We start from the raw sequence: 56,200 nt of genomic DNA on the forward strand, positions 1-56,200 counted from the left end.
GGCACAGGACCTGACCTGAGGGCGGGGTGTGGGGGGGGTGTTCCCCCCCCCCCCCGCCCCCCCCCCCCCCCCCCCCCCCCCCTCCCCCCCCCCCCCCCCCTTCCCCCCCCCCTCCCCCCTCCTCCGCTGGAATGGGCGGTTGCTCACCCGCGGGCCGGTGGGGGCTGGTCGCGCAGGTCGCCGCGCCCCTGACGGGGCCCCGTAGAATCACGGGGTGAACGCCCCGATTTCCCCGGCATCCCCGGCCTCCCCGGCCGAGACCCTGCGTACCGCCCTCGCGGGGCTCCTCGACGGGCTTCCGCCCAAGCAGGCCGCTCAAGCCGTCGACCGGCTGATCGCCAACTACCGGGGCCTCACCCCGACCGACGCCCCGATCCTGCGCGACCGCGCGGATGTCGCCGCGTACGCCGCGTACCGCATGCCCGCCACCTTCGAGGCGGTGCGTTCCGCGCTCGGCGCTCTCGCGGACGCGGCGCCCGCGGGGTGGGCGCCCGGCAGTCATGTGGACGTCGGCGGCGGGACCGGCGCGGCGACCTGGGCGGTGAGCGCCATCTGGGACGGCGAGCGGCCCGTCACGGTCCTCGACTGGGCGGAGCCGGCCCTCGCGCTGGGTCGTGAACTGGCCGCTGCGAACCCGGTGTTGAAGGCCGTGCAGTGGCAGCGCTCTCGTATCGGATCGGCGCTCAGCATCGAGAGCACCGATCTCGTCACGGTGTCGTACGTCCTCAAGGAGCTGACGGAGGACGACCGGCGTTCCCTCGTGGACGCGGCGGCGGCAGCGGCCACCCAGGCCGTCGTCATCGTCGAGCCGGGCACCCCCGACGGCTACACGCGCATCATGGAGGCGCGGGACCGCCTGATCGCCGCCGGCTTCCGGATCGCCGCCCCCTGCCCGCACAGCTCCGCCTGCCCGATCGTGCCGGGCGAGGACTGGTGCCACTTCTCCGCCCGCGTCAGCCGTTCGTCCCTGCACCGGAAGGTCAAGGGCGGCTCATTGGCGTACGAGGACGAGAAGTTCAGCTATGTGGCGGCGGTCCGCTTCGACGCCGATCCGGCGCGCGAGCGCGTCGTGCGCAAGCCGCAGATCCGCAAGGGCCAGGTCCTGCTCGACCTGTGCGCAGCGGACGAGACGCTGCACCGCGAGACGGTGACCAAGCGCCACGGACCGCTGTACCGCGCGGCCCGCGACGCGGAGTGGGGCGACGCCTGGCCGCCCCACCAGGAGAGCTAGCGCCCAGGCCCTAGCCGCGCAGCTCCTGTGTGCAGCACTTCACGCTGCCGCCGCCCTTGAGCAGCTCGCCCAGGTCCATGCCGACGGGTTCGTAGCCACGCTCCCGCAGTGGCGCGAAGAGGCCGACCGCGGCCTGCGGGAGCAGCACATGCAGGCCGTCGGAGACCGCGTTGAGCCCCAGGGCCACCGCGTCCGGCTCGTCGGCGATCAGCGCGTCGGGGAAGAGGCGCCGCAGGACCGCCCGGCTGCCCGGCGAGAACGCGGGCGGGTAGTACATGACGTCGTCGGTCGCGTCGTCGAGCACCGCGAGCGCCGTGTCCAGGTGGTAGTAGCGGGGATCGACCAGGTCGAGTCCGAGCACCGGGCGGCCGAAGAACTCCTGCGCCTCCCCGTGCGACAGAGGGCTGGCCCGGAAGCCGCGTCCGGCCAGGACGTACGAGGACGTGACGGCGAAGTCGCCCTCGCCTTCGTTGACGTGCGTGGGTTCGTGGAGGTCCGTGAAGCCGTGCTCCCGGAACCACTCCAGGTGGGCGACCGCTTCGTCACCGCGCTCGGGATGGGCGAACCGCGCGCCGAGCACGCGGCCCCCGATGACGGTCGCGCCGTTCGCGGCGAAGACCATGTCCGGCAGGCCGGGACGGGGGGTGAGCTCCTCGACGGTGTGGCCGAGCGAGCGGTAGCGGTCGCGCAGGTCCTCCCACTGGGCGACGGCCAGCGGGACGTCGACCGGTTTCGAGGGGTCCATCCAGGGATTGATGGAGTACGTGACCTTGAAGTGTGCGGGTGAGCACATCAGATAGCGCCGGGGTGTGGCGCGACGAGGAAAACGACTCAACGAGGGCTCCTCACGTACCGCGGTGGTCAGTTACTGCCCATAGTGGGGCAGTTGCTGCCCATGGTGCGGTCTGAGGAGCCCTCGCGCTGTGATCCGAACGGGTGGTTCAGCGAGTGGTCCACCCGGGTCGGCGGATGGTCAGGACGCCATCCACGTCCCCTTCTCATGACGCGCCGTGCGCCGAGCGTCCTTCCTGCAGCTTGCGCAGCAGCTCACGCTTCTGCGCCTGCGGGCTGAGCCCGCCGCCGACCTGGCCGCCGCGGCCCCCGCCGCGCATGGCCTTGCGGGAGAGGTTGGTGCGCGTACCGCCCACGCCCAGCATGTTTCCTGCTCCGCCTCGTGACATGTGCGTACCTCCGGATCGAGAGTTCCCGCGAGACGTCTCGTCTCGCGTTCTCGATTACTGTGAACGAGACGGTTCGTCTTGTCAAGAGGTTATGAGACGGTACGTCTCGGCTCGTTCGCTGCTACATTCGACGGCATGGTCCAGAAAACCGCCCCTGACTCCAAGCGCCGCAGCGAGCGGTCGCGCCACGCGATCTATGACGCCGCCCTCGAACTCGTCTCCGAGGTCGGCTACGCCAAGCTCACGATCGAGGCCATCGCCTCCCGTGCGGGCGTGGGCAAGCAGACGATCTACCGCTGGTGGCCCTCGAAGGGGGCCGTCCTGCTCGACGCCTTCCTGGATCTCGGCAAACAGGCGAGCCTGGAGGCGAGCGCCGGAGGCGGCCGCGAACTCGAGCACGAGCTCCCGGACTCCGGAGACGTGGAGGCCGACCTCAAGTACGTCGTGCGGGCCACCATCGACGAGCTCAAGAACCCCAAGTACGACGCCCCTTACCGGGCGCTCGCCGCCGAGGGCATGCTCAACGACGAGATCGGCGCCGAGTACGTGGAGAAGCTCCTCGAACCCGGGCTCCAGCTCTACGTGAACCGCCTGCGCAAAGCCCAGGAGGCAGGCCAGGTCGCTCCCGAAGTGGATCCCCGTATCGCCCTGGAGCTGTGGACGGGCCCGCTCGCCCAGCGCTGGCTGCAGCGGACGGGACCGCTCACGCACGAGTACGGCGACAAGCTCGTCGAGTACGCACTCCACGGCATCGCCCCGCGCTGATCACGAGGGGTCGGTCGGCCACCGCTCCCGCAGGCCGGCGGTGCTCACGCCCTTCGCGGCCTTCACCGGCGTCCGCGCGAGCAGCCCCGGCGTGTCCGTGATGACGCCGTTGACGCCGAGCCGCAGCGCCCGGTCGCGCTGACCCGGAGTCGTCACCGTGTGCGCCCACACCCGGGGGATCCCGGAGTCGACCGCGCGCAGGAGGTCCACGTCACGGGCCCTGTGGTCCACGTCCAGGACGTCCACGAACCCGGCCCACCGCGCGGGCCGGTCCGTGCGCATCTGCGCCTTGGAGCGCCACAGCTGCGCGAGCAGGCCCATCCGGTGGGCGCGGGATGCGACGTCGGGCTCGTTCGAGTTCACGAACACCGAGCGGGTCAGGCCGCGTGCGCGGATCAGCGAGCCGAGCGTCCGCAGGCTGCGCGGATCCTTCGCCTCCAGCATCAGCACGATCCGCCCGCCGAAGCGGTCGAGGACCTCGGCGACCGTCGGCGGGCGCTCGGAGCGCCAGGCGCCGGGCAGTCCCGCGCTCGGCCGCAGCCTCACCTGGCGCCACTCGCGCAGGGTGAGCGAGCGCACCGGGCCCTTGGAGGTCGTCGTACGGTCCAGGGTCGCGTCGTGCATGGCCACGAGCGTGCCGTCGCGCAGCATCCGCGTATCGACGTCGATGACCTGGGCCGTGCCGCGCGCGTAGGCCGCCATCAGGCCGGACATGCTGTTCTCCGGCACCTCCAGGGCGCCGCCCCGGTGCGCTGTGTACGTGACCCTGGGGAGGGCCTCCACCGTCAGGGGGCCGCCGCCCCGCCATTCGAGCGGGTTGAGGGGGCCGGCGGGGGGTGCGAGGGTCAGTGTGGTGAGGCTCATGAGCCCCGAGACTCCCGAGAGCACAGTCCTTGTGACCATGGCGAACACGGTAGGGGGGCATATCCCCTGTTAGTACGCAATGACGCGCGATGACACCCTGCGCCTTGCATCACCCCAGCTACCCCGGATGTGGGCTCTGGCCCCCCGAGGAGCAGGATGGTGCGACCATGGGACATGCTTCTCGGCACAAATGCGAGGTGAGGGGATAGATGGGCGCGGAGTTCGGCCGCCGGTCCGGCGGACAGAGCAGGATTTCCCAGTGGCTTCGCCGACGTCCCCGACCGGAGGACACGGCAGGTGAAGAGGCGAGCCGTGAGGCCCTCCTCGTCGCCGCGGCGGCAGCGGGTCTGCCGCTCTCACCGGCCGCGCACCCCTCCGCGTACCGATGTTCCTGTGACCGCATCGGCTGTCCCACCCCCGCCAGGCACCCCATCTCCTTCGCCTGGCAGACGCAGTCCACGACCGACCGCGGGCAGATCGAGCGCTGGGCCAGGCACCAGCCGCAGGCCAACTTCATCACCGCGACGGGCATGGTCAACGACGTCCTGGACGTGCCGCTCGCCGCCGGGCGCGAGGCGCTCGCCAGGCTGCTCGCCGACGGCATCGACGTGGGTCCCGTCGCCGAGTCCGAGGGCGCCATGGACGAGGGGCGGATGCTCTTCTTCACGCTCACCCGCGGCACCCCCGAGGACGAGGACGAGTGGTGGCCCTGTGAGCTGGACTGCCACCCCGAGACGACGAACGAACACCCGGGCTTCCGCTGGCACTGCCGCGGTTCGTACGTCCTCGTGCCGCCCGCCCGGCTGCCGGACGATCTGGCCGTCAGCTGGATCCGCGGACCCGAGCACGAGCTCCCGGACCCGCTGACGCTCCTGGAGACGCTCACCGACGAGTGCGCCCGCGTCGCGGGCGAGCCCCAGCACGACGTCGCCGCCTGGCCGCTGAGGGGCTGACGCCCGCGCGCGAAGGACGGGTTACTCGCCCTTCGCGCCCGTCAGGCCCTGGATGCGGCTCAGGAACGTCACCTTGCCCGTCCCCGCCGGGTCCACGACGACCTGGTTGGAGACGCGCTCCAGCATCACCGACTGCTTGACCTCGCCCGTCAGGAGAGGCTTCACGTCGGGTTCGACGGTGAGGTTCACGCCCTTCGCGGCGGTCTGCTTCTCGTAGTGGTGCGTCGAGAAGAAGACCATCGCGCCGCCGTCCTGGGTGCGCAGACCCACCGGCGCGAACGCTCCGTCGTTCTTCGGCTCGTCGATGTACTGGACGGCGATGCCGCGGCGCTTGGTGTTCTTGTCGCGGAACGCCTTCCACGTCGACGTGTGATCGCCCGGCGCGAAGGTGTCGCCGCCCGACTTCAGATACGTCGTGTACTCCTTGCCGAGGTTCTTCGGCGCCACGGCCAGAGCCGACGAGTTCACCGCGACCGGCTCGGCCCAGCCGTCCTTGTCCTTCTTCAGCTCGGGCATCTTGTCGGGCGCCACGAGGTTCAGGTAGGACGCCTCCCACAGCTGGTCCTTGCTGCCCTTCGTGAAGACGAGGACCCAGCGCAGGTCGCCCCTGCGGTTGGACTTCGTGTCCGCGACGAACCACCGGGGCCAGCCGGCCTTCTTGGGGATCGAGTACTTCGCGTCCGTCAGCTCGAGGGGCACCTGCTTGGGGTTGCCGCCCGGCTTCTGCGCGCCCCGCGACTTCAGGCCCGCCTGGTTGATGGCGCCCAGCGGGCCCGTGACCCGGGCCGCGTCCAGGGCCGGGTCGTACGCCTTCTCGGCCTTGTTGTACGCGGTGAGGAAGTCCTTCAGAGCGCGGTCGGCCTCAGCCTTCGTCGCCGACGGGATGACCTCCCGCTCCCCGTGCACCGTCACGCACCCGGTCGCCGTCACCGTCAGTACGGTCGCCGTCGACGCCGCCATCGCGTACCGGACCGTCCGCTGCGACCGTCCGCCCCGCATCGGAGTGCGCTGCCTTGGAAGCCTGCTCATGCGTTGCGTTCACCTTCCCCTTCCCGGGCCCGAACCCTACCGGGGCGAAGAAGAACGCGAGCGTCGGGATCAGGTACAGCAGCCACACCGTGACCTGGACAACCGTCGGATCGGGCTGGAAGTTGAAGACGCCCTTCAGGAGCGTGCCGTACCAACTGTCCGGCGGGATCGTCGCGCTGATGTCGAACGCCTTGTTCTGCAGCCCACCGAGGAACTCCGCCTCCTGCAGGTCATGCACGCCGTACGCGAGGACGCCCGCCGCCACGACCACCAGCATCGCGCCGGTCCAGGTGAAGAACTTCGCCAGGTTGATGCGGACCGTGCCCTTGTAGAACAGCCAGCCGAGCGCGATCGCGGTGAGCAGCCCCAGGAGCACGCCGATCAGCGGCCCCGGCGTACCGTCGCCCGACGCCCGCACCGACGCCCACACGAACAGCGCGGTCTCCAGGCCCTCCCGGCCCACGGCGAGGAACGCGGTGGCGACCAGGGCGCCCGTGCCCATCTGCAGCGCCGCGTCCAGCTTGCCGTGCAGCTCCGCCTTGAGATGACGGGCCGTACGCCGCATCCAGAAGACCATCCACGTCACCAGGGCCACGGCGACGATGGACAGCGAACCGCCCAGCGCCTCCTGCGCCTTGAACGTCAGCTCCTGCGAACCGAAGGTGAGCGCGCAGCCGAAGCCGAGCGCCAGCGCGCACGCGACGCCGATGCCGATCCAGATGGGCCGCAGCGCGTCGCGCCGCTCCGTCTTCACCAGATAGGCGATGAGGATGCAGACGACCAGGCTGGCTTCGAGCCCCTCGCGCAGGCCGATCAGGTAGTTGCCGAACATGTCTGTCAGATCCCCTCAGCCGAACAGTGCCCGGCCCCACCAGTCGTCCTTGCCGCGGACGCCCGGCGGGATCGCGAAGACCGCTGAACCCACGTGCTGGATGTACTCGTTGAGCGTGTCGGAGCGCGACAGCGTGCGCTGCACCGGAATGAACCCCGTGCGCACGTCCCGCTGGTACGCGAGGAAGAAGAGCCCCGCGTCCAGGCGGCCCAGGCCGTCGGTGCCGTCCGTGAAGGAGTAGCCGCGGCGCAGGATCGTCGCACCGTCGTTGGTGTCCGGGTGCGCGAGCCGGACGTGCGAGTCGGGCTTCATCGCCTTCAGGAACGGCTCGTCGTGCTCCTTGGCCTTGCCGACCGGGGCGCCCTCGCCCTTGTCGCGCCCGAAGATGTCCTCCTGCTCGCCGAGCGGAGTCCGGTCCCAGGTCTCGACGTTCATGCGGATGCGGCGCGCGACGAGGTACGAGCCGCCGGCCATCCAGCCGGGCCCGTCCTTCTCGCCGACCCACACGTGCTTCGCGAGCGCGGAGGCGTCCTCGCCCGAGACGTTGCGCGTGCCGTCCTTGAAGCCGAAGAGGTTACGGGGCGTCTGCGCACCCGGCGTCGTCGACGAGGTCTTCCCGAAGCCGAGCTGCGACCAGCGCACCGCGACCTTGCCGAAGCCGATGCGGGCGAGGTTGCGGATGGCGTGCACGGCGACCTGCGGGTCGTCCGCGCAGGCCTGCACGCACAGGTCGCCGCCGCTGCGGGACCTGTCGAGGTTGTCGCCGGGGAACTTGGGCAGATCGACGAGCGCATCGGGCCGTCGGTCCGCGAGCCCGAACTTGTCGAAGAGGCCGGGGCCGAAGCCGATGGTGAGGGTGAGCCGGGACGGCTTGAGGCCCAGCGCCTCACCGGTGTCGTCCGGCGGCGCCTCGGAGAGCCCGCCGAAGGCGCCGTCGCCGACCTGGTGCCCCGCGGTCATCCGCGCGGCGGCCTCCGTCCAGTCCTTCAGGAGCTGCACGAACTGCTCGCGGTCGTCCGTCTTCACGTCGAACGCGGCGAAGTGCAGCCGGTCCTGGACGGCGGTCGCGATGCCCGCCTGGTGCTTGCCGTGGAAGGCGACCGCGCCGCCCGCCGACGCGGCCGGCACGGCATCGTCCCCGGACCGGGCCACCGCCACCGCGCCCCCGGTCACGGCGGCGCCGAGCGCGAGCCCGGCGCCGCCCCAGCCGAGGAGCGAACGCCGCGAGGGGGAACCGGAGCCGGCGCCCTCGTCCGCCTCGTCGGGAACGGGCCCCGTGCCCGTGTCGCCGGTGATCTCAGCCATCGTTCCGGTTCCCCCCAGCCGCTACTTGGACTTGACGACGACGGCGGCGGCCAGCTTCGACAGCGGCTCCGCGAGCGCGTTGACGCCGTCCTGGAGCTCCTTCCGCTCCGCCTTGCCGACCTTGTCGTACGACGTGTACTCGTACGAGTCCTTGCCCCCGCCCTTGCGGTACTCGACGAGCAGCTTGTCCAGGGCCGCGAACTGCTTGTCGAGCTCCTTGGTGAGCGCCGGGTCGTTCTCCGACGCGACGGCCTTGAGCAGGCCGTAGGCCTTCTCGGCGCCCTCGACGTTCGCCTTGAAGTCGACGAGGTCGGTGTGCGAGTAGCGCTCCTCCTCGCCGGTGACCTTGCCGGTGGCGACCTCGTCGAGGAGCTCCTTGGCGCCGTTGGCCATCGAGGTCGGGGTGATCTCGGCCTTGCCGACGCGGTTCTGCCAGTCCTTGAGGTCCTTGTCCAGCTGAGTGGCGAGCTCCTTCTCGCGCTCGCCGATCTTCTTGTCCTTCCACAGGGCCCGCTCCAGACGGTGCCAGCCCGTCCAGTCCTTCTCCAGGTCCTGACCCTCTTCGAGGCCGTCCTCGCGGACGTCCACCTTCGGGTCGATGTCACCGAAGGACTCGGCGACCGGCTCGGTGCGCTCCCAGCCGATGCGGGAGGTGGAGTACGTCTTCTTCGCGGCCTCGATGTCGCCCTCGCGGACGGCGTCGGTGAACAGCTTCACCTTGGGCAGCGTCGCGTCGGCCTGCTCCTGCGCGTAGGCGCGGTAGTCGGCGACGGCCTTGTCCAGGCGCGGGTCGCGCTTGACGGCCTTGCCGCCGCTGACGGTGACCTTCTGGCGGATGCCGTCGCCCTTCATGCCGGGCTTGCAGGCGATCTGGTACGAGCCGGACTTCACCTCGGCGGTGAGCTTCTGCTTCGTGCCGGGGCCGATGTTCTCGCGCTCGCTGACGATGCGGTCGTCGGGGAAGAGGAGGTAGACCTCGGTGACCTTGGAGCCCTTGTTCTCGATGGCGAGCTCGACATGCCCGGAGCTGAGCTCGGTCTTGGAGACCTCGCACTTGTCGTCGGTGGCGGTCACCTCGACGGTGTTGCCGCCGCTCTTGGCGTCGCTCTTCTCGGTGCAGCCCGTGACGGCGGTGAGCGCTGCCGCTGCGGCGATGGCAGTGGCGACGGGGAGGCGGACGGGGCGCATAGGGGCTCCAAGACGGGTCACGGACGGTTCCGGCATGCCGGTGAGGCGGACCTAACTTAACTGACCCTTACCTGGTCGATACCCAGCCGTTCCGTGATTCAGCTCTCAACGGTCGGGGGTGCTCACGGGGGTGTCACGGTGGGGTGATGGGGGCTCCATGGGATGGCAAAGCGGAGGTCAAGACGGGGCTTTTCCATTCCGGCCCGTCCGGCGTTCGCCCCGCAGGGTTCGCCTTCAGCCCCGCACCGGAGTCACCAGCGGAGCCCCCGTCCGGGGATGCGGAAAGACCTCGACCGGCTGCCGGTACACCTCGCTCAGGAGCTCCCCGGTGAACACCTCGGCCGGTCGGCCCTCCGCGGCGACGACCCCACCCTGAAGCACCGCCACGCGATCCGCGTACGCCGCCGCAAGCCCAAGATCATGCAGCACCACCACCACCGCATCCCCCGCGGCGGCCCGCTCCCGGCAGATCCGCAACACGAGCTCCTGGTGGCGCAGATCGAGCGCCGCGGTCGGTTCGTCGAGCAGCAGCAGCGGCGCCCGCTGGGCGAGGACACGGGCCAGCGCGACCCGCGCCCGCTCACCCCCGCTGAGCGCGGAGAAGGGACGGGCGGCGAACTCACTCACCTCCGTCGCGGCCATCGCCTCGCGCACGACACGGTCGTCCTCGTCCTCCAGTGCCGTCCCTGACCAGGGCGCACGCCCCATCCGTACGACGTCCTCGACCGCGAAGGGAAAGGAGAGCGCGGCGGCCTGCGGCAACACGGCCCGCCGCAGGGCGAGTTCACGGGCGGGCCACTGAGCGGTGGGGCGACCGCAGACACGTACGACCCCCTCGTCGGCCGGAAGGTCGGCCGCCAGTGCGGCCAGCAGGGTCGACTTCCCCGCCCCGTTGGGCCCGACCAGGGCAAGCACCTCGCCCGCCCGCGCGGTCAGGGACACCCCGGCAAGGACCTCGCGCCCCCCGAGCCGCACCCGCAGCCCCGACGCCTCGGCCAGCACGTCGCCGGGCGATACGCCCCCCGGCAGCGCGCGCCCGCCACCGGAGGGGAACAGCCGGTGGGCGATCCACCCGATCACGCCCGTCGTGCCCGTCGTGCCCGTCCTGCCCGTGTTGGCCGTCATGCCCAACCCCCTTGCTTACGACGGGTCCTGCGCAGCAGCCAGAAGAAGAACGGGCTCCCGAAGAGCGCGGTGAGCACCCCGAGCGGCAGCTCCGCCGGAGCCGCCACCGTCCGCGCCGCGAGATCCGCGCCGACCAGGACGACCGCCCCGCCCAGCGCGCTGCCCGGCACGAGGAAGCGGTGCCCGGGGCCCGCCGCCATCCGCAGCAGATGCGGGACGAGGAGCCCGACGAACGTGATGATCCCGGCGACGGCCACGGCCGCGGCGGTCAGCAGCGCCACCACGAGGACGAGGACGAGCCGCAGCCGCTCGACGTCGACACCGAGATGCCGCGCGGGCCGCTCGCCGAGCGCGAGGAGGTCCAACTTCCGTGCGTACAGCGGCGCCACGGCCAGACCGGCCACCGCGCACGGCAGTACCGCGAGCACCTTCGGCCAGGTCGCACCGGAGAGCGAGCCGAGCTGCCAGAAGGTGATCTGGGTGATCTGCGCGTTGTCCGCGAAGAAGATGCAGAGCCCGATCAGCGCCCCCGCGAACGCGTTCACCGCGATCCCGGTCAGGATGAGCGTGACGACCTCCGTGCGCCCGCCGTTGCGCGAGAGGACGTACACGAGGAGGACGGTCGCGAGCCCGGCGACGAACGCGCAGACCGTCACCGTCCAGTTCCCGAAGAAGCTGAGGCCGAGCGCGATCGACGCCACCGCGCCGACGGCCGCGCCCGCCGAGATCCCGATGACGCCGGGCTCGGCGAGCGGGTTGCCGAACACGCCCTGCATGAGCGCCCCCGCGCAGCCGAGGGACGCCCCGACGAGCAGCGCGAGCGTCACGCGCGGCAGCCGCACGTTCCACAGGACGCTCTCGCCGACCCGGTCCAGCACGCTCCCGCCGAGACCGATCCGGTGCTGTACGGAGCTGAGGACGTCCCCGAGGGGAATGTCGTAGGCGCCGATGCCGGCGGAGAGGAGGCAGAGGAGTACGAGGGCGGCGACGAGGCCGAGCGTGAGGGCGGCGGTGGCGCTCCAGCGGCGGACGCCGGGCTTGTGCGGCTCCCGCGACGCGGCTCTGTCGTCCACCGGCTTGGCGAGGACGGTCACTTCGCGCTCCCGTACAACTGCTCCACCAGCGACTTCAGGACCTGGTCCGTCCGCGGCCCGTAGTTCAGGAGCACCCCGTCGTCGATCGAGACGATGCGGCGGTCGAGCCCCGCGGGGGTCTCGGCGACGCCCGGGATCTTGAGCAGCCCGTCCACGCCGTCCACGGATTCGAGCCCCTTCGACATGACCAGGATCGCGTCGGGCGCCGCCTTGGCCAGTGCCTCGCTGGTGATCGCCGTGAAGTCCTTCTTCAGACCTGACTCCTTGCCCGCGTCGACGGCGCTCGCCGCCTCCAGGAGTGAACTCGCCCCGGACTCGCGGCCGCCGAGCAGATAGACGGAGGCGGAGCCGCGCAGGTAGAGGAAGGCGACGCGGGGCTTCTCGGTGCGGGCGGCGGCGGGGATGGACTTCCGTACCTTCGCGATGCGGTCCTGCGTACGGGACTTGAGCACCTCGCCCGACTTCCCGACGCCCAGCGTCCTGGCCACCGCGTCGATGCGCGGGCCCACGTCGTCGAGGCCCTTCGCCGGGTCGAACACGACCAGCGGGATGCCCGCGTCGCGTATCTGGCCGATGGCCTCGGCGGGCCCCGTCGAGGTGTCCGCGAGGACGACCGTGGGCTTCAGGGACAGGACGCTCTCCGCCGATACGTCGTGCGCACGTGTCACCACCGGCAGCTTCTTCGCCTGCTCGAAGGTGGCGGTGATGTCGCGGGCCACGACGTTCTCGCCGAGCCCGAGCGTGAAGACGATCTCGCTGAGGCTGCCGGTCAGCGGCACGATGCGGCTCGTGTCCTTGACGGTGACCTTCTTGCCGTCGGCCGACGTGACGGTGGCGGGGAGCGCGGGGGCGGGACGGGACTTCAGCGGCTCGACCCGGTCGGGCGCGGAAGCCGCGGCCTTCGCCTTCGGGGACGTCTCGCCACCGCCGTCCGACGATGATCCACAGCCCGTGAGAGCCAGGGCGAGAACGGCGGTCCACGCGCCGGCGATACGGAGTGAGCGCGGCATACGCACCGAAGTCCACCGTCCTGTCGTGCTGTTGAAGGCCTGTTGTGGGTCTGTTGTGAGTCTGTTGTGGGGCGCTTGTTGCCCGGGTGGCCGGGATGGGGGTTCCAGCCGGAGTGATCGTAGTTTAGGTTAGCCTTACCTCATTAGCCACACCTGGAGGGGTCCCATGTCGTCGTCAAGACAGGCGCGAGCCATCGCCCGCGCCGGAGCCGTGGCCGTGCTCACCGCACTCGTCGGAGCACTGCTGCCGGCGGCCACCGCGCACGCGCAGGACCGCACGGTCCAGGGCGGACGGCTCGACTGGGGCATCAAATCCTCCTTCCAGAGCTACGTCACCGGGCCGATCGCCCAGGGGAGTTCGACGCTGCAGGGCGGGGCCGCCACGGTCGGCGGCAGCCAGTTCCGCTTCCACTCGGCGAAGGGTTCGTACGACCCGGACAGCGGGGCCTTCAGCGCCGCGTTCTCCGGCGGAGTGCACTTCCTCGGGCACAAGAAGGGCGGCTCGTACGAGCTGGACCTCACCATCAGCCGCCCCACCGTCAAGATCTCCGGCGGCTCCGGCACGCTCTACGCCGACATGGTCAGCAAGGAGAAGGGCACGGGCAAGGTCACGACCAGCGCCCAGGTGCCGCTCGCGACCCTCGGCATGTCCGGCATCAACATGAAGGGCGGCGCGGGCCCGATCGCCCTCAACAACCTTCCCGCGACGCTCACTTCCCAGGGAGCGAAGGCCTTCGCCGGGTACTACACGGCAGGCACCGAGCTCGACCGGGTGAGCCTGTCGACGGACCTCGCGGCGAAGTCCGGCTCCGGATCCGGCTCCGACAAGCCCTCCAAGAAGCCGTCGCCCAAGCCATCGGATGCGGAGGGGAAGGGCAAGGCCAAGGCGGGCCGGATCGAGGACGCCGCCGTCGACTGGGGCGTGCGCCGCACCTTCCGTGAGTACGTCACCGGCTCCATCGCCAAGGGCGAATGGAAACTGTCCGCCGGGGCCCAGGACGGCGGCGCGCTCTTCCGCTTCCCGCAGGGCGAGGGGACGTACGACAAGAAGAAGCAGACCCTCGACGCGGACTTCGCGGGCGCGGTGCGCTTCACCGGCGAGCACGGCCTTGACCTCGCGCTGAGCAAGGTCGCCGTCGAGGTGAAGGACGGCAAGGGCACGCTCTTCGCGGACGTCGACAGCAAGGGCTCGGAGAGCAAGGGCTCCGACAGCAAGGGCGACAAGGGCGTCACGCTGAAGAAGGCCCCGCTGGTCACCTTCGCGGCCGAGGAGTTGAAGCCGAAGGACGGGCTCGTCTCCCTCACCGAGGTGCCGTCGAAGCTCACCGCCGACGGCGCCAAGGCGTTCGGCGGCATGTACAAGGCGGGCTCCGCGATGGACCCGCTCTCGCTCGCCGTCGGCCTCGACGCCGACGCGAAACTGCCCGCGCTGCCGGACCTCGGCTCGTCCGCGAGCCCGACACCGCAGGCGAAGAAGGCCGAGCCGAAGACCGAGAACACCGCTTCGGACGCCTCCGACTCCTCGTCGCCCGCCCTGCCGATCGGTATCGGCGCGGGCGTGGCGGTGCTGCTCGCCGCCGCGGTCACGTTCGGCGTCGTACGCAAGAAGCGTGCGGCGACGGACGGCGCCCCCGGCTCGGATTCCTGACCCTCGCGGGTCGTCCCACCCTCTGCTCACCCGTCTTTCCCCGACACGTCTTTCCCCGACACGTCTCTCAAGGAGAAGCCTGACCATGGCCGCCAACCGTCGTCCCATAACCCTCGCGGCAGCCGTCGCGACCGCCGTCACGCTCGGCGCGACCGCCCTGACCCTTCCGGCGCTCGCCGCGGACAGCGGCAACGCCGCCGCGCCGCAGGTGGAACTCAAGGACGGCACGCTGGACTGGGGCTTCAAGGAGTCCTTCCGCAAGTACGTCACGGGTATGGCCGCGGGCAAGATCGAGGCCACGGACGGTGCCAAGCAGGCCGCCGACAACGGGGTGTTCACCTTCACCGACGGCAAGGGGACGTACGACACCGGGACGCACGCCACCGACGTCGCCTTCAAGGGCAGCGTCCGCTTCTCCTCCACGGCCCACGCCTTCGACATCAAGGTCGCCGACGTGAAGGTCCGCACGAAGGGCACGAGCGGCGCCATCCAGGCCGACGTCAGCCTCAACGGCACCGCCCAGAACGACATCGACCTCGCCAAGCTCGACCTGACCGGCATCAGGCCCGGCACGGGCGAGGGCGGCGCGATGACCTACAAGGACATCCCGGCGACGCTGACGGCGGACGGCGCCAAGGCGTTCAACGGCATGTACAAGGAGGGCGACAAGCTCGACCCGGCCACCCTCTCGGTGAAGCAGGGCGGCGCCCCGACCGAGAAGCCGACCGAGACGCCCAAGCCGACGGACAAGCCCACCGAGACGCCCAAGCCGACCGCGAAGCCCACCCAGACCCCGAAGCCGACGGAGAAGCCCACCACGACGCCGAAGCCGACGTCCGGCACCGAGCAGCCCGCGGGCGAGGTCCACGACGGCTCGCTCGCCTGGGGCGTGAAGGAGAGCTTCCGCCGGTACATCGAGTCCGGCGGCGGCGCCACGCTCTCCGGCGGTGCCGAGAAGAACGACAACGGCTACGACTTCCCGTACGCCAAGGGCGACGTGGACAGCGACGCGAAGAAGCTGGACGCGTCCTTCGGTGGCGCCGTCCGCTTCCAGTACAAGGCGCACGGCATCGACATGAAGTTCAGCGACATCAAGGTGGCCGCGAGCGGCACCAAGGGCACGCTGACCGTGGACGTCACCACGCCCAAGGGCACCAACAACGACGTGAAGTTCGCGACGCTCGACCTCTCCAAGGCGTCGTACGCGGCGAAGGACGATGTCGTCGTGCTCGACAAGGTGCCCGCGGCGTTCACCGCGGCGGGCGCGAAGCAGTTCGAGAGCGAGGACGCGCCGTCCGGCTACAAGGCGGGCGACGCGATCGACCCGGTGACGGTGGCGCTCGCGGTCGCCGACGGGGCACAGCTGCCGGGCGGCAGCGGTGGCACGGGCGGCACGGGCGGTTCCGGCTCCACCGGCGGGGGTTCGTCCGACCTCGGCGGTTCGGTCGGCGGCGGCACGGGCGGCGCGATGGCGTCCACCGGTGCGTCGGTGCCGACGGGTGCGCTGCTCGGGACGGCGGGCGTGATCGTCGCCGCGGGCGCGGGAGCGGTCTTCGTGGCCCGGCGCCGCACTTCCTGAGGATGTTTGAATGCCCGGGTGACAGAACTACTTGAGGGACTGGACGTCCTGCGAGTCTTCTGCGGGCCCGACGGGCGGCACGGCAATGAGCTCGGTGTCGTGCGCGACGGGGCCCGCGTTCCCGGGCGTGCCGAGCGGCAAGAGATCGCCGGGAAGCTCGGCTTCAGCGAGACGGTGTTCGTCGATGACCCCGAGCGCGGGGTCATCGACATCTACACCCCCACGCTGCGGCTTCCCTTCGCCGGGCACCCTTGCGTCGGTACGTCCTGGCTGCTCGACGTCCCTGAACTGTTCACGCCCGCGGGGGTGGTGGAGGCCCGTCAGGACGGGGAGTTCAGCTGGATCGCCGCGCGGCCGGAGTGGGCGCCGGAGCGGACGCTGCGTTCGTACGGAACCGCGGCCGAGGTGGACGCCCTCGCGGTGCCTCCACTGGGGGAGTGGGTGTACGCGTGGGCCTGGGAGGACGAGGCGGCGGGGCGGGTCCGTGCCCGGGGCTTTCCGGGGCGCGATGACGGCATCCGGGAGGACGAGGCCACGGGGGCGGCGGCGTTGCTGTTGTGCGCGCAGCTGGGCCGGGCGTTGAACATCACGCAGGGGCGGGGCTCGCAGATTCTTGCGGCGCCGGGGCCCGGTGGGGTGGTTGAGGTAGGGGGACGGGTGCGGTTGGCAGGGGGCTGAGGTCTGCCTCCGGCGGTTCTTCCTCCAACCCCACCCCTCACATTGTCGGGAAGGGGCGGGGTCGGGGAAAAGAAGCCGCTTACGCGGACAGCGGGAACTCTTCCCCCAGCTCGCGGAACACCCCGGTGTTCAGAGCGAAGGCGCGCTTGCACTCGTCCACGATCCGCTGCCTCTCCAGCTCATCGGGGACGACTTCCCCGAGACCGTCCAGCAGTTCGCGATAGCCCCGCTTGAACGCGGCCGGGTTCGAGATTCCCTCGAAGACGTAGAACCGCACCCCGTCGCCCTTCCGGGCGAACCCCCACGTCTGCTCCGCCTTGCCGCGGATGATCTGGCCGCCGGAGAGATCCCCGAGGTAGCGGGTGTAGTGGTGGGCCACATAGCCGCCGGGCCACTCCTGGGCGCACTCCGCGATCCGCGCCGCGTACGCCGCCGTGGCGGGCAGCGGCGTGGCCGAGGACTGCCAGCCCGCGCCCCGCAGATGGGAGAGGTCCCGCTCCAGCTCCGCGACGCGCAGCAGCTCGGGCTGGATGAACGGTCCCGCGACCGGATCGTCCTTCAGCGCCGCGGCGCCCTCCTCCAGGGCGCGGTACACGAACCACAGTTGTTCGGTGTAGCGCGCGTACGCGTCGACGCCGAGCCTGCCGCCGAGGAGGTCGCTCATGAACGTCGAGGTCTCCGCCTCCGTGTGCTGCTCGTGCGACGCGGTGCGGATGACCGTGGAGAACGGATCCATGAGGGACCTCCGAAGCCGAATAGAGCGTAGAAAGCCGAAGAAAGGCGGGAACCAGTGCGAACCGGCGGTGCCTGCACCGATCATCCAAGTTAGGCTTACCTAAGTCAACTGGTTCCCGACGTCCTGTCGGTAAAACGCTACCCACTCAGAGTTCAGGGAAGCGTAAGGATCTCCGCCCCGGTGTCCGTCACGACGAGCGTGTGCTCGAACTGCGCGGTCCGCTTGCGGTCCTTCGTCACCACGGTCCAGCCGTCCTCCCACATGTCGTACTCGTACGTGCCGAGCGTCAGCATCGGCTCGATCGTGAACGTCATGCCGGGCTGGATGACCGTCGTCGCGTGCGGGCTGTCGTAGTGGGGGACGATCAGGCCGGAGTGGAAGGACGTGTTGATGCCGTGGCCGGTGAAGTCACGGACGACGCCGTAGCCGAAGCGCTTGGCGTACGACTCGATGACGCGGCCGATGATGTTGATCTGGCGGCCGGGCTTGACCGCCTTGATGGCGCGGGCGAGGGACTCGCGGGTCCGCTCCACGAGCAGCGTCGACTCCTCGTCGACGTCCCCGACGAGGTACGTCGCGTTGTTGTCGCCGTGCACCCCGCCGATGTACGCGGTCACGTCGAGGTTGATGATGTCGCCGTCGTTGAGGACGGTGGAGTCCGGGATGCCGTGGCAGATGACCTCGTTGACCGAGGTGCACAGCGACTTCTGGAAGCCGCGGTAGCCGAGCGTGGACGGGTAGGCGCCGTGGTCGCACATGTACTCGTGGGCGACGCGGTCCAGCTCGTCGGTGGTCACGCCGGGCGCGATGTGCTTGGCGGCCTCGGCCATCGCGCGCGCGGCGATACGGCCCGCCGTGCGCATCAGCTCGACGGTTTCGGGGGTCTGCACCTCCGGCCCCTTGTACGGGGTGGGCGCGGGTTTCCCCACGTACTCCGGGCGCCTGATGTTTCCCGGAACGGGGCGGATGGGGGAGAGCTCCCCTGGGACGAGCAGTGACTGGCCAGACATGCCAGCGAGTCTAACCAGCGGTGGTGGGGCAGCATGGCTCAGAGAGCGGGACCCAGTAGCACCCAGCAGTACTGAACCGAGAGGAGCGGGCGGCCATGGCGCTGTTCAAGAAGCGGACCGTCGGAAAACCGGGCGAGTGGTACTACTGCCTGGAGCACCAGAAGGTCGAGGAGGGCCCCGACTGCCCCGGCAAGGACCGCTTCGGTCCCTACGCGTCGCGCGAGGAGGCCCAGCGCGCGATGGAGACCGCCGCGGAGCGGAACCTCGAGTGGGAGACCGACCCGAAGTGGCACGACAAGGACGACCGGGGCGGGGCCGCCAACGCCTGACCCGCCCCCGGGCGCCCGGCGGCGGGTCAGGCGCTCATCCGGTCATCCGGCGGCGGAGACCTCCCGGCGCCGGAGCGCGTCCTCGTCGGTGGTCGCGTCGTACGAAAGCAGCTTCGGCAGCACCGCGGTCAGGGCGGCGACCGAGGCGACGCAGGCGAGGCCGCCCGACCAGATCGCGCTGCGGGTGCCGGTCCAGCCGGCGGCCGCCCCCGCGCGGACCTGGCCGAGCTGCGGGCCGACGCTGTAGGAGAGCACCTCGATGCCGGCGAGGCGCCCCCGCAGCTCGTCCGGGATCGTCTGGTTCCAGATCGTGGAGCGGCCCAGCCCGCTGAGCATGTCGCCCGCGCCCGCGAGGGCCAGGCACACGAGCACCAGCCATACGTTGCCGAACCAACCCGCGGCCGTGATCGCGAGCCCCCAGCCCGCCGCCCCGAACACGACGAGCAGCCCGTGCCGCCGCACCCGTGAGGTCCACCCGCTGGTCAGGCTGAGCAGCAGCGAGCCGACCGCGCCGGCCGCGTACATCAGGCCGAGCGACCACTCCGCGTCGAGATCCTCCGCGAGGAACGGGAAGATCGTGTTCGGGAAGGCGAAGAACATCGCCGCCATGTCGATCGCGTACGTGCCGAGCAGCACCGGCCGCGACCACGCGTACCGCGCGCCTTCCGCGAGGCCCCGCAGGGAGGGCTTGTCGGCGTCGTGCGCGGGCGGCGCGGGTGCGATGCGGGCGCACAGGGTCACGGAAGCGGCGAAGGAGACCACCGTCACCGCGTACGCGGGTGCGTGCCCGGCGTAGGCGACGACAAGGCCCGCAAGCGAGGGGGCCGCGATCGCGCCGACGTTCCAGCGCAGCGAGTTGAGCGCGGCGGCGGCCGTGAGCTGGTCGTGCGGCACGATGCGCGCCATCAGGGAGTCGAGGGCGGGGCGTTGCAGGCCCGCGAGCGCGGAGACTCCCGCCGCCACCACGTACAGCGGCCACAGCAGTGGCTCCGGGAGCAGCGCGTTCATCAGGAGCACCGCCGCCAGCAGGCCGAGCCCCGCCTCGGTCAGGAGAATCACCTTGCGCCGGTCCACCGCGTCGGCCAGCGCACCCCCGTAGAGCCCGAAGACGATCAGCGGCACCAGTTCGACCGCGCCCATCGCCCCGACGGCGAGCGGCGAGTCGGTGAGGTCCTTGATCTGCAACGGCAGCGCGACCAGGGCCATGAAGCTGCCGAAGGTGGTGACGAGCCCCTGGACCCAGAGCAGCCGGAAGTCACGCGTGGAGCGCCAGGGGGAGAGGTCGGGCAATACAGAGGAGAGGGACACGAACAGCCATGGTCAGCGCGGATGGTGTTGCCGGGCAACTGATTTCTTCGGGCGGGGGCGCCTCCAGCAGGGGGGAGCCGCCGCTTCGCGGCGAGTTTTTCCCGCCCGCCCACCCGATTGCCCTGCGGGGTATTCGGGTGGGTGGGCGGGAGACATCCGCCGCGAAGCGGCGGCTCAGGGTGATGCGCAGGCGCCCCCGCCAGAACGGGGTGTTACCACCGCGCCGGCGGCGGCGACGTCAGCTGGTCGGCCAGGCGGGAGAGCCGGTCGCGAAGGCCGCGGCGGCCCCGCGCCGCCGGAAGCGAGTTCTCACCCGCCGCCGCGCTCACCAGGTGCTGGACCATGTCGAGATCGAGCTCGGGCGTCTGAGGCACGGCCAGCGCCTCGTGCGCCATGGCCTGCAGATCGCCGTGCCCCGAACCCAGGGAAAGCACCGTGGCCCCCGCCGCACGGGCGTCGTGCACCCGCTCCAGCAGGCCCGCGCCCGGCGACGCGGCGGGCGTGTCCGGTGCCACCACGAGCAGTGTCTCGCCGCGCCGTGCCGCCTCGATCCTGCCGAGCCCGGTCGAGAGGTGGGCGGGGTCGCCCTCCCGCACCCGGTGGCGTACGAGCGTCGGCGTCAGTTCCGGCGTTCCGGACCACGCCGCCTCGTCCACGAGATGCGCGGCCAGATGCCACGGCTCGTACTCCTCCGTGCCCACGAGCAGCAGCCCGCCCCCGTGCGGCACCACGGAGGACCGCAGCGTCCCCGCGAAGCGTCGCGTCGCGCCCACCCACTGGGTTCCTGCGAGCACTTCGCGCAGCAGCGCGACCCGTACGGCGTCCATGGGGCCGCATCCTGCCTCAACATGTCAGTCGTCAGGCGCAGTTCACCGGGAATTCGCCCGGGGTGGGGACTGACCCGGGATGGCTGATGAGACAACTGTTCCCTTCCGCGCCGGACGCGAGGGCTACGCGAGCTTCCGGATCCCCGCCGTCGTCCGCACCGACTCCGGCTCCCTGCTGGCCTTCTGCGAAGGGAGGGTCGGCTCGCAGGAGGACTTCGGCAACATCGACGTGGTCCTGAAGCGGTCCAGCGACGGCGGCCGTACCTGGGGTCCGCTCCAGGCCGTCGTCAAGAACGGCGACAACCTCGCGGGCAACCCCGCCCCCGTCGTCCTCGACACCGGCCGCATCCTCCTCGTCCACGTCCGCAACGCCGCCGCCGCGACCGAGGACGCCATCCGCCGCGGCAAGGTCTCCGCCGCGAACGGGCGGCGGATCTGGGTGCAGCACAGCGACGACGACGGGCTGACCTGGTCGGCGGCCCGGGAGATCACCGGGCAGGTGAAGAAGGCGAACTGGCGGTGGTACGCGACCACTCCCGGCCACGCGATCCAGCTGACCGGCGGCGCCGCGAGCGGCCGTGTCGTCGTGCCTGCCAACCACTCCCTGCCGCCGACCGGCACGGACAACGGCACCGAGGGCAAGTACAACGGCGGCCACTGTCTCCTCAGTGACGACCTCGGCCAGACCTGGCGCATCGGCTACGTCGACGACAACACCGACGGCTATGTGAACGTGAACGAGACCACCGCCGCGGAACTCCCCGACGGGCGGCTCTACTTCAACAGCCGCAACGACTCACCGTCCCCCGGCACCCGCGCCGACGCCCACTCCGGCGACGGCGGCCAGAGCCTCGCCAAGCCCTTCCGGCCGCAGGCGGGGCTCGTCGGTCCCGTCGTCGAGTGCAGCGTGCTCCAGCTGCGTACGCCGGACGTGCTGCTGTTCTCCGGGCCCGCCGACCCCGGCTTCCGCGCCCTGATGACGGTGCGCGGGAGCCACGACGGCGGCGCCACGTGGCGGCACGCGTACACGGTGGACGGGCTGCCCGCCGCGTACTCCGATCTCGTCCGCGTCGACGACGAGACCGTCGGACTCCTCTACGAGACGGGTGACTTCAGCGCCTATGAGACGATCACGTTCCGGCGGATCCCGGTGAGCGCGCTGACCTGACCCGGCCCGCGGACAGGCGGTGAGTAAGGTCGCTCGTATGACCTCTCATGACAGTGTGCAGAAGGCCCCCGCCAAGGATCCCTGGGAGCTGCCCGACGTCTCCGGACTCGTCGTCGGCGTGCTCGGCGGCACGGGTGACCAGGGCCGCGGCCTCGCCTACCGCCTGGCCCGCGCGGGCCAGAAGGTGATCATCGGCTCCCGCGCGGCCGAGCGGGCACGGACAGCCGCCGACGAGCTCGGCCTCGGCGTCGAGGGCGCCGAGAACGCGGAGTGCGCGCGGCGCAGCGACATCGTGATCGTCGCCGTGCCGTGGGACGGACACGGCAAGACCCTGGAGGCGCTGCGCGAGGAGCTGAGCGGCAAGCTCGTCGTCGACTGCGTGAACCCGCTCGGCTTCGACAAGAAGGGCGCCTACGCCCTGAAGCCCGAGGAGGGCAGCGCCGCCGAGCAGGCCGCCGCCCTCCTTCCGGACTCCAGGGTCACGGCCGCCTTCCACCACCTCTCGGCGGTCCTGCTCCAGGACGCGGACGTCGAGGAGATCGACACCGACGTGATGGTCCTCGGCGAGGTCCGCGCCGACACGGACATCGTGCAGGCGCTCGCCGCGCGGATCCCGGGCATGCGGGGCGTCTTCGCGGGGCGGCTGCGCAACGCGCACCAGGTCGAGTCCCTGGTGGCCAACCTGATCTCCGTGAACCGGCGGTACAAGGCGCACGCGGGGCTGCGCGTGACCGACGTCTAGGACGTAGCGGGCATGGGGGACACTGGTTGCGGACGCCGATCGGTACGCCACTGCGCACGCCGCTGTGTACGTCGCTCGGTGCGTCGTCCGCACGGTGTCCCACCACCTCCCCGATCCGACCCCCGACAGGAGCCGACCCCCATGCCCCGCCTCGCTCTCTACGCCCTCGCGGTCTGCGCCCTCGCCGTCGTCGCGGCCGTGGTCTCCTTCGTCCAGGGCTACTGGATCGGCGTCGTCTGGGTGCTGCTCGCGGGACTCTCGTCGAACATGGCGTGGTACTACCTGCGCCGCGCGAAGGCCCAGCGGGACGCCGCGCGCGCCGCTACGGGTTGAGCGTGCAGTACTGGCTCGGGTCGCCGTCCCAGAAGCGGTAGAAGTCCTGGCCGCAGTACGTCTCCAGGTCGTACACACCGAGGCCGCGCAGGATCGCGTCGATCGCGTCGAAGAACGCGCCGTTCACCTCGGGGATCCACAGGATGCCGAAGACGGCGATCAGGCCGAACGGCGCGAACGGCTCCACCTGGCGGCGGATCTTGTGCGAGAGCCAGGGCTCGATGACGCCGTAGCCGTCCAGGCCCGGGATGGGCAGCGAGTTCAGGATCGCGGCCGTCACCTGGAGCAGGGCGAGGAAGGCGAGCGCGAAACGGAAGGTGTCAGGGACACCGGAGAGCGCGTCGAGCCAGAACGGCGCGGTGCAGACGATCGCGAAGAGCACGTTCGTGAGCGGTCCCGCGGCCGAGATCAGACTGTGCTTCCACTTGCCCTGGATCCGCCCGCGCTCGATGAAGACGGCGCCACCCGGCAGACCGATGCCGCCCATGATCACGAAGAGCACCGGAAGCACGATGCTGAGCAGCGCGTGCGTGTACTTGAGCGGGTTGAGGGTCAGATAGCCCTTCGCGCCGATGGAGATGTCGCCGCTGTGCAGGGCGGTGCGGGCGTGCGCGTACTCGTGCAGACAGAGCGAGACGATCCAGGCCGCCGTCACGAAGAGGAAGACGGCCAGCCCCGGATTGTCCGCGAACCCGGTCCACGCGGCCCAGCCGGAGACCGCGGTGACGGCGGCGATCCCGAGGAAGACGGGGCTGATCCGCCGGTCGCTGCGTCGGGTGGGAGCGGTGGTCATGAGGCGGGGCTCCTGGAGGTGGCGGGCCGGTTGTCGTACGGGACCGTACCCCGGCGTACGTCGAAAACGTCTCGCACTCGGTGGGGAGTTCCAGGGAGGGTGGGGGCATGGCGCTGTGGAACGTGATGTACGCCGACTGGCAGATGGAATGCTGCGGGACGCCGTTCTCCGTCGGGGACGAGGTGGCGTGGCAGCTCGGCGGCGGTCCGCCGCTGCACTCCGTGGAGCGGCACGGGGCCGAGGGCCCCGTCACCGTGGGGCGGGTGCGGTCGATCCAGGTGGTGACGCGGGAGTTCGTGCTGCGGGCCGGCACGGACACGTTCGAGCAGGCGGCCGGGGAGGAGTGGCTCCGTCCGGTGGAGAAGTGCCCGAAGTGGTTCACGGACCCGGTGGAGGGCTGCCGGGAGCAGGGCCGCTTCCGGCGGGAGGTGGGGGTGCTCGTCTCCCTCGACGTACGGGAAGATGGCGGGTGACCGGCGCCTTCCCTCGCCCGCGGACAGGCTGGACAGCGGCCCGCCCGGCGGCCGAGGATGAACGCCGGGGGAACGGGGGCCGTGTACCTGGCGCATCCGCCGGACGGGACCGTCAGACCCGCCGCCTCCTGCTCGGGCGCCATGAAGGCGGCGGTGCCGATCCGCGGCCCGGTGCCGGTCCGCGGCCCGGTGGCGTCGGCCGCTCGGGCGAAGCCGATGCCGAAGCCGATGCCGAAGCCGATGCCGAAGCCGATGCCGAAGCCGATGCCGAAGCCGATGCCGAAGCCGATGGCGCAGCCGGTGGCCACCCGCCCGCCCACGCCCGGCGCAGCACCCGAGACCACCCCTCACCTCCACCGGAGACAATGGACCCCGTGCGCTACCGCATTCTCGGCACCACCCAGGCATTCCACGCCGACGGCACGACCATCGCCGTCGGCGGCTCACGGCTGCGCGCACTCCTGACGGTCCTCGCCCTGCGCGCCCCCCGCCCGGTCCCCGCGCCCGCACTCGTCGACGAGGTGTGGGGCGGTGACCCGCCCGCCGACGCGACCGGCGCGCTGCAGGCACTGGTGGGCCGCCTGCGCCGGGCCATCGGCGCCGGGGCGATCGCCTCGACCGACGGCGGCTATCAGCTGTGCGCCGCCCCGGACGACATCGACCTGTACCGCTTCGACCGCCTCGTCGGCGAGGGGACGGACGCCCTCGCCGACGGCGACGCGGCAAAGGCCGCGGCGATCCTCGACGACGCGCTGGCCCTCTGGCAGGGCCCCCCGCTCGCCGACCTCCCGGACCGCACGGCGGAGGCCGCCCGGTGGGAGGCCCGCCGCCTGGAGGCCCGCCGCGCCGGGCTGGCCGCGGCGCTCGCCCTCGGCCGGGCCGAGCAGGTGCTGCCCGAGCTCGCCGCCCTGTGCGACGGCCACCCCCTCGACGAGCCGCTCCAGGCCCTGCGGCTGCGGGCGCTGCGCGACGCGGGCCGCCCGGCACAGGCGCTCGCCGCGTACGACGGAGTGCGCCGCCTCATCGCGGACCGCATCGGCGCCGACCCGGGCCCCGAACTCCGCGCCCTCCACGAGGAGTTGCTGCACCACGACGCCCCGCCGCACGCCTCGCGGCCCCCGCAGCCGCCCCCTTCCCGGGTCCGCCCGCCGGAGAGACCGCAGGGCAACCTGCGCGCCAGGCTCACCTCCTTCGTCGGCCGCGAGGACGACATAGAGGCCATCCGGGACGACCTGACGCGGGCCCGCCTCGTCACGCTGCTCGGACCCGGTGGCGCCGGCAAGACGCGGCTCTCGCAGGAGGCCGCCGAGGCGTACGCGGACGGCGTGCCCGACGGCGTATGGCTGGCCGAGCTCGCGCCGGTCGAGGACCCGGACGCGGTGCCGGAGGCGGTCCTCACCGCGCTCGGCGCCCGTGAGACGGTGCTGCGCGGCGCGGGCGCCGAAGAGCTGCGCGCGGTCTCGGAGCGGCACGGCGACGACCCCGTCGTCCGCCTCACCGAGCACTGCGCACCGCGCCGGATGCTCCTGATCCTCGACAACTGCGAGCACGTCATCGACGCCGCGGCCCGCCTCGCCGACCGGCTGCTCGCGCACTGCCCCGACCTCACGGTCCTCGCCACCAGCCGTGAACCCCTGGGCGTACCGGGGGAGTTGCTGCGCCCCGTGGAGCCGCTGCCCGAGCCGATCGCGCTGCGGCTGCTCGCGGACCGCGGCGCGGCGGCCCGGCCGGGCTTCCGCATCGAGGACGACCCGTCGGCGGCAGCGGAGATCTGCCGCCGCCTGGACGGCCTGCCGCTGGCCATCGAACTGGCCGCGGCGCGCCTGCGCATGCTCACCACCCGGCAGATCGCCGACCGCCTCGACGACCGCTTCCGCCTCCTGACGAACGGCGCCCGCACGGTCCTGCCCCGCCAGCAGACCCTGCGCGCGGTCGTCGACTGGTCCTGGGAACTCCTTGACACCCCCGAGCGCACCGTCCTGCGCCGCCTCTCCGTCTTCGCCGGCGGCTGCGACCTGGCCGCCGCCGAGGCGGTGTGCGGGGCCCCCGCCGAGTCCGCCGCGGCCGGTGACGGGGCGGGGATCCGGCCGCTCGACGTCGCGGACGTGCTCGGCTCCCTCGTCGACAAGTCCCTTGTCGTCGCGGCCCCTTCGCCGCAGGGCGGCATGCGCTACCGGCTCCTGGAGACCGTGGGCGAGTACGCGGGGGAGCGGCTCGACGAGGCCGGTGACCGCGGCGCCGCCGAACGGGCCCACCTCGTGTACTTCCGGGAGCTGGCCCGGCTCACCGAACCGCGGCTGCGGGGCGGCGGGCAGCGGGAGGCCGTCGAGCGGCTCGAGGTCGAGTACGAGAACCTGCGCACCGCCCTGCGGCACGCGGTCGCCGCCAGGGACGAGCAGGAAGCGCTCTGCCTTGTCCTCTCGCTCTCCTGGTACTGGACCATCCGCGACCTGCGCCTGGAGATCCGCAACTGGTCCCGGGACGTCGTCGCCCTCGGCCCCGACCCGTTCGCGCGCCCCGTCACCCCGGTGGAACCGCTCTACGAACGCTGCACGGACAACCCGCCGCCCATGCGCCCGGAGGTGCTCCAGGAGGCGCGGCGCGGAGTCCACCTCATCCAGCTCTCCTGCATGGACATGAACCTGGAGGCCTGGCAGACGCCCGAGGCCATGGAGAAGCTCGCGGGCATCCGCGAGGCCTACCGGCCGGGTCTTCCGCAGACCTGCTGGTCGCCGGGGAGCCTGTGGTTCTTCGCGGTGCTGCTCGAGGGGGACATCGACCAGCTGTACGACATCATCGACGCGACCATCGCCACCTGCCGCGAACGCGGGTACGACTGGGAGCTCGCCGCGTCCTTGCAGCAGCGCGCCAACATCCTCGCCAACCGCGCCGACTGGGCCGGTGACGCCCGCCGCGACGCCGACGAGTCCCTGGAGATCTTCAGCAGGCTCGGCGACGTGTGGGGCATGGCCGAGGCGCTCTCCTCGCGCGGCGAGGCCCATGAGCGGCGCGGCCGGTACGCCCTGGCCGCCGAGGACTTCGCCGCCGCCATCGAGCACGCGGAGCGGCTCGGTGCCCCCGCGCAGGTCAGCGTGCTCACGGCCCGGCTCGGGGCGGTGCTCGCCGAGGCGGGCGAACTGGCCCGGGGCGAGGAGCTGCTCTGGTCGGTCATGGAGCATGCCGGCAACGCCGCCGCCAATTCGAGCGAATCCCTGCCCGCCGCACGGTTCTTCCTCGTCGACCTGCTCGCCCGGACCGGCCGCACCGCCGAGGCGCGCGAACAACTGCGGCTGCTCAAGGAAGAGTTCAAGGCCGTCGACTTCGTCATCTTCGAGGGTTTCATGCTGGGCGCCGAGGCATGGATCGACACCGTGGAGGGCCGCCACGCCGAGGGTCTGGTCACGGCGCGAGCCGCGCTCGACAATTCCCTGGACCCGCTGACCAAGTTGATGGCGCCGCAGATGACCTCCGTCCATCTCACCGTCGCCGCACGGGCCCTGGCCGCGCTCGACGGCGGCCGGCACGCCCGCGACGCGGCGCGGCTGATCGCGGTCGCCCACCGTGAGCTGCCGCGCGGCCACTTCGCTCCGGCCGCGGAGCGCGAGATCCACACGGCCGCCGTGGAGCTGGCGCGCGGGGCACTGGGTGACGCCGCGTACGAGGCCGCGTACGCGGAAGGCGGCGGACTCTCCGTGGAGGAGGCCGCCGCCCTCTGCGACAGGCACATCGGCTAGCAGCTGTGCGCTCAGCTCTTCGTGCGGAACTTGTGGATCGCGATCGGCGCCATGACCAGCGTGAGCAGCGCCGACCAGCCGACCGTCACCCAGATGTCGTGCGCGACCGGGCCGCCCACCATCAGGCCGCGCGCGGAGTCCGCGAGCGAGGACAGCGGGTTGTAGTCGGTGAAGGCCTGCAGCCAGCCCGGCATGGACTGCGTCGGCGCGAAGATCGACGAGCCGAACTGCAGCGGCATCAGGACCAGGAAGCCCATCGCCTGCACGGACTGGGCGCTCTTCATCGCGACGCCGAGGACCAGGAAGATCCACATGATGGACATCCCGAAGAGCGCGGAGAGGCCGACGGCGCCGAGCAGGCCGCCCCAGTTCGTGATGTCGAAGCCCACCAGGACGCCGACGATCATCATGATCGTCGTCGCGATGAGGAGCCGCATCAGCTCCACCACGATCTTGGCGAAGAGCACCGAACCCTGGCCGATCGGCAGGGTGCGGAAGCGGTCCATGATGCCGTTCTGGAAGTCCTGGTTGAAGCCGGTGCCGACGGCCATGGCGATGTTCATGCTCATCATCGCCATCATGCCCGGCACCACGTACTGCACGTACGCGTCCTGACCGCCGCCGAGCGCCTGGCCGATGGAGCCGCCGAAGACGTACACGAACAGGAGCGTGAAGACGATCGGCATCATGATCGCGTCGAACATCGACTCCGGGTCCTGGCGGATCCACAGGAGATTGCGGCGGACCAGGGCGCTGGTGTGCCGCACGTGGTCGCGCAGCCCGATGCGGGCGTCGGCCTCTCCCTGATGGAGGGGCGGCGTGAGAGTGGTGCTGCTCATACGGCAACCTCCTCGAGTTCGGGGCGGGCGTCCTGCGGGGCGCTTGCCTTGTGGCCGGTGATGGAGAGGAACACCTCGTCCAGGCTGGGCAGTTCGGTGGCGATGGAGCCGATCGTGATGCCGCGCGCGGTGATCGCGCCGACCACGGCGGTCAGCTGCTCGTCGCTGAGGATCGGCACCAGGACCGTGCCGGACTCGGCGTCCACGGTGGAGGTGGCGAGGCCGGTCAGGCCCATGTCGTCGAGGGCGCCGGCCAGCGGGCGCAGCTCCAGCGGGTCGGCCGGGCGGATGCGCAGGGTGCGGCCGCCGACCTTCGCCTTCAGCTCGTCGATGCCGCCGTTGGCGATGACCTTGCCGCGGTCGATGACGGTCAGCTCGGAGGCCAGCTGCTCGGCCTCCTCCATGTACTGGGTGGTGAGCAGCACGGTGACACCGTCGGTGACCATGCGCTTGACCTCGGCCCACACCTCGTTGCGGGTGCGGGGGTCCAGGCCGGTGGTCGGCTCGTCCAGGTAGAGGACGGACGGGCTGCCGATCATCGACGCCGCGAGGTCCAGGCGGCGGCGCATGCCGCCGGAGTACGTCTTGGCGGGGCGGCTCGCCGCCTCGGTGAGGGAGAACCGCTCCAGGAGCCCGTCCGCCTTCGACCTGGCCTCCTTGCGGGAGAGGTCCAGGAGCCGCCCGATCATGTACAGGTTCTCGCGCCCCGAGAGCTTCTCGTCGACGGCTGCGTACTGGCCGGTGAGGCCTATGACGCGGCGGAGCTGGCGGGGCTGCTTGACGACGTCGTACCCGGCCACGAAGGCCGAGCCGGAGTCCGGGACGACGAGGGTGGAGAGGCAGCGTACGAGGGTGGTCTTGCCGGCGCCGTTCGGGCCGAGCACGCCGAGGACCGTGCCCTCGCGTACGTCGAGGTCCACGCCGTCCAGTGCTTTGGTCTCGCCGTAGTGCTTGACCAGTCCCCTCACGGTGACGGCGCTTCCGGCGCCGCCGGGGGTGATGTCGATTCGCTTCATGCCGGAAGAATGACAGCAGCCACCGACAAAGCGCCGACAGGCCGCCTACACCTGGCCGGTGGGGCCGGTGCCGTGACTTCTTGCCCCGGGGTGGGGCCCGCTGCGGGCGGGGCCGGGCGGTTGCCTCACCTGCGGCTGGACGCCCCCTTGTCCCGCCGCTCCGCGACGGATCTCTCCCACCCACCCACCCGATTACCCGGTGTCTCCCTGGGGTGGGTGGGGGCACGCCCTTGTTTGTTTCCTGCGGGTGGGTCTGTTCATCCGCCGCTCCGCGGCGATGTCTCCCACCCACCCACCCGATTACCCCGGGGCAATCGGGTGGGTGGGTGGGGAACATCCGCCGCGAAGCGGCGGGACAGGAGGCGGTGCGGGACAGGAGGCGGCGCGGGGCAGGGCCGGGTGATCGGGTGGGAGACATCGCCGCGCAGCGGCGGACGCAGAGCCCCGCACCCGACCCCAGAGAGAAGCGAGCCCCGCACCCGACCCCAGAGAGAAGCGAGCCCAGCAGCACGCCCCCCGGCGAGAAAAAAGCGGACAGCCCGTCGACGGGGGAAATCGACGGGCTGCCGGTGGTGCCGCTATGGCTCTAGTGGACCGAGTGCTCCGCGGCGGGGAACGTCCCGCCCACCACGTCGTCCGCGAACGCCTTGGCCGCGCCGCCCATCACGGCCCGCAGATCCGCGTACTGCTTCACGAAGCGCGGCATCTTGCCGCCGGTCAGGCCCAGCATGTCCGTCCAGACCAGGACCTGCGCGTCGCAGCCCGCACCCGCACCGATGCCGACCGTCGGGATGTGGAGGGACCGGGTGACCTCGGCCGCCAGCTCCGCCGGTACCAGTTCGAGGACCACCGCGAACGCGCCCGCGTCCTGCGCGGCCTTCGCGTCGTTCAGCAGGCGGTGCGCCGCCTCGTCGCCGCGGCCCTGGACGCGGTAGCCCATGGTGTTCACGGACTGCGGCGTCAGGCCGAGGTGGGACATGACGGGGATGCCCGAGGAGACGAGCAGCTCGGTCTGGGCGAGCGAGCGTTCGCCGCCCTCCAGCTTCACCGCGCCGACCCCGGCCTCCTTCACCAGGCGCGTCGCCGAGCGAAGCGCCTGGACCGGTCCTTCCTGGTACGACCCGAAGGGCAGGTCGCCGACGATCAGGGCGCGCGACGTGCCCCGTACGACGGCAGCCGACAGCATGGTCATCTCGTCGAGGGTGACGGGCACGGTGGTCTCGTACCCGAGGTGACAGTTGCCCGCCGAGTCGCCGACCAGCATCACGGGGATGCCCGCCTCGTCGAACACGGACGCGGTCATCGCGTCGTACGCGGTGAGCATGGGCCACTTCTCGCCCCGCTCCTTGGCGGCGGCGATGTCCCGCACGGTGATGCGTCGCGTGCTCTTGCCTCCGTACAGCGCCTTGCTGCTGTCGGTGGACTGGCTCGCGGAGGGCCCCGCAGGCTGGTTCTGGGCAGCCGAGAGTTGCGTCATCGCAACGGCTCCTTCTCTTATCTCGAGGCGCCCTGACGGCGTCCCCGGATCACCTCCATGGTGGCATCGCGTGCCGCCCGTCGGCTAGTGGACCCTTCGGTAAAGTCTTTACAATACGAGACGGTCTCGTATCGAAATGATTCTAGAGTGGGAGCCATGACTACTCCCGCCGTCACCACTCCACGCATACCGGAAGCCGTCCACCGGCGCCGTTGGGCGATCCTCGGCGTCCTGATGCTGAGCCTGCTGATCGTGGTGCTCGACAACTCGATCCTGAACGTCGCCATCAAGACGATCTCGACCCCGGAGCCCACGGGCCTCGGCGCCACCCAGGGCGACCTGGAGTGGGCCATCAACTCCTACACCCTGGTCTTCGCCGGGCTGCTCTTCACGGCGGGCCTGCTCGGCGACCGGCTCGGCCGCAAGCGGATGCTGCTCGTGGGCCTCGCCGTCTTCGGCATCGGCTCCGCGCTCGCCGCCGAGTCCGGCTCACCCGTCCAACTCATCCTGTTCCGCGCGGTGATGGGCCTCGGCGCCGCCTTCGTGATGCCCGCCACCCTCGCCGTCCTGATGAACGTCTTCGAGCGCGACGAGCAGCCCAAGGCCATCGGCATCTGGGCGGGCGGCGTCGGCCTCGCCATCGCGATCGGGCCCATCACCGGCGGCGTACTGCTCGACCACTTCTGGTGGGGCTCGGTCTTCCTGGTGAACGTGCCGATCGTGATCGTCGCGATCGGCCTGATGATCTGGCTCGTCCCCGAATCGCGCGACCCGAGGCCTGGCCGCATCGACCTGGTGGGCGTGGGCCTGTCCGTCATCGGCCTCGTCCTGCTCGTCTACGGCATCATCAAGGGCGGCCAGCTCGCCGACTTCACCGACCCCGCCGTCCTCGCGACCATCGTGGCGGGCATCGTCGTACTCGTCGGGTTCGTGCTCCACGAGAAGCGCAGCGACCACCCGTCCATCGACATCTCGTACTTCAAGAACCGCGTCTTCTCGGCGGCGATCAGCTCCCTCGCACTGGTCTTCTTCGCGCTGATGGGCGTGACGTTCTTCGCGGTCTTCTACACGCAGAGCGTGCGCGGCTACTCGCCGCTGGAGACCGGCCTGTTGATGCTGCCGCTCGCCGCGGCACAGCTCATCTTCGCGCCGCGCGCCCGCCTCGTCGTCGACCGCTTCGGGGTGCGCGCGGTGTGCTCGGGCGGGCTGCTGCTTCTGGCCGCGATGCTCGCCGCCTTCACGATCCTGGAGGCCGATACGCCGATCTGGATCCTGGAGGTCATGTTCTTCCTGATGGGCACGGGCATGGCGCACATCATGACGCCCGCGAGCGTCGTCATCATGCAGGCGCTGCCCCGCGAGAAGGCGGGCTCCGCCTCCGCCCTGAGCAACACCTTCCGGCAGGTCGGCGGCGCCCTGGGCATCGCGGTGCTCGGCTCCGTGCTCTCCGCGGCCTACCGCAGCGGAGTCGAGGACAAGCTCACCCTGCTGCCCGCCGACGTACGGCACACCGCGGGCGAGTCCATCGAGGCCACCCTCGGTGTCGCAGCCAAGCTCGGCCCGCGCGGCGAACCGCTGGTGACCGCGGCCCACGACTCCTTCCTGCACGCCATGCACGTCACGGCGCTCTGCGGCGCGGGCGTCGCCCTGATCGGCGTCGTGGTCGTCGCCCTGTTCCTGCCGGGCCGCACGCCCCAGGAGCCGGAGGCGGAGCAGCAGGAGGCGGACCCGGTGGGCGCCGGGCACTGACGGGGCGTAGGGCACCGACGGGGCACGGGGCGCGGAGGGGGCACGGGGCGCGGAGGGGGCTGCATGGCCGGGCAGGGACAATCGGCCCGACAGAGCGTCGGACGACGAGAGACGGAGTTGACGTGGGCCACATCGCCAAAGGCGTCCGGGGGCGTCCCCGCAGCGAGGCCGTGGAGCGGTCGATCGTCGAGGGCGTACTGAAGATGATCGAGGACGGTGTGCCCCTCGCCGACCTCTCCATCGAACGGATCGCCCGCACGGCGGGTGTCGGCAAGGCCACCATCTACCGTCGCTGGAGCGGCAAGGAAGAGCTCTTCGTCGACATCCTGCGCGGCGTGGAAGGCCCCCCTCCCGAACTGGCGGGGGAGTCCATGCGCGGGGATCTCGTCACGCTCCTCGACCATCTGCGCAGGCGCGGCGTGAACATGAGGTCCTCCGCGATCCTGCACAACGTCTTCGCGCAGATGAAGAGCCTGCCCAGGCTGTGGGAGGCGTACCACGCGACCGTCGTCGAACCGCAGCGCCGCGTCATGATCGGCGTGCTGCGCCGCGGCGTCGAGAGCGGCGAACTGCGCGCCGACGTCGACATCGTGCTCGCCAACGACCTCTTCGTCGGACCCATGCTCGTGCGCACCGTCCTGCGCCCCGACGCGCCGCTCGACGAGGACCTCGCCGAGCGGATCGTGGACACCGTGCTCGCGGGGCTGCGGCCCACGGGGTGAATGTGCGCGTTTCGTCACAGCGGCCCGTTCTGCGCACAGAAGCGGAACCCGCCGCGTCGCCCCGCTCGTCCTCGTCCCGTACGGCCGTCACGGACGGCGGGGAGGACACCCGATCATCGCCTAGGGTTTCAGGGGCGAGGACGGTTGCACGGCACCAGTGAGGCGACGAGCGTATGGCGCAGGCGTATGTGACGGAAACGGGCAACGGCGGCTCGGGGCCTGACCGCCAGGGGTCCCGGTTCCGGCGCCTGGTCGAGGGATGGCGCGGCGACCGGGGCATCTGGAGGCGCGGGCTGGTCACGGCCGGGGTCGCGGTGCTGCTCGCTCTGGTGATGCTCTTCCATGCGCAGATCCCGAACGGCGTCGGCAACCTCGGCAGCCTCATCGAGACGTTCCTGCCCTGGCTCGGCATCCTCGTGCCGGTGCTGCTGGTCGTCGGCTTCGTGCGCAAGTCCGCCACCGCGCTGATCGCCGTGCTGCTTCCGGCGGTCATCTGGGTGAGCTCCTTCGGCGGCCTGATCTCCGACAAGTCCGGCGCCGGCGGCGACCTGACCGTCGCCACCCACAACGTGAACGCGGAGAACGCCGACCCGTCGGGCACCGCCCGTGACGTCGCCGCGTCCGGCGCCGACGTCGTGGCCCTGGAGGAGCTCACCGCGGACGCCGTCCCGACGTACGAGAAGGCCCTGGCAGGCACCTACAAGTACCACTCGGTGCAGGGCACGGTCGGCCTGTGGAGCAAGTACCCGCTGACCGGCACCCAGCCCGTCGACATCAAGCTGGGCTGGACGCGCGCGATGCGGACGACGGTCAACAGCCCCAAGGGCGAGGTCGCCGTCTACGTCGCCCACCTGCCGTCGGTGCGGGTCAAGCTGGACGCGGGCTTCACCGCCAACCAGCGTGACGCGAGCGCGGACGCGCTGGGCGAGGCGATCGCCGACGAGCAGATCTCCAAGGTCGTGCTGCTCGGCGACCTGAACGGCACGATGAACGACCGTGCCCTGAACGCGGTCACCTCGCAGATGCGCTCCACGCAGGGCGCGGCGGGCGACGGCTTCGGCTTCAGCTGGCCCGCGTCGTTCCCGATGGCGCGGATCGACCAGATCATGGTGAAGGGCGTCGAGCCGATGTCGTCGTGGACGCTGCCGGAGACGGGCAGCGACCACCTGCCGATCGCGGCGCGCGTCGAGCTCTGACCTCGGAAGTCCTCGGTCCTCGGTCCTCGGAAGTCCTCGGGAGTCCTCGGGGCGCACCTGCCACGTGGTGCACATCCCTTCTTAACCTCACGGAATACTGAGCCTGAGACACTTTGTTCCGTACGTAAACTTACGGAACACCACTCCCTCACGCGCTCCCCCGGAAGGTTCTTCATGCCCCTGGCCCTGCTCGCCCTAGCCGTGGGCGCCTTCGGCATCGGTACGACCGAGTTCGTGATGATGGGCCTGCTGCCCAACGTCGCGGACGACCTGGACATATCCATCCCCTCCGCCGGGCACCTGGTCTCGGCGTACGCCCTGGGTGTCGTCATCGGCGCCCCGCTGCTCGCCGCGGTCACCGCGCGCATGCCGCGCCGCCGGGTCCTCATCGGCCTGATGGTGCTCTTCGTCGCCGGCAACGCACTGTCGGCGGCGGCCCCCGACTACCACTGGCTGATGGCCGCCCGCTTCCTGAGCGGCCTTCCGCACGGCGCGTTCTTCGGTGTCGGCGCGGTGGTCGCCACCGGTCTGGTGGCTCCCGAGCGCAAGGCGCGCTCCGTCTCGCTGATGTTCCTCGGCCTGACCGTCGCCAACATCGTGGGCGTCCCCGTGGCCACGGCCATGGGGCAGCAGCTCGGCTGGCGCGCGACGTTCCTCGCGGTCAGCGCGATCGGCCTCGCGGCGATCGCCGCGCTTGCCTTCTTCGTGCCCGCCGACCACGGCCACGGCGAGAGCGGCGGCCTGCGCGGGGAGCTTCGCGCGCTCGGCAGCGTTCCGGTGTGGCTCGCGCTCGGTACGACCGTCGCGGGCTTCGGGGCGCTCTTCTCCGCGTACAGCTATGTGACGCCGATGCTGACCGATGCCGCGGGCTACGCCGAATCCAGCGTCACGCTGCTGCTCGCGCTCTTCGGAGTCGGCGCGACCGCGGGCAATCTCCTCGGCGGCAGGCTCGCCGACCACTCCCTGCGGGGCACGCTCTTCGGCGGACTCACGGCGCTCGTCGTGGTCCTTGCCCTGTTCCCGGTCCTCATGGGGACGGCGTGGAGCGCGGCGCTCGCGGTGACGCTGCTCGGCATGGCGGCGTTCACGACGGGTTCGCCCCTGCAGCTGATGGTCATGGAGAAGGCATCCGCGGCCCCGTCCCTTGCCTCGTCCGCGAACCAGGCCGCGTTCAACCTCGCCAACGCGGGCGGCGCGTGGGTCGGCGGCCTCGCGCTGGCCGCGGGCTTCGGGGTCACGTCGCCGGCGCTGACGGGCGCCGCGCTGGCCGTGCTGGGCCTCGGGGTGGCCTCAGTGGCGTACCTGGTGGACCTGCGGGCGCACGGGCCCGCGGCGGGCGGTGAGCGGTTGGTGGCTTCGGGCAAGCCGGTGCGGGAGTCGTCCCACACCGGCTGACCCGGGCGTGGCTCAGCCGGACTCCCGCCACCGGTTGGTGATCGGCAGCCGCCGGTCCTTGCCGAAGCCCTTCGCGGAGATCTTCGTGCCCGGCGGATACTGCCGCCGCTTGTACTCGGCGGTGTCCACCATCCGCAGCGTCTTGACGACGAGCTCCCGGTCGTACCCGGCGGCGACGATCGTGTCCGCGCCCTGGTCGCGGTCGACGTACATCGCCAGGATCGCGTCGAGTACGGGATAGTCCGGCAGCGAGTCCGTGTCCACCTGGCCGGGACGCAGCTCCGCGCTCGGCGGCTTGCTGATGGAGTTCTCCGGGATGGGCGGCGTCTGGCCACGGTCGAGCGCCGCGCGGTTGCGCCACTCGGCGAGCCGGAAGATCAGGGACTTGTAGACGTCCTTGATCGGTCCGTACGCCCCGACCGAGTCGCCGTAGAGCGTCGAGTACCCCACCGCCAGCTCGGACTTGTTGCCCGGGGCGAGGACGATGTGGCCCTCCTGGTTGGAGATGGCCATCAGCATCGTGCCGCGCAGGCGCGACTGGAGGTTCTCCTCGGCGAGCCCGGTCAGACCGAGCGACTCCATGTACGCGTCGAACATCGGGGCGATCGGCACGGTCCGGAAGTTCAGCCCCGTGCGCCGGGCCAGGTCTTCCGCGTCGCCGAGGGAGTGGTCCGACGAGTAGCGGGACGGCATGGCGACGCCGTACACGTTCTGTGCGCCGAGCGCGTCGCAGGCGAGCGCGGCGGTGAGCGCGGAGTCGATGCCTCCGGAGAGGCCGATCAGCACGCTGCTGAATCCGTTCTTCGCGGCGTACGCGCGCAGCCCGACGACCAGCGCCGAGTACACCTCCTCGTCGTCGTCGAGCCGCTCGGCGTACCCACCGGTGAGCTCGGGCTCGTACGCGGCCAGGGGCTCATCGGAGACGGTGACGTGCTCGATCCGCAGCCCGTCGTCCACGACGCCCGACGGCGGCTCGGCCGCGGCGGCGGGCAGCTCCAGATCGAGGACCACGCACCCCTCGGCGAACTGCGGCGCCCGCGCGATGACTTCGCCGTCCCGGTCCACGACGACCGAGTCGCCGTCGAAGACGATCTCGTCCTGGCCGCCGATCATGGCGAGGTAGGCGGTGGTGCAGCCGGCCTCCTGCGCCCGCTTGCGCACCAGCTCAAGGCGTACGTCGTCCTTGTTCTGCTCGTACGGCGACGCGTTGATGGAGAGCAGCAGCCCCGCCCCCGCGGTGCGCGTCGCCGGGACGCGGCCGCCGTCCTGCCAGAGGTCCTCGCAGATGGCGAGCGCGACGTCGACGCCGTGCACGCGCACGATCGGCAGGGTCTCGCCCGGCACGAAGTAGCGGAACTCGTCGAAGACCCCGTAGTTCGGCAGGTGGTGCTTGGAGTACGTCAGGACGGCCTCGCCGCGGTGCAGCACGGCGGCGGCGTCACGCGGCGCGCCCGCGGGCTGGCCGTACTTCGGCTTGGCCTCCTCGGTGCGGTCGAGATAGCCGACGACGACCGGCAGCTCGCCGTACCCCTCGTCGTTCAGCCGCACGGCGAGCGCCCGCAGCGCCTGACGCGAGGCGTCGACGAAGGACGACCGCAGGGCGAGATCCTCGACCGGATAGCCGGTGAGCGCCATCTCGGGGAACGCGACGAGGTGCGCTCCCTGCTCGGCGGAGTGCCGGGTCCAGCGGACGATGGCCTCGACGTTCCCGGCGAGATCGCCGACGGTCGAGTCGATCTGATTCAGTGCGAGGCGTAGTTGAGGCACGGGGCCCAGTGTAATCGTCAGAGCGACGCGATGCCCTGACGGGACGCCCCAGCGGGGCGTCCCGCCCTGGCCGCCGGTCAGCTGCGGTAGCCGATGACCGTCATCATTCCTGCCTCCGAGTGGTACACGTTGTGGCAGTGGATCATCCACAGGCCCGGGTTGTCGGCGTCGAAGTCCACCGTCAGCGTGCCGTTCGGCAGGATGACCGCGGTGTCCTTGCGGGGGCCGCCCGCCACGTTCGCCAGGGAGAACGTGTGGCCGTGCAGGTGGACCGGGTGCCACATCGTCGTCGAGTTGGAAAAGACCAGGCGGACCCGTTCGCCCGCGCGGACCGGGTGGCGCTGGTCGGGGGAGTAGGGCTTCTTGTCGAAGGCCCAGTCGTACTTCGCCATTCCGCCGGTCAGTTGGATCCTGACCGTGCGGTCCGGCTTGCGGGATGGGAGGGCCACCGACCGCGCGGCCCGCAGCTTGTCCGCCGTCAGGAGGCGGCCCTTCAGCTCCTTGGGGCGGGCCGAGGGGGCGGGCGCGGCGCCGCCGCCCGTGCGGAGGACCGCGAGGGCCGCCGCCTTCTTGCCCTCGGCCGCCGCGGTCAGCGGGAACGCGCCGTCCTTGGCGGTGACCAGGACGTCATAGCGCTCGCCCATGCCGAGCAGCAGCGCGTCCGTCTTCGCGTGCTCCACCGGGAAGCCGTCCGTGTGCGTCACCGTCATCTCGTGGCCGCCGAGCGCCACCCGGAAGGCCGTGTCGCCGCCGGCGTTGATGATGCGCAGGCGGATGCGGTCGCCGGGGCGGGCCCTGAAGGAGGAAGGGGCGTCCGGTGTGCGGCCGTTGATCAAGTAATGCGGATATGCCACGTCGCCCGCGTCGCCGCCCAGGAGGTCGCTCTTGGCGCCCATCATCATCCGGGAAGGGCCTGGGGGGTCTGAGGGGCTTGAAGGGTCTGAGGGGTCTGAGGGGCCTGAGGTGGGGCTCGGCTTCTGTGAGGGTCCGGTCCGCAGCGACATCTTCGACATGGCGTGGCCGCCGTGGTCCGTGCCGCCGCCCGTGGTGCCTCCCTCGCCACCGCTGCCGCCGCTGCCGCCGCCCATGTCGTGGCCGCTCATCCCCTTGCCGAGCTCCGCGAGCACGGCGTCCGGTGTCGAGCCGTCCACCCCGTCGACCCAGTCGTCCAGGACGACGACCCACTCCTTGTCGTACTTCAAGGGCTCCTTGGGGTCCTCGACGATCAGTGGTGCGTACAGACCGCGGTCCTGCTGTGTGCCCGAGTGGGGATGGAACCAGTACGTCCCCGGGTGCGGGACCGCGAAGCGGTAGGTGAAGTCGGCGCCCGGCTTGATGGCCTTCTGGGTGAGGCCGGGGACGCCGTCCATGTCGTTGCGCAGGGCCAGGCCGTGCCAGTGCAGGGACGTGGCCTCGGGGAGGTGGTTGGCCAGCGTGAGGGCGAGGGTGTCGCCCGCGGTGACGCGGACTTCCTTGCCGGGCAGCTGGTCGCCGTACGCCCAGGTCTTGACCGTGCGGCCGCCGAGGTCGAGCTTGGCCGTCGTGGCCATGAGCTTCACCTCGCGGACCGTGCCGCCGCCGGCTCGCTTCTTCTCCGCGGCGGCGACTTCCTCGCCGGAGGGGTCGACATAGCCCTTGGGGCGGCCGTCGGGAGATCCTTCGGGGGAGCCCTCGGGAGAGCCCTCAGGCTTGGAGCCGCCGCCGTGTCCGGCGTGACCGGAGTCCGGGCCGGATCCGGAGCAGGCCGTCAGGAATCCCGAACCGGCGACGGCGGTCGCGGCGCCGAGCAGGGCGCGGCGCGATGGGGCGCGGCCCGAAGGGATGCGGGCCGAAGGGGTGCGCAGGGGTTGAGTGCGCATGGCTGAGTACACCTCGTCGTAGTGGTGCGTGCAGATGGGCGCATCTGCTGCTTCTGGTACACCGCTCGACGCCCGGAGGTTCCCATCGAGGACCCCGCCGGGGCGCGGGCAGCGCGAAGCAGCCGGTGCGTCGGCCTAAATGCGCAGCACCGAGAGGCGGGAGAGGAGTATGCGGGGCGGCGGCGGATTGGGCCGCAGCCCGTCGAGCAGCCGGGCGAGCGGACGCGCGGGGACGGTGAAGCCGCCGGGGCGCAGCAGGCCTGCCTTGAGCAGCAGGAGGAGGGTGAGCGAGGCAAGGACGGCCAGGCACACGGACAGCGGGTCCATGCCGTCCATCCCGACGGGCGCGTACGCGGACGTGGGCGCGGACGCGGCCATGAGGTGTGGCCGCGCGTCGGCGTGGCCGCCCTGGCTCATCTCATGCTGACCGGCGGCTTGTTCGGACCCGCTTGCGTGACGCGTCGACTGACTTGCCGACTGACTTGCCGACGGGCTCGTCGAATGACTCGGCGACGAATGGCCCGTCGGGTGGCCCAGCGTATGCATCGTCACGATGCCGAAGAGCAGCGCGGCGAGCAGCAGGAGCTGCCTGCCGTTCGCCGATCTCTTCATGGTCGCCATGGGCGGCACCTTACCCCCGGCGGGTATTCGACGACATGCGGGCCCCCGGTACTCCACTGATCATGAGCCCATGATGAATGTGGGCAAGAGGGTGCGAAACGGTTCCGCCGAGGGTGGCGGCAGACGGCGAGGGCCGCGGACTCGCCAGGGAGCTCGCCACGGATGTCGTCATGGAGTTCGCCATGGCGCTGGCCCTGGAGTTCGCCCTGGAGTTCGACATGGAGGCGGAGGCGGGGGCCATCACTAGCGCCGTCCGCCCTGTCGTGCCGACCGCGCCCGCGGAGCCCCGCCCCGCCACCGCCCGAGCCGCCGCCGTCTCGCTCCTGCTGGCGCTCGGCGCGCTCGCCTACAGCGCATGGCTCCTGGAGCCCCTCCTGGGGACGGGGCTCTCTCCGGTGAGTTCGTACGTCAGTGAACTCGCCGCACGGGACCAGCCGTTCGGCACGCTGTTCCGCACGACCGACCTGACCGCCGGGCTGCTGCTCCTCGCGGGCGCGGCCGGTGCGCTGCGGTGGCTGCCGCGCCGGAGGATCGCCGTCGTGGGGTGGGCGGGGCTCGCGCTGTTCGGTGCGGCCACCGCTGTCGACTCCCGGCTGCCGCTGAGCTGCGCGCCGACCGCCGACGCGGCGTGCGTGGCAAGGGAGCGGGCGGGGCTCGTACCCGCGGCGCACACGGCGCACGTGGTGAGCAGCAGTGTCGCGATGACGGGGGCGCTGGTGGGGATGGTGGCGCTGACGTTCGCGGCGCGGAGGTACGGGCACGGGGTCCTGCCGTCCCTCGCGGGCCCCTTCGGCCTCCTCCTTCTGCTCCTCGAACTGGCGGCCACCGCCTGGACCCTGGCCGCCATCGCCGCCTTCGACGCGGGGCACGGCACGTGGGCGCTGGGGGTGGGGCAGCGGCTTCAGGTGCTGCTGATCGCTCTCTGGCTGGGGCTGCTCGCGCGTGCGGTGGTGCGGCGCGGATGAGTTTCGTACGGATCGGGGGAGTGCCGCACCACGTGGAGGTGACGGGGAGCGGGCCGGTCTGCGTGCTGAGCGCGGGGCTCGGGCTCGCGTGGTTCGACTGGGACCCGGTGGTGGAACTCCTCGCCCCGTGGCGGACGGTCGTCCGCTTCGACCGGCCGGGCTCGGGACTGAGCGGGCACGCGCGCGTGGCGCCCACGCTGGGCGGCGAGGCCGAGCGGATCGCGCGGATCCTGGACGCGGTGAGCCTCGGCGGTCGTCCTGCCACGGTGGTCGGACACTCGCTCGCGGGCTTCCACTGCGAGGCGTTCGCCCGTCTCTTTCCGGCGCGTACGGCGGGCCTGGTCCTGGTCGACTCCAGCGTCGAGGAGCGGCCGAGGGCGCGGGTCCCGCGCGGGGTGCGGGTGGGGGTGGCCCGGGTGTGCGGGGCGGTGCTGAGCGCGGTGGGGGTGCCGCGGGCGGTGGGGCCTGCGCTGCGGAGGGTGGCGGTGCGGGGGGACGTGGCGTCGTCGTCGGTGGATGAGGTGAGGCGGGTCTACGGGGCGAGCCGTGTGCTGCGGGGGTCGCTTCTGGAGTACGTGACGTACGTCGACGCGGCGGTCGAACTGACCACTCTGCGCCGGGAGTTCCCCCTTCGGGAGCGGCTTCCTGCGACGGTGCTCGCCGCGTACTCGGGAGGTGCGGTGAGCTGGCTCACCCGGCAGCGGGCCCTAGCCGCCTCGCTCGGCGCGACCTTCCGCGTGGCGGAGCCATCGGGCCACTTGATGATGCGGGACGCTCCGGGCACCGTGGCGGAGGCAGTGCTGGCCACGCCATGACCCCGCGGCGAATGCCTCCCACCCGTCCACCCGTTACCCGGCAGTGTTCGGGTTCGCCTGCGGCGCCTGGCCCGCCGCTCCGCGGCGGATCTTTCCCGCCCACCCACCCGATTGCCCGGCGGTGCCATGGTCAGGGAGATCGCGTGGGTGTACCGCAGGGCATTCGGGTGGGCGGGCGGGCGGGAGACATCCGCTGCGGAGTGGCGGTTTGGGGCGGGCGTCAGGTGAGGCAGGACGCCATGCCGCCCCCGAGTCGCCGCGGGGCAATCGGGCGGGTGGGCGGGAGACATCCGCCGCGGAGCGGCGGTTCAGGGGATACTCCCGGGCCACCGGGAAGCGGCGTCCCCCCAGGCTTCGCCGAACCGGGCAGTTCAGGAATACCCCCGGGTCGCCGGAAAGCAGCGCCCCCCGAGCTCCGCCGCAGCCCGGCGCTCCAGAGATCCCCCCCGGGTCACCAAGAGGCGGCCCCCCCGAAGCCCCCCAAGCGAAGAGACACCGAAGGGCCACTAGGAAGTGGCCCCCCGGCTCTCCCGGAGCCCCCGCACACTCTCCCGGATCACAATGTGCGTCCCCAGCAGATGCCTCTCCTGGCCCGCCCGAGGCGCCCCCGCCAGAGCGAGGCGGACCGCCGTCCGGCCCATCTCCTCCGCGGGGATGTGCACCGTCGTCAGGCCGGGGGTGATGTCCGCCGCCACGGGGTCGTCGTTGTAGCCGACCACCGAGATGTCCTCCGGCACCCGCAGCCCGTACTCCCGCAGCGCGATCATCGTGGCCGCCGCCACCCTGTCGTCGCCCGCGAACACCGCCGTGAAGTCCGGCTTGCCGTCCGCCTTCTTGAGGAGGTCCATGATCGCCTCGTACCCGTGGTTCTGCCCGAAGCCGATGCCGTGCAGGATCGCCTCCTCGCGCGGCACCCCGTGGTCGGCGAGCGCCCGCAGGTAGCCGGCGACACGGTCCTCGCCCGTGGTGTGTCCCGGCTGGTAGCCGATCAGGGCTATCTTGCGGTGGCCCGCGCCGAGGAGGTGGCTCGTGATCGCGTACGCGCCCGCCTCGTTGTCGTACTCGACGACCAGCGCGGGCACGTCCGGCGCCGGCGCCGGACGCCCGCACAGGATGAGGCGGGAGCCCGCCGCGGCCAGCGCCTCCGCGTACCGCGCCATCCGCTCGCGGTACTCGTCGTCCTCGATGACGCCGCCCACCAGGACCACCGCCTCGGCGGCCTGTTCGCGCATCATCTGCACCAGCGCCAGCTCGCGGGCCGGATCGCTGTTCGTCGACGCGACCAGGGTGAGCCTGCCCCGCTGGGCGGCCTCCATCTCCACGCCCTGCGCGACATGGGCGTAGAAGGAGCTCACCAGCTCGAACATGAGCACCGCGATCGTCTTGCGGCCCGCACCCGCCAGGGCGCGCGCGTGCGCGTTGGCGACGTAGTCGAGGTCCTTGACGGCCCGCAGCACCTTCGCGCGCGACGCCGTCGACGTCGGGTAGTTGCCCGCGAGGACCCGCGAGACGGTCGCGACCGAGACGCCCGCCCGCGCCGCCACATCGCGGATGGTGACCCGCTCACCCACTGTGTCTCCTCATGTAGCCGTATCCGGGCCAAGTAGCAGGCCGAGTAGCAGTATCAGGGCCAAGTGGCCCGGTCCGGGGCGGTGTTGCCCCCACGGCACCCCGCCCCGGACCATCATCCCGCGCCCGCCCCGGATCAGTGCGCGGCCTCGTACTCCTTTGCGAACTCCGCGTGCGCCTTGTCGCCGCCCTGCGTCTGCCACTTCTTGTAGACGGCGTCCCAGTCGGACAGCTTCTTGCGGCCCGAGACGATCGCCGTCACACCGTCCTCGATGATCTGCTGCATGGACGCGCCCTGCCGGTTGTACGTGTCCGACATCAGGCCCCAGTGGTCGTCGCGGACGAGGTTCGGCACGACCGCCTTCTCCCATGTGTGCAGCCGCTTGGTGAGGTCGGCGTAGCCGGGGAAGTACAGCGGCTGCGGTGCGTCCATGAGGTAGGCGAAGGGGAGGTTCGTGCGGTTCTCCACCAGGCCGAGCGAGTTGGCGATCGGGTCGCCGTTCTTGTCGTACTCGAAGTGCGTGCCCTCGACGCCCGAGTGCATCAGCTCGTACTCCTTGGAGCCGAAGGGCGACGCCAGCCAGTCCAGGACCCGCAGCATCAGCTTGACGCGGTCCTTGGAGGCCTTCTTGATGACGGTGTAGCCGAAACAGCCTCGGTTCTGCTGGTAGACGGGCGTCGCGCCGTCGACCACGTACGGCACGGCGGCGTCGAGCGTGAACTCGTCCTTGATGCCCTGCGCGTTGGAGATGACCGCGCCCCAGCCGTCCGTCATCGAGCGGACCGTGCCGTTGTAGAACTGCGTCTTGAGGTCGACCTGGGAGATCGAGGTGGCATCGGAGTTGTACGAGCCTGCCTTGCGCATCTTGGACATGTACTCGAGGGCGGCCTTGAACTCGTCGGTCCCGAACATGTCGGTGACCTTGCCGTTCTTGATCTGCCACTGGTTCGGGGCGCCGTGCCACATCGCGTGGTAGAGGTAGCCGAAGAAGCCCACCGACGAGGCGCCGAGCGCGTACTTCTTGTTCTGCGAGGCCTCCCTGGCCATCGTCTGGAAGTCGGCCGCCGCCATGCCCGGCTCGTAACCCGCCTTGGCGAACGCCTCCTTGTTGATGAACATCGCGCCCTGCACCTTGGCGCGCTCGATCGGCAGGCCGTAGATGCGGCCTGCGACGCGGCCCATGCCCTCCCACGCGTACGTGGGGATGTTGGCGAGGTTCGGGTAGTCCTTGACCGCGTCCCCGGACAGGTGCTCCGAGAGGTCCTCGCACCGCGACTTCACGAACTGCGACTCGCGCGGCAGGACGTAGCCGCCACCGAAGTTGATCATGTCGGGCAGGTCGTCGCCCGACATCAGGGTGGACATCTTGGAGCGGAAGTCCGCGTCCGGCACCACCGAGAACTCGACCTCGACACCGAGGGCCTCGTTCATCGCCTGCCAGAACTTGTTCGATCCGACCGGCTTCGGCGGGGTGCCGTAGGTGATGGTCATGACCTTGATCTTCTGCTTGCCGTTGCCCGGCTTCTCGGCCGTCGCCGCGACCAGCTTCTCCGGGTACTTGGTGAACCCGGGCTGCACGCCATCGGCGGTCGGCGCGAGATCCGGCGTCGGACCCTTGGCGGGCGTGTACGTCGGCCAGGGCGCCGCCTTCTTGTTCGCGTTGCTGACCGAACCGCCGCCGCTCGATTCGGTGGAGCAGGCGGTGAGCAGGGAGGGGGCCGCGACCGCGGCCCCGCCGACGGCTATGGAGCGCAGCAGCGTACGGCGCGACATCGAGGAACCGGACACAGTGTCAACCTTTCGGACATGCGGAGTCGTGCGGGAGGTGGTGGCTCAGCTCTTGATGGCGCCCGTGAGCACGCCCTTGGTGAAGTACTTCTGGAGGAAGGGGTAGACGATCAGGATCGGCACGGTGGCGATCACCAGGACGGCCATCTGCATCGTCTGCGGGGCCGAGACGTTCGACGCGTCGCTCAGTCCGGTGTCCGCGATCTGCGAGCCGCCCATGACGTACGTACGGAGGACCTGCTGGAGCGGCCAGTGGTCGGACTCCAGATAGATCGAGGCATGGAACCAGGCGTTCCAGTAGCTCACCGCGTAGAAGAGGCCGACCACCGCGAGGGCCGCCTTGGAGAGCGGGAGCACGACCCGCCACAGGATCTGCCAGTCGTTCGCGCCGTCGAGGCGCGCCGCCTCGTACAGCTCCTCGGGAACGCCCTGGAAGAAGCCGCGCAGGACGACCAGATTGAAGACGTTGATGAGGACGGGGACGATCAGGGCGCTGTAGCTCTCCAGCATGCCCATCCCCTTGACCAGCAGGAAAGCGGGGATCATGCCGGGCGGGAAGAGGAACGTGAACAGGACGATCAGGAGGATCGGCTTTCCGCCGTACACCTTGGGGCGGCTCAGCGCGTACGCGAGGAACGTGGTGCACGCGAGCGAGGCGAGGGTGCCGATGATCGTGACGGCGGCGCTGACCCCGAGGGCCTTGGTGACGATGCCGCCCTCGAAGACCTGCTCGTAGGCGCGCAGGGTCGGGTGCGTCGGCCACAGGACCCAGCCGCCGTTGGCGATGACCTCGCGGTTCGACGCGAACGACGTCGAGATGATGACGAGGAACGGCACGAAGACCATGACCAGGATGGTGACGATCGCCAGGGCCTTGGCCACCTGGGTGACCGGCTTCGGCTTCTCCATCCAGGAGGGGCGAGGGGGGCGCGCGGGGCGCGCGGGGCGTTCCGGGCGTGTGCGACGCGCAGGCCGTACGGGGCGTATCGCGGCCGTTTTCGTGCTCGTACGCGTGCTCACTTGTAGACCCCCTGCTCGCCGAGGCGATGGGCGACCTTGTTGGCCGCGAAGACGAGAATCGCGCCGACCACGCCCTTGAAAAGGCCCGCCGCCGCGGCGTATCCGGTGTCGCCGCCGACGATGCCCTGCCAGAAGACGAAGGTGTCGAGCACCTCGCCGGCCTCGGGTCCCACCGACTGCCGCTGCAGCAGCATCTGTTCGAAGCCGACGGAGAGGATGTCGCCGAGCCGCATGATCAGGAGCAGGATGACGACCGGCCGGATGGACGGCAGCGTCACGTGCCAGAAACGGCGCCAGGGGCCCGCCCCGTCGATGGCGGCGGCCTCGTACTGCTGCTCGTCCACCTGCATCAGCGCGGCGAGGAAGATGATCGTGCCCCAGCCCGCGTCCTTCCAGACGACCTGCGCGACGACGAGCGCCGGGTACGCGTCCGGGTTGCCGATGATGTCGACGGAGTGCAGACCCGCCTGCCCGAGCACGGAGTTGAGAAGGCCGGTGTCGGCGAGCACCTGCTGGAAGAGCGCCACGACGATGACCCACGACAGGAAGTGCGGCAGATAGACCACCGACTGCACGAAGCGCCGCGTCAGGTCCGAGGTCAGGCTGTGCAGGAGCAGGGCGAGGCCCAGTGGCACCGGGAAGAAGAAGACGAGCTGGAGCACCGCGAGGAAGAGCGTGTTCCAGGTCGCGTGCCAGAAGTCCGCGTCGCCGAACATCCGGTCGAAGTTCTCGAAGCCGACCCAGGGGCTGGCCCAGAGGCCGTCGAAGGGGACGTACTCCTTGAAGGCGACGGCGTTCCCGATGAACGCGCCGTAGTGGAACACCAGGAAGTACGCGACCCCCGGCACCATGAGCAGCAGCAGGACTCGCGAGGAGCGAAACCGTTTCCATCGCTCATCACGCTTGGTTTTGTTGCCATTTGGCCTGTTACTGCGCTTGCCGGGCGGCTTCACCGCCTCGGTTTCCGTCCGTTCCTTCGTCACCGCTGACACGGCAGCCCCTCCGTTGTCGGAACAAGGTGACCGGAATCTAAAGCGGTTACTAACCCTGGTCAACCCCCTTGGCCCCGCGATCTCTTGACCACTGTCCCGACTTCGGCCTAGCCTCCAGGCGCTGTTGGGTAACCGGTTACTACGAGGGATGGTCACGCGTGGCAGACCAGGCAGAGTTGAAGGGTCCACCGATCAGTCCACCGATCACGGCGCTCGCCATGAGCGCGGACGTGGCGGACCGGGTGTTCGCCCCCGACATCCGCGAACGGCTCGCCCGCAGCGTGGAACTGGCGCCCGCCCTGCTCACCGGGTCGCTCACCGGGGACGAGGCGCGGGCGGTGCTCGCCGACACGGAGATCCTGGTCACCGGCTGGAACTGCCCGCCGGTCACCGCGGAGGTCCTCGCCTGCGCCCCCCGGCTGCGGGCCCTCGTGCACGCCGCCGGATCGGTGAAACCCGTGGTGACGGACGCGCTGTGGGACCGGGACGTGGTGGTCTCCTCGGCGGCCGACGCCAACGCCGGGCCCGTCGTCGCCTACACGCTCGCCGCGATCACCTTCGCCGCGAAGGGCGCGCTGCCGGCCGCGGCGGGCTACACCACGGGATGGCCGCCCTTCACCGAGCGGACGGGCGCGGACGCCCGCACCATCGGCATCATCGGTGCGTCGCGGATCGGCCGTGGGGTGATCGCGGCGCTGCGGGGCTCCGACGCGGGATGGCGCGTGCTCCTGACCGATCCCTACGTCACGGGGGAGGAGGCGGCCGGGCTCGGCGTGGAGCTCGTCGACCTGTCGGAGCTGTGCCGGCGCAGCTCGATCGTCAGCGTCCACGCGCCCCAACTCCCCGAGACCCGGGGCATGGTGAGCGAGGAGATGCTGAAGCTGATCCCGGACGGGGGCACCGTCATCAACACGGCGCGCGGCTCACTGGTCGACACGGAGGCGCTGGCCCGCGAGTGCGGGGCGGGGCGCCTGGACGCGTTCCTCGACGTGACGGACCCCGAGCCGCTGCCGGCCGGTCACCCCTTGCTGGTACTCCCGAATGTGCTGGTCACCCCGCATGTCGCGGGGGCGCAGGGGAGCGAGGTGCGCAGGCTCGGGGAGTACGCGGTGGGGGAAGTGGAGCGGTTCGTGCGGGGGGAGGGGCTGCGGGGGCGGTTGCTGCGGGAGGAGTTGCCTCGGATGGCGTAGGGGGGTTCTGGCGCGGCGGCCTAGCCTTGGCTGCCGTCATCACCGGCTTCGCCTCGTTCGTCCTCGAACGCGAACGCCGGACGGGCTGAAGATCCAGCCCGTCCGGCGGGCCACGGCTACGGACATGGCCACAGCTACGGCTACGGACACGTACACGTACACGGCTACGTACACGGCGACCGCCACGGCTACGGCTTCGCGCCCCGCGCCTTCAGCAAGCCCACCATCAGCTCGATCTCCGACTCCTGCGAGTCCACCATCCCCTGCGCGAGCCGCCGCTCCACCTTCACCTCACACCGGTCCACACACCCGTCGGCCATGTGGATCCCGCCCTTGTGATGCTTGATCATCAGCTGGAGATACCGCACCTCGGCAGCCCGCCCACTCAGCTTCCCGAGATCCTTGAGCTCCGTATGGGTCGCCATCCCCGGCATCAGCGCACCGTCCTTGCCCGGCGGCATGTCGCCCATGCCCATCCACTCCATCGGAGCACCCTCCGGCACCTTCGGCAGCTCCCACAGGTCGAGCCAGCCGAGCAGCATGCCCCGCTGGTTGGCCTGGGTCTGGGCGATGTCGTACGCGAGGCGCCTGATCTCCTCGTCCTTCGTGCGGTCGCGCACGATGTACGACATCTCCACGGCCTGCTGGTGATGCGTCGCCATGTCCCGGGCGAAGCCCGCGTCGGCGGACTTCGTGGACGGGGCGGACGTGCCGGACGAGCCGGACGAGCCGTCCGTCGAGGCGACGGCGGCCGTGATCCCGCCGGCCGCGACGACCGCCGCCACGACACCCCCGACGATCCAGCCGGTACGCCGGGAGGGTGCCCGCCTCACTGGCCCTTGCCACCCGTGCAGGCGGCCCCCGGCTCAGGGGTCTGCTTGCCCTGGACGTACGTGGAGAAGAAGGAGCCGACCTTCGGGTCGGACGCGCCGGTCACCGTGCGCTGGTGACCCCAGGCCGACAGCATGATCGGGTCCTTCTGGTCCTTGACCGGGCTCATCAGCGAGTACGGCGTCTGCTTGACCTTCTGCTCCAGCTTCTTCAGGTCAGCGTCCTTCGCCTTGTCGTTGTACGTCACCCAGACCGCGCCGTGCTCCAGGGAGTGCACGGCGTTGCGCTCCGGGAGCTCGTCCTTGTAGACGTCGCCGTTGCAGTTCATCCACACCTGGTCGTGGTCGCCGCCGACCGGCGGGGTCATCGCGTAGCTGACGTCCTTGGTGACGTGCGTGCGGCCCAGCTGCTTGGCGTCCCAGACCTTCTCGCCGTCCGCGGTCGTCTTGAACTTCGGTGCGGACTTCCCGTCGGATGCGACCTTGTCGGAGTCGTCGTCGGCCTTCTGGAAGAGCACGACACCGCCCACGGCGAGCGCGGCGACCACCACCGCGCTCAGGGTGATCGTGATGATGCGGCCACGGCGATCGCGTGCGCGCTCGGCCTTGCGCATCTCCTCTATCCGGGCCTTGCGGGATGCGGTGCTCGTGTTCTTGGCGGAACCCATGATGTGTCCTTCGGCGAAACGACGGAAAGGGCGGGACGCGCGTGACGGAACAGGGTGGAGCGGTTCGCTGATCGTAATGGGCGAGCCGTGCGGGCTGTAGGGGCAGTCCGAGCCGCCCGCTGTTACGGCCGCGCCGATCAGCAGGCACTATGGGCACAGGGCGGCACATGGCCCGCAACGCGCTCGAAACCGTGTGGTGGGATGCTCATGTGCCCCGATGTGTCCCAAGGCTCGAGAGCAGCACGGACGCAGACGGCCTGACCAGCAAGGATGGGTGGAAGCGGAAGATGGACAAGCAGCAGGAATTCGTGCTCCGGACACTGGAGGAGCGCGACATCCGGTTCGTACGCCTGTGGTTCACGGATGTCCTCGGCTTCCTGAAATCAGTCGCGGTGGCTCCCGCCGAGCTGGAGCAGGCCTTCGACGAAGGCATCGGTTTCGACGGCTCGGCGATCGAAGGATTCGCCCGGGTGTACGAGTCGGACATGATCGCCAAGCCGGACCCGTCGACCTTCCAGGTGCTGCCCTGGCGCGCGGAGGCCCCCGGCACCGCCCGCATGTTCTGCGACATCCTCATGCCGGACGGCTCCCCGTCCTTCGCGGACCCGCGCTACGTGCTGAAGCGGGCCCTGGCGAAGACCTCCGACCTCGGGTTCACCTTCTACACCCACCCCGAGATCGAGTTCTTCCTCCTGAAGGACAAGCCCCTGGACGGCTCGCGGCCCACCCCCGCCGACAACTCCGGCTACTTCGACCACACCCCGCAGAACGTGGGCATGGACTTCCGCCGCCAAGCCATCACCATGCTCGAATCCATGGGCATCTCGGTCGAGTTCAGCCACCACGAGGGCGCGCCCGGCCAGCAGGAGATCGACCTCCGTTACGCGGACGCGCTCTCCACGGCCGACAACATCATGACGTTCCGTCTGGTCATGAAGCAGGTGGCGCTGGAGCAGGGGGTCAACGCGACCTTCATGCCGAAGCCGTTCTCCGAGCACCCGGGCTCGGGCATGCACACGCACCTCTCCCTCTTCGAGGGCGACCGCAACGCCTTCTACGAGTCGGGCTCCGAGTACCAGCTCTCCAAGGTCGGCCGCTCCTTCATCGCCGGCCTCCTGAAGCACGCCGCCGAGATCTCCGCGGTCACCAACCAGTGGGTCAACTCCTACAAGCGCATCTGGGGCGGCTCGGAGCGCACGGCGGGCGCGGGCGGCGAGGCACCCTCGTACATCTGCTGGGGCCACAACAACCGCTCCGCGCTGATCCGCGTCCCGATGTACAAGCCCGGCAAGACCGGCTCGGCACGGGTCGAGGTCCGCTCGATCGACTCGGGCGCGAACCCGTACCTGACGTACGCGGTGCTCCTGGCCGCAGGCCTCAAGGGCATCGAGGAGGGCTACGAACTCCCGCCGGGCGCCGACGACGACGTGTGGGCCCTGAGCGACGCGGAACGCCGCGCGATGGGCATCGAGCCGCTGCCGCAGAACCTGGGCGAGGCGATCGCGCTGATGGAGCGCAGCGAACTCGTGGCCGAGACCCTGGGCGAGCACGTGTACGACTTCTTCCTCCGGAACAAGAAGCAGGAGTGGGAGGAGTACCGCTCAGAGGTCACGGCCTTCGAGCTGCGGAAGAACCTGCCGGTGCTGTAGTAGCGCCCCGTCAGGGGCGCGGGGAACTGCGCGAGCAACCACAGAAAAGCCGCAGACGCATCCGCCGAGCAACTCGGCAAACGCGTCTGCGGCCTTTCGCGCGCCGAGCGCGCAGTTCCCGCGCGCCTTACGGGGCGCCCACGATCGCCTCTCGCAGAGGCTTCGAGGCCCGTACCCGGTACTCCTGGATCGCCCAGCCATTGCCGTCCGGGTCCTTGAAGTACATGAACGTGCCGCCGTCCTGCGGCGCATGCGCCACCGGCTCCGAGATCTCCAGGCCGCGCGCGGTCAGCTCCGCGTGTGCGGCCTTCGCGTCGGCGACGCACAGCTGGAGGCCCTGGTAGGAGCCGGGGGCCGGGGTGGGGCCGTCCATCGTGTCCCAGAGGGTGTCGGCCAGGGCGATGGAACAGCCGGACCCCGGCGGGGTCAGCTGGACGATGCGCATGCCCGGCATGACCTCCTGGTCGATGTCCACGTGGAAGCCGAGCTTGTCGCGGTAGAACTCCATGGCCCGGTCGACGTCGCTGACGGGGAGCGGGATCACCTCGAGTGTGTATTCCATGGGCCGAGTACATCAGGGGGTGAGGGCCCTGTCAGCGTGAACGGCGGCGTCCGCTCCGGCGCGTCGCAAGCGACGCGAAGGCCCCTCACGCGAAGCGCCAGCCCCTCATCACGCGAAGCGCCAGCGCGTCTGGCTGAACGGCTCGCCCTTGCCGAAGCCGAAGGCGGTACGCGGGGCCACCTCGAAGACGTACGCGTGGCCCGGACCGTGGTGGAAGCAGCCGTCCTGCACCTCGTAGTGCCAGAAGCTGCCGTACTTCTCCTCCCACGCCGCCGCCAGGCGCCGCAGCCTGTCCTCGTCGGTGATCCGCACCGCGGAGCCCTCGACGACCAGGTCGTAACCCTTGTCCCAGAGGTTGACGCCCGTGGTCAGCACGACCTCGGGGTTAGCCGCCACGTTCCGTGCCTTGCGCTCCTCGGGGCCCGTGCAGAAGTGCAGCGCGCCGTCCAGCCAGACCGCGGGCAGCGGTGTGACGTGCGGGCGCCCGTCGGGGCGCACGGACGAGATCCAGAAGAGCTCGGCGGCCTTGAGCTGCCGCACGGCGTCGGACCAGGGGGTCGCGGCGGCCCCCGCACTGCTGTACCGGCTGTCCAGTTCCGTACGGGGTTCCTTGCTCGGCATGTTCCGCCTCCTGCTGCTGCCATCAATGCTCCCGTCCAAGTACGGACTCCGCACGCGGGCAGAACTCATCGGTCAGGCCGTAGGCTCGGGCCAGGAATGATCGAACGGAGGCGCGGGGATGACGGTGCCGCAAGGGCGCAGAAGCAGTACGTTCACGCGGCTGCTGCGGCATGGTTTCACCGATCCGTCCGCCGCCGAGCGGCTGCTCGGGGCTCCCGAACTGTCCGCGGTGCGGACCGACCCGGTGCTGCTCGACGCCCTGGGCGCCGCCGCCGACCCCGACCTGGCTCTCCTCGGCCTCGTACGGCTGGTCGAGGGACAGCCCGACGACACCGGCCGCCGGGAGCTGCTCGACACCCTGGTCAGCGCCAAGCCGCTGCGTGACCGGCTGCTCGGCGTGCTCGGTGCCTCCGAGGCGCTCGCCGACCATCTGGCCCGGCATCCCCGCGACTGGCGGGCCCTGGTCACGTACGAGCTGGCCGACCTGCACCCCGGCGTCGAGGAGTTCGAGCACGGCCTCGCCGACGCCACCGACCCGGTCTCGCTCCGCGTCTCCTACCGCCGCTGCCTGCTTGCCATAGCGGCCCGTGACGTCTGCGGCACGACGGACGTCGCCGAGGCCGCCGCCGAGCTCGCCGACCTGGCGACGGCGACCCTGCGTGCCGCGCTCGCCATGGCCGAGGCCGCGGCCCCCGACGACGCCGCGCGGTGCAGGCTCGCGGTCATCGCGATGGGCAAGTGCGGTGGTCATGAGCTGAATTACGTCTCGGACGTCGACGTCATCTTCGTCGCCGAGCCCGTGGAGGGACCGGGCGGCACGGACGCCGCCGACGAGGGCAAGGCCATTCAGGCCGCCACCCGGCTCGCCTCGCACATGATGCGGATCTGCTCGGAGACCACGGTCGAGGGCACCATCTGGCCGGTCGACGCCAACCTCCGCCCGGAAGGCCGCAACGGCCCCCTGGTGCGCACCCTCAGCAGCCACCTGGCCTACTACCAGCGCTGGGCCAAGACCTGGGAGTTCCAGGCGCTGCTCAAGGCCCGCCCGGTGGCCGGGGACCTGGCTCTCGGCGAGGAGTACGTCGCCACGCTCGCGCCCCTCGTCTGGCACGCGGCCGAGCGCGACAACTTCGTTCCCGACGTGCAGAAGATGCGCCGCCGGGTCGTGGAGAACATCCCGGCGGGCGAGGTCGACCGCGAGCTGAAGCTGGGCCCCGGCGGGCTGCGGGACGTCGAATTCGCCGTACAGCTCCTGCAGTTGGTGCACGGCCGCGGTGACACGTCGATCCGCAGCGGCTCGACCCTGGTGGCCCTGGAGGCGCTCGCGGCCGGTGGTTACGTGGGGCGCGTGGACGCCGTGCAGCTCGACGACGCCTACCGCTTCCTGCGCTCCCTGGAGCACCGCATCCAGCTCTTCAAGATGCGGCGCACCCATCTGATCCCGGAGGACGACGCGGACCTGCGGCGCATCGGCCGCTCCCTGGGCATGCGCACGGAGCCGATCACCGAGCTGAACCGCGCGTGGAAGCGGCACACCTCGGTCGTGCGCCGCCTGCACGAGAAGCTCTTCTACCGCCCGCTCCTGGACGCGGTGGCCCAACTCGCCCCGGTCGAGACCAGGTTGAGCACGGATGCGGCCCGCGAACGTCTGGTGGCCCTCGGCTATCACGACCCCGCGGCCGCCCTGCGCCACCTGGAGGCACTCGCGTCGGGCGTCACGCGCAAGGCGGCGATCCAGCGCACCCTGCTGCCCGTGCTCCTCGGCTGGTTCGCCGACTCGGCGGACCCCGACGCGGGCCTCCTGAACTTCCGCAAGGTGTCCGACGCGCTCGGCAAGACCCCCTGGTACCTGAGGCTCCTGCGCGACGAGGGCGCGGCGGCCGAGAACCTGGCCCGCGTCCTGTCCGCGGGCCGCCTGGCCCCCGACCTCCTGCTGCGCGCCCCCGAAGCGGTGGCCCTGCTCGGCGACCAGCGCGGCCTCGACCAGCGCGACCACGCCCACCTGGAGCAGGAGGTCCTGGCCGCGGTGGGCCGCGCGGACGGCGCCGAAAAGGCGGTGACGGCGGCGCGCGGCGTCCGCCGCCGCGAGCTGTTCCGCACGACGGCGGCCGACATCATCGGCTCGTACGGCACGGAGGAGAGCCCCGCCGCGGAGGATCCAGGCGCCCTCCTCGACCGGGTGGGCAACGCGGTCTCCGACCTCACGGCGGCGACGATCGCGGGGACGCTGCGAGCGGTGGTCCGCGCGGGCTGGGGCGACACGCTGCCGGTGCGGTTCTCGGTGATCGGCATGGGCCGCTTCGGCGGCCACGAACTGAGCTACGGCTCGGACGCCGACGTCCTCTTCGTCCACGAGCCGCGCGAGGGCGTGGGCGACCATGAAGCGGCGAAGGCGGCGTCCCAGGTGGTCTCGGAGATGCGCAGGCTCCTGCAACTCCCCAGCAGCGACCCGCCGTTGCTGATCGACGCGGATCTGCGCCCGGAGGGCAAGAGCGGCCCGCTGGTGCGGACCCTCGCCTCGTACGAGGCCTACTACCGCCGCTGGTCACTTGTCTGGGAGTCCCAGGCGCTGCTCCGTGCCGAACCGGTCGCGGGTGACGCCGAGTTGGGGCGCGCCTTCATCGACCTGATCGATCCGCTGCGCTATCCCGCGGAGGGCCTCGGCGAGGACGCGGTCCGCGAGATCCGCCGCCTGAAGGCCCGCATGGAGGCCGAGCGCATGCCGCGCGGCGCCGACCCCACCCTCCACACCAAGCTGGGCCGCGGCGGTCTCTCGGACGTCGAATGGACCGTCCAGCTCATGCAGTTGACCCACGGCTGGGCCGAACCGGGCCTGCGCACCACCCGCACCCGGGAGGCTCTCGCGGCGGCCTGCGCGGCCGAGCTGATCCCGACCGAGGACGCGGCGATCCTGGACGAGGCGTGGGTCCTCGCCGCGCGGGTGCGCAACGCGG

50 protein-coding genes (1 of these 50 cut by a window edge) are annotated in these 56,200 nt (G+C 71.1%); 21 read left to right on the forward strand and 29 right to left on the reverse strand.

The window, feature by feature from the left end; all coding sequences use genetic code 11:
• The first annotated feature begins 214 nt into the window (after positions 1-214).
• Positions 215-1,231 carry a small ribosomal subunit Rsm22 family protein gene (locus AC07AG_RS41405; protein WP_478762191.1) on the forward strand — a complete coding sequence of 339 codons (1,017 nt, stop codon included), beginning with the start codon at positions 215-217 and terminating at the stop codon, positions 1,229-1,231.
• Positions 1,232-1,241: 10 nt separating this feature from the next.
• Here AC07AG_RS41405 and ddaH read toward each other — a convergent pair whose 3' ends face one another.
• Both ddaH and AC07AG_RS41415 read right to left on the reverse strand, forming a co-directional pair.
• The gene (ddaH, locus tag AC07AG_RS41410; protein WP_478762192.1) at positions 1,242-2,066 is read right to left on the reverse strand and encodes a dimethylargininase; all 825 of its coding nucleotides are present in this window, start codon (positions 2,064-2,066) and stop codon (positions 1,242-1,244) included.
• A 163-nt stretch (positions 2,067-2,229) separates the two neighbouring features.
• Positions 2,230-2,412: a DUF6243 family protein gene (locus AC07AG_RS41415; RefSeq protein WP_478762193.1), complete on the reverse strand. Its 183-nt coding sequence runs from the start codon at positions 2,410-2,412 to the stop codon at positions 2,230-2,232.
• Positions 2,413-2,547: 135 nt separating this feature from the next.
• On the opposite strand from AC07AG_RS41415, the gene AC07AG_RS41420 reads away from it, so the two are divergent.
• On the forward strand, positions 2,548-3,177 hold the full coding sequence (locus AC07AG_RS41420) for a TetR/AcrR family transcriptional regulator (protein ID WP_478762195.1): 630 nt from the start codon (positions 2,548-2,550) through the stop codon (positions 3,175-3,177).
• Here the strand turns inward: AC07AG_RS41420 and AC07AG_RS41425 are convergent, their stop codons facing one another.
• On the reverse strand, positions 3,178-4,080 hold the full coding sequence (locus AC07AG_RS41425; protein ID WP_478762196.1) for a glycerophosphodiester phosphodiesterase: 903 nt from the start codon (positions 4,078-4,080) through the stop codon (positions 3,178-3,180).
• 170 nt (positions 4,081-4,250) lie between these two features.
• Here AC07AG_RS41425 and AC07AG_RS41430 point away from each other — a divergent pair, with 170 nt between their 5' ends.
• A complete protein-coding gene (locus AC07AG_RS41430; RefSeq protein WP_478762198.1) occupies positions 4,251-4,994 on the forward strand; it encodes a bifunctional DNA primase/polymerase in 744 nt (247 codons plus the stop codon).
• A 21-nt stretch (positions 4,995-5,015) separates the two neighbouring features.
• Here the strand turns inward: AC07AG_RS41430 and AC07AG_RS41435 are convergent, their stop codons facing one another.
• The 7 genes from AC07AG_RS41435 to AC07AG_RS41465 all read right to left on the reverse strand — a co-directional run bounded on the left by AC07AG_RS41435 (position 5,016) and on the right by AC07AG_RS41465 (position 12,577).
• Entirely contained in the window at positions 5,016-5,954 is a 939-nt protein-coding gene (locus AC07AG_RS41435) for an SCO2278 family lipoprotein (protein ID WP_478762324.1), read from the reverse strand.
• Positions 5,857-6,855 (reverse strand): iron uptake transporter permease EfeU, encoded by a 999-nt coding sequence (efeU, locus tag AC07AG_RS41440; RefSeq protein WP_478762199.1) that lies wholly within the window; start codon positions 6,853-6,855, stop codon positions 5,857-5,859. The genes AC07AG_RS41435 and efeU overlap by 98 nt, the downstream gene beginning before the upstream one ends.
• A 15-nt stretch (positions 6,856-6,870) precedes the next feature.
• Entirely contained in the window at positions 6,871-8,160 is a 1,290-nt protein-coding gene (gene efeB, locus AC07AG_RS41445) for an iron uptake transporter deferrochelatase/peroxidase subunit (RefSeq protein ID WP_478762200.1), read from the reverse strand.
• Between the two features lie 21 nt (positions 8,161-8,181).
• Complete coding sequence (gene efeO, locus AC07AG_RS41450; RefSeq protein ID WP_478762202.1) at positions 8,182-9,348, reverse strand: iron uptake system protein EfeO; 1,167 nt, start codon at positions 9,346-9,348, stop codon at positions 8,182-8,184.
• A 234-nt stretch (positions 9,349-9,582) separates the two neighbouring features.
• Positions 9,583-10,473, reverse strand: a complete 891-nt coding sequence (locus AC07AG_RS41455; protein ID WP_478762204.1) for a heme ABC transporter ATP-binding protein — start codon at positions 10,471-10,473, stop codon at positions 9,583-9,585.
• The gene (locus AC07AG_RS41460; RefSeq protein WP_478762326.1) at positions 10,470-11,546 is read right to left on the reverse strand and encodes a FecCD family ABC transporter permease; all 1,077 of its coding nucleotides are present in this window, start codon (positions 11,544-11,546) and stop codon (positions 10,470-10,472) included. Before AC07AG_RS41460 ends, AC07AG_RS41455 begins: the two co-directional genes overlap by 4 nt.
• Before the next feature lie 17 nt (positions 11,547-11,563).
• On the reverse strand, positions 11,564-12,577 hold the full coding sequence (locus AC07AG_RS41465) for a heme/hemin ABC transporter substrate-binding protein (protein WP_478762205.1): 1,014 nt from the start codon (positions 12,575-12,577) through the stop codon (positions 11,564-11,566).
• Positions 12,578-12,743: 166 nt separating this feature from the next.
• Here AC07AG_RS41465 and AC07AG_RS41470 point away from each other — a divergent pair, with 166 nt between their 5' ends.
• The 3 genes from AC07AG_RS41470 (at position 12,744) to AC07AG_RS41480 (ending at position 16,482) form a co-directional block, all read left to right on the forward strand.
• Positions 12,744-14,225, forward strand: coding sequence for an HtaA domain-containing protein (locus AC07AG_RS41470; protein WP_478762207.1), 1,482 nt, complete (start codon positions 12,744-12,746; stop codon positions 14,223-14,225).
• Positions 14,226-14,310: 85 nt separating this feature from the next.
• Positions 14,311-15,804 carry an HtaA domain-containing protein gene (locus AC07AG_RS41475; RefSeq protein ID WP_478762208.1) on the forward strand — a complete coding sequence of 498 codons (1,494 nt, stop codon included), beginning with the start codon at positions 14,311-14,313 and terminating at the stop codon, positions 15,802-15,804.
• A gap of 18 nt (positions 15,805-15,822) precedes the next feature.
• Positions 15,823-16,482: a PhzF family phenazine biosynthesis protein gene (locus tag AC07AG_RS41480; protein WP_478762210.1), complete on the forward strand. Its 660-nt coding sequence runs from the start codon at positions 15,823-15,825 to the stop codon at positions 16,480-16,482.
• Between the two features lie 79 nt (positions 16,483-16,561).
• Here the strand turns inward: AC07AG_RS41480 and AC07AG_RS41485 are convergent, their stop codons facing one another.
• The gene (locus AC07AG_RS41485; RefSeq protein WP_478762211.1) at positions 16,562-17,218 is read right to left on the reverse strand and encodes a biliverdin-producing heme oxygenase; all 657 of its coding nucleotides are present in this window, start codon (positions 17,216-17,218) and stop codon (positions 16,562-16,564) included.
• Between the two features lie 152 nt (positions 17,219-17,370).
• Entirely contained in the window at positions 17,371-18,228 is an 858-nt protein-coding gene (gene map / locus AC07AG_RS41490; protein WP_478762213.1) for a type I methionyl aminopeptidase, read from the reverse strand.
• A gap of 95 nt (positions 18,229-18,323) precedes the next feature.
• Between map and AC07AG_RS41495 the strand changes: the two genes are divergently transcribed.
• Entirely contained in the window at positions 18,324-18,557 is a 234-nt protein-coding gene (locus tag AC07AG_RS41495; RefSeq protein WP_478762215.1) for a hypothetical protein, read from the forward strand.
• Between the two features lie 42 nt (positions 18,558-18,599).
• Here AC07AG_RS41495 and AC07AG_RS41500 read toward each other — a convergent pair whose 3' ends face one another.
• A complete protein-coding gene (locus AC07AG_RS41500) occupies positions 18,600-19,871 on the reverse strand; it encodes an MFS transporter (protein ID WP_478762328.1) in 1,272 nt (423 codons plus the stop codon).
• Positions 19,872-20,077: 206 nt separating this feature from the next.
• Positions 20,078-20,692, reverse strand: a complete 615-nt coding sequence (locus tag AC07AG_RS41505) for a hypothetical protein (RefSeq protein ID WP_478762217.1) — start codon at positions 20,690-20,692, stop codon at positions 20,078-20,080.
• A gap of 79 nt (positions 20,693-20,771) precedes the next feature.
• Here AC07AG_RS41505 and AC07AG_RS41510 point away from each other — a divergent pair, with 79 nt between their 5' ends.
• The 3 genes from AC07AG_RS41510 to AC07AG_RS41520 all read left to right on the forward strand — a co-directional run bounded on the left by AC07AG_RS41510 (position 20,772) and on the right by AC07AG_RS41520 (position 22,935).
• Entirely contained in the window at positions 20,772-21,860 is a 1,089-nt protein-coding gene (locus AC07AG_RS41510; RefSeq protein ID WP_478762219.1) for a sialidase family protein, read from the forward strand.
• Positions 21,861-21,897: 37 nt separating this feature from the next.
• Complete coding sequence (gene npdG / locus AC07AG_RS41515; RefSeq protein ID WP_478762221.1) at positions 21,898-22,602, forward strand: NADPH-dependent F420 reductase; 705 nt, start codon at positions 21,898-21,900, stop codon at positions 22,600-22,602.
• 141 nt (positions 22,603-22,743) lie between these two features.
• On the forward strand, positions 22,744-22,935 hold the full coding sequence (locus AC07AG_RS41520; RefSeq protein WP_249590251.1) for a hypothetical protein: 192 nt from the start codon (positions 22,744-22,746) through the stop codon (positions 22,933-22,935).
• Here the strand turns inward: AC07AG_RS41520 and AC07AG_RS41525 are convergent.
• Entirely contained in the window at positions 22,925-23,728 is an 804-nt protein-coding gene (locus AC07AG_RS41525; protein WP_478762222.1) for a site-2 protease family protein, read from the reverse strand. The genes AC07AG_RS41520 and AC07AG_RS41525 overlap by 11 nt on opposite strands.
• A gap of 107 nt (positions 23,729-23,835) precedes the next feature.
• Between AC07AG_RS41525 and AC07AG_RS41530 the strand changes: the two genes are divergently transcribed.
• Entirely contained in the window at positions 23,836-24,201 is a 366-nt protein-coding gene (locus AC07AG_RS41530; RefSeq protein ID WP_478762223.1) for a DUF6578 domain-containing protein, read from the forward strand.
• A gap of 365 nt (positions 24,202-24,566) precedes the next feature.
• Entirely contained in the window at positions 24,567-27,935 is a 3,369-nt protein-coding gene (locus AC07AG_RS41535) for an AfsR/SARP family transcriptional regulator (protein WP_478762224.1), read from the forward strand.
• Between the two features lie 11 nt (positions 27,936-27,946).
• Here the strand turns inward: AC07AG_RS41535 and AC07AG_RS41540 are convergent, their stop codons facing one another.
• From AC07AG_RS41540 to panB, 3 genes are all read right to left on the reverse strand, one after another.
• Positions 27,947-28,774, reverse strand: coding sequence for an ABC transporter permease (locus AC07AG_RS41540; RefSeq protein ID WP_478762226.1), 828 nt, complete (start codon positions 28,772-28,774; stop codon positions 27,947-27,949).
• Positions 28,771-29,790 carry an ATP-binding cassette domain-containing protein gene (locus AC07AG_RS41545; protein ID WP_478762228.1) on the reverse strand — a complete coding sequence of 340 codons (1,020 nt, stop codon included), beginning with the start codon at positions 29,788-29,790 and terminating at the stop codon, positions 28,771-28,773. Before AC07AG_RS41545 ends, AC07AG_RS41540 begins: the two co-directional genes overlap by 4 nt.
• Positions 29,791-30,376: 586 nt before the next feature.
• Positions 30,377-31,267, reverse strand: a complete 891-nt coding sequence (panB, locus tag AC07AG_RS41550; protein ID WP_478762230.1) for a 3-methyl-2-oxobutanoate hydroxymethyltransferase — start codon at positions 31,265-31,267, stop codon at positions 30,377-30,379.
• A 156-nt stretch (positions 31,268-31,423) separates the two neighbouring features.
• Between panB and AC07AG_RS41555 the strand changes: the two genes are divergently transcribed.
• The 4 genes from AC07AG_RS41555 (at position 31,424) to AC07AG_RS41570 (ending at position 36,329) form a co-directional block, all read left to right on the forward strand.
• Positions 31,424-33,016 carry a DHA2 family efflux MFS transporter permease subunit gene (locus AC07AG_RS41555; RefSeq protein ID WP_478762232.1) on the forward strand — a complete coding sequence of 531 codons (1,593 nt, stop codon included), beginning with the start codon at positions 31,424-31,426 and terminating at the stop codon, positions 33,014-33,016.
• Between the two features lie 203 nt (positions 33,017-33,219).
• The gene (locus tag AC07AG_RS41560; RefSeq protein WP_478762330.1) at positions 33,220-33,738 is read left to right on the forward strand and encodes a TetR/AcrR family transcriptional regulator; all 519 of its coding nucleotides are present in this window, start codon (positions 33,220-33,222) and stop codon (positions 33,736-33,738) included.
• A gap of 173 nt (positions 33,739-33,911) precedes the next feature.
• Complete coding sequence (locus tag AC07AG_RS41565; protein WP_478762234.1) at positions 33,912-34,934, forward strand: endonuclease/exonuclease/phosphatase family protein; 1,023 nt, start codon at positions 33,912-33,914, stop codon at positions 34,932-34,934.
• Positions 34,935-35,108: 174 nt separating this feature from the next.
• The gene (locus AC07AG_RS41570) at positions 35,109-36,329 is read left to right on the forward strand and encodes an MFS transporter (RefSeq protein ID WP_478762236.1); all 1,221 of its coding nucleotides are present in this window, start codon (positions 35,109-35,111) and stop codon (positions 36,327-36,329) included.
• Between the two features lie 12 nt (positions 36,330-36,341).
• On the opposite strand, the gene AC07AG_RS41575 is transcribed toward AC07AG_RS41570, so the two are convergent.
• From AC07AG_RS41575 to AC07AG_RS41585, 3 genes are all read right to left on the reverse strand, one after another.
• Positions 36,342-38,096: an NAD+ synthase gene (locus AC07AG_RS41575; protein WP_478762238.1), complete on the reverse strand. Its 1,755-nt coding sequence runs from the start codon at positions 38,094-38,096 to the stop codon at positions 36,342-36,344.
• Between the two features lie 77 nt (positions 38,097-38,173).
• The gene (locus AC07AG_RS41580; protein ID WP_478762239.1) at positions 38,174-39,955 is read right to left on the reverse strand and encodes a multicopper oxidase family protein; all 1,782 of its coding nucleotides are present in this window, start codon (positions 39,953-39,955) and stop codon (positions 38,174-38,176) included.
• Positions 39,956-40,090: 135 nt separating this feature from the next.
• The gene (locus AC07AG_RS41585) at positions 40,091-40,576 is read right to left on the reverse strand and encodes a hypothetical protein (protein ID WP_478762240.1); all 486 of its coding nucleotides are present in this window, start codon (positions 40,574-40,576) and stop codon (positions 40,091-40,093) included.
• A gap of 323 nt (positions 40,577-40,899) precedes the next feature.
• On the opposite strand from AC07AG_RS41585, the gene AC07AG_RS41590 reads away from it, so the two are divergent.
• Complete coding sequence (locus AC07AG_RS41590) at positions 40,900-41,541, forward strand: DUF998 domain-containing protein (RefSeq protein WP_478762332.1); 642 nt, start codon at positions 40,900-40,902, stop codon at positions 41,539-41,541.
• Positions 41,538-42,356 (forward strand): alpha/beta fold hydrolase, encoded by an 819-nt coding sequence (locus AC07AG_RS41595; RefSeq protein ID WP_478762242.1) that lies wholly within the window; start codon positions 41,538-41,540, stop codon positions 42,354-42,356. The genes AC07AG_RS41590 and AC07AG_RS41595 overlap by 4 nt, the downstream gene beginning before the upstream one ends.
• A 506-nt stretch (positions 42,357-42,862) precedes the next feature.
• On the opposite strand, the gene AC07AG_RS41600 is transcribed toward AC07AG_RS41595, so the two are convergent.
• The 4 genes from AC07AG_RS41600 to AC07AG_RS41615 form a co-directional block, all read right to left on the reverse strand.
• The gene (locus AC07AG_RS41600) at positions 42,863-43,927 is read right to left on the reverse strand and encodes a LacI family DNA-binding transcriptional regulator (RefSeq protein WP_478762244.1); all 1,065 of its coding nucleotides are present in this window, start codon (positions 43,925-43,927) and stop codon (positions 42,863-42,865) included.
• A 134-nt stretch (positions 43,928-44,061) separates the two neighbouring features.
• Positions 44,062-45,699: a type 2 periplasmic-binding domain-containing protein gene (locus tag AC07AG_RS41605; protein WP_478762246.1), complete on the reverse strand. Its 1,638-nt coding sequence runs from the start codon at positions 45,697-45,699 to the stop codon at positions 44,062-44,064.
• 60 nt (positions 45,700-45,759) lie between these two features.
• The gene (locus AC07AG_RS41610) at positions 45,760-46,623 is read right to left on the reverse strand and encodes a carbohydrate ABC transporter permease (protein ID WP_478762248.1); all 864 of its coding nucleotides are present in this window, start codon (positions 46,621-46,623) and stop codon (positions 45,760-45,762) included.
• A 107-nt stretch (positions 46,624-46,730) separates the two neighbouring features.
• Positions 46,731-47,585: an ABC transporter permease gene (locus AC07AG_RS41615; protein ID WP_478762250.1), complete on the reverse strand. Its 855-nt coding sequence runs from the start codon at positions 47,583-47,585 to the stop codon at positions 46,731-46,733.
• A 359-nt stretch (positions 47,586-47,944) separates the two neighbouring features.
• On the opposite strand from AC07AG_RS41615, the gene AC07AG_RS41620 reads away from it, so the two are divergent.
• Positions 47,945-48,916 carry a hydroxyacid dehydrogenase gene (locus tag AC07AG_RS41620; protein WP_478762334.1) on the forward strand — a complete coding sequence of 324 codons (972 nt, stop codon included), beginning with the start codon at positions 47,945-47,947 and terminating at the stop codon, positions 48,914-48,916.
• Positions 48,917-49,104: 188 nt separating this feature from the next.
• Here AC07AG_RS41620 and AC07AG_RS41625 read toward each other — a convergent pair whose 3' ends face one another.
• Both AC07AG_RS41625 and AC07AG_RS41630 read right to left on the reverse strand, forming a co-directional pair.
• A complete protein-coding gene (locus tag AC07AG_RS41625) occupies positions 49,105-49,749 on the reverse strand; it encodes a DUF305 domain-containing protein (RefSeq protein WP_478762252.1) in 645 nt (214 codons plus the stop codon).
• Positions 49,746-50,414, reverse strand: a complete 669-nt coding sequence (locus AC07AG_RS41630; protein WP_249590269.1) for a DUF3105 domain-containing protein — start codon at positions 50,412-50,414, stop codon at positions 49,746-49,748. The genes AC07AG_RS41625 and AC07AG_RS41630 overlap by 4 nt, the downstream gene beginning before the upstream one ends.
• 287 nt (positions 50,415-50,701) lie before the next feature.
• Between AC07AG_RS41630 and AC07AG_RS41635 the strand changes: the two genes are divergently transcribed.
• Positions 50,702-52,063 (forward strand): glutamine synthetase family protein, encoded by a 1,362-nt coding sequence (locus AC07AG_RS41635; RefSeq protein WP_160504710.1) that lies wholly within the window; start codon positions 50,702-50,704, stop codon positions 52,061-52,063.
• 127 nt (positions 52,064-52,190) lie between these two features.
• Here the strand turns inward: AC07AG_RS41635 and AC07AG_RS41640 are convergent, their stop codons facing one another.
• Together AC07AG_RS41640 and AC07AG_RS41645 are read right to left on the reverse strand one after the other, a co-directional pair.
• On the reverse strand, positions 52,191-52,625 hold the full coding sequence (locus tag AC07AG_RS41640; protein ID WP_478762254.1) for a VOC family protein: 435 nt from the start codon (positions 52,623-52,625) through the stop codon (positions 52,191-52,193).
• Between the two features lie 108 nt (positions 52,626-52,733).
• Complete coding sequence (locus tag AC07AG_RS41645) at positions 52,734-53,246, reverse strand: pyridoxamine 5'-phosphate oxidase family protein (RefSeq protein WP_478762256.1); 513 nt, start codon at positions 53,244-53,246, stop codon at positions 52,734-52,736.
• A 118-nt stretch (positions 53,247-53,364) separates the two neighbouring features.
• On the opposite strand from AC07AG_RS41645, the gene AC07AG_RS41650 reads away from it, so the two are divergent.
• On the forward strand, positions 53,365-56,200 hold the 5' portion of the coding sequence (locus AC07AG_RS41650) for a bifunctional [glutamine synthetase] adenylyltransferase/[glutamine synthetase]-adenylyl-L-tyrosine phosphorylase (RefSeq protein ID WP_478762258.1). 176 nt of this gene lie beyond the right edge of the window; the window shows 2,836 of its 3,012 coding nt (coding positions 1-2,836); it begins with the start codon at positions 53,365-53,367; the stop codon falls past the right edge of the window.

Source organism: Streptomyces sp. NPDC044044 (assembly GCF_056434405.1).

Bases quoted from the DNA above. Each gene is read 5' to 3' on its own strand.
- map (WP_478762213.1), bottom strand. From the start codon at position 18,228: ATGTCTGGCCAGTCACTGCTCGTCCCAGGGGAGCTCTCCCCCATCCGC.
- AC07AG_RS41495 (WP_478762215.1), top strand. From the start codon at position 18,324: ATGGCGCTGTTCAAGAAGCGGACCGTCGGAAAACCGGGCGAGTGGTAC.
- AC07AG_RS41555 (WP_478762232.1), top strand. From the start codon at position 31,424: ATGACTACTCCCGCCGTCACCACTCCACGCATACCGGAAGCCGTCCAC.
- AC07AG_RS41585 (WP_478762240.1), bottom strand. From the start codon at position 40,576: ATGGCGACCATGAAGAGATCGGCGAACGGCAGGCAGCTCCTGCTGCTC.
- AC07AG_RS41505 (WP_478762217.1), bottom strand. From the start codon at position 20,692: ATGGACGCCGTACGGGTCGCGCTGCTGCGCGAAGTGCTCGCAGGAACC.
- AC07AG_RS41425 (WP_478762196.1), bottom strand. From the start codon at position 4,080: ATGGTCACAAGGACTGTGCTCTCGGGAGTCTCGGGGCTCATGAGCCTC.
- AC07AG_RS41570 (WP_478762236.1), top strand. From the start codon at position 35,109: ATGCCCCTGGCCCTGCTCGCCCTAGCCGTGGGCGCCTTCGGCATCGGT.
- AC07AG_RS41525 (WP_478762222.1), bottom strand. From the start codon at position 23,728: ATGACCACCGCTCCCACCCGACGCAGCGACCGGCGGATCAGCCCCGTC.
- AC07AG_RS41510 (WP_478762219.1), top strand. From the start codon at position 20,772: ATGGCTGATGAGACAACTGTTCCCTTCCGCGCCGGACGCGAGGGCTAC.
- efeB (WP_478762200.1), bottom strand. From the start codon at position 8,160: ATGGCTGAGATCACCGGCGACACGGGCACGGGGCCCGTTCCCGACGAG.
- AC07AG_RS41470 (WP_478762207.1), top strand. From the start codon at position 12,744: ATGTCGTCGTCAAGACAGGCGCGAGCCATCGCCCGCGCCGGAGCCGTG.
- npdG (WP_478762221.1), top strand. From the start codon at position 21,898: ATGACCTCTCATGACAGTGTGCAGAAGGCCCCCGCCAAGGATCCCTGG.
- panB (WP_478762230.1), bottom strand. From the start codon at position 31,267: ATGACGCAACTCTCGGCTGCCCAGAACCAGCCTGCGGGGCCCTCCGCG.
- AC07AG_RS41630 (WP_249590269.1), bottom strand. From the start codon at position 50,414: ATGGGTTCCGCCAAGAACACGAGCACCGCATCCCGCAAGGCCCGGATA.
- AC07AG_RS41610 (WP_478762248.1), bottom strand. From the start codon at position 46,623: ATGGAGAAGCCGAAGCCGGTCACCCAGGTGGCCAAGGCCCTGGCGATC.
- AC07AG_RS41485 (WP_478762211.1), bottom strand. From the start codon at position 17,218: ATGGATCCGTTCTCCACGGTCATCCGCACCGCGTCGCACGAGCAGCAC.
- AC07AG_RS41430 (WP_478762198.1), top strand. From the start codon at position 4,251: ATGGGCGCGGAGTTCGGCCGCCGGTCCGGCGGACAGAGCAGGATTTCC.
- AC07AG_RS41545 (WP_478762228.1), bottom strand. From the start codon at position 29,790: ATGAAGCGAATCGACATCACCCCCGGCGGCGCCGGAAGCGCCGTCACC.
- AC07AG_RS41540 (WP_478762226.1), bottom strand. From the start codon at position 28,774: ATGAGCAGCACCACTCTCACGCCGCCCCTCCATCAGGGAGAGGCCGAC.
- AC07AG_RS41640 (WP_478762254.1), bottom strand. From the start codon at position 52,625: ATGGAATACACACTCGAGGTGATCCCGCTCCCCGTCAGCGACGTCGAC.
- AC07AG_RS41580 (WP_478762239.1), bottom strand. From the start codon at position 39,955: ATGCGCACTCAACCCCTGCGCACCCCTTCGGCCCGCATCCCTTCGGGC.
- AC07AG_RS41565 (WP_478762234.1), top strand. From the start codon at position 33,912: ATGGCGCAGGCGTATGTGACGGAAACGGGCAACGGCGGCTCGGGGCCT.
- AC07AG_RS41645 (WP_478762256.1), bottom strand. From the start codon at position 53,246: ATGCCGAGCAAGGAACCCCGTACGGAACTGGACAGCCGGTACAGCAGT.
- efeU (WP_478762199.1), bottom strand. From the start codon at position 6,855: ATGTTCGGCAACTACCTGATCGGCCTGCGCGAGGGGCTCGAAGCCAGC.
- AC07AG_RS41530 (WP_478762223.1), top strand. From the start codon at position 23,836: ATGGCGCTGTGGAACGTGATGTACGCCGACTGGCAGATGGAATGCTGC.
- AC07AG_RS41595 (WP_478762242.1), top strand. From the start codon at position 41,538: ATGAGTTTCGTACGGATCGGGGGAGTGCCGCACCACGTGGAGGTGACG.
- efeO (WP_478762202.1), bottom strand. From the start codon at position 9,348: ATGCGCCCCGTCCGCCTCCCCGTCGCCACTGCCATCGCCGCAGCGGCA.
- AC07AG_RS41465 (WP_478762205.1), bottom strand. From the start codon at position 12,577: ATGCCGCGCTCACTCCGTATCGCCGGCGCGTGGACCGCCGTTCTCGCC.
- AC07AG_RS41415 (WP_478762193.1), bottom strand. From the start codon at position 2,412: ATGTCACGAGGCGGAGCAGGAAACATGCTGGGCGTGGGCGGTACGCGC.
- AC07AG_RS41635 (WP_160504710.1), top strand. From the start codon at position 50,702: ATGGACAAGCAGCAGGAATTCGTGCTCCGGACACTGGAGGAGCGCGAC.
- AC07AG_RS41435 (WP_478762324.1), bottom strand. From the start codon at position 5,954: ATGGCGGCGTCGACGGCGACCGTACTGACGGTGACGGCGACCGGGTGC.
- AC07AG_RS41620 (WP_478762334.1), top strand. From the start codon at position 47,945: ATGAGCGCGGACGTGGCGGACCGGGTGTTCGCCCCCGACATCCGCGAA.
- AC07AG_RS41535 (WP_478762224.1), top strand. From the start codon at position 24,567: ATGGACCCCGTGCGCTACCGCATTCTCGGCACCACCCAGGCATTCCAC.
- AC07AG_RS41455 (WP_478762204.1), bottom strand. From the start codon at position 10,473: ATGACGGCCAACACGGGCAGGACGGGCACGACGGGCACGACGGGCGTG.
- AC07AG_RS41605 (WP_478762246.1), bottom strand. From the start codon at position 45,699: ATGTCGCGCCGTACGCTGCTGCGCTCCATAGCCGTCGGCGGGGCCGCG.
- AC07AG_RS41475 (WP_478762208.1), top strand. From the start codon at position 14,311: ATGGCCGCCAACCGTCGTCCCATAACCCTCGCGGCAGCCGTCGCGACC.
- AC07AG_RS41560 (WP_478762330.1), top strand. From the start codon at position 33,220: ATGATCGAGGACGGTGTGCCCCTCGCCGACCTCTCCATCGAACGGATC.
- AC07AG_RS41420 (WP_478762195.1), top strand. From the start codon at position 2,548: ATGGTCCAGAAAACCGCCCCTGACTCCAAGCGCCGCAGCGAGCGGTCG.
- AC07AG_RS41615 (WP_478762250.1), bottom strand. From the start codon at position 47,585: ATGGTGCCGGGGGTCGCGTACTTCCTGGTGTTCCACTACGGCGCGTTC.
- AC07AG_RS41520 (WP_249590251.1), top strand. From the start codon at position 22,744: ATGCCCCGCCTCGCTCTCTACGCCCTCGCGGTCTGCGCCCTCGCCGTC.